Source organism: Listeria grayi (assembly GCF_900638015.1).
Taxonomy (GTDB): domain Bacteria; phylum Bacillota; class Bacilli; order Lactobacillales; family Listeriaceae; genus Listeria; species Listeria grayi.
In genome coordinates this window covers 2,350,172-2,407,842 of sequence record NZ_LR134483.1, presented here as the reverse complement: position 1 = coordinate 2,407,842, position 57,671 = coordinate 2,350,172, and the positions used below count along the sequence as shown (strand labels likewise).

General features: G+C 43.3%; 42 protein-coding genes, 1 tRNA gene and 1 other RNA gene (2 of these 44 running past the window's edge). 39 read left to right on the top strand and 5 right to left on the bottom strand.

Annotated features, from left to right (window positions below; genetic code table 11):
• Window positions 1–58, top strand: partial view of a deoxyribose-phosphate aldolase gene (gene deoC, locus EL241_RS11830; RefSeq protein ID WP_036105728.1) — the 3' end only. 614 nt of this gene lie to the left of the window's left edge; the window shows 58 of its 672 coding nt (coding positions 615–672); its start codon lies beyond the left edge, outside the window; the stop codon is at window positions 56–58.
• A gap of 51 nt (window positions 59–109) precedes the next feature.
• Here the strand turns inward: deoC and clpP are convergent, their stop codons facing one another.
• A complete protein-coding gene (gene clpP, locus EL241_RS11825; RefSeq protein ID WP_036105730.1) occupies window positions 110–703 on the bottom strand; it encodes an ATP-dependent Clp endopeptidase proteolytic subunit ClpP in 594 nt (197 codons plus the stop codon).
• 198 nt (window positions 704–901) lie between these two features.
• Here clpP and EL241_RS11820 point away from each other — a divergent pair.
• The 23 genes from EL241_RS11820 (at window position 902) to smpB (ending at window position 28,913) form a co-directional block, all read left to right on the top strand.
• A tRNA-Arg gene (locus tag EL241_RS11820) sits at window positions 902–973 on the top strand.
• A gap of 293 nt (window positions 974–1,266) precedes the next feature.
• On the top strand, window positions 1,267–2,922 hold the full coding sequence (locus EL241_RS11815) for a cellulase family glycosylhydrolase (RefSeq protein ID WP_052009156.1): 1,656 nt from the start codon (window positions 1,267–1,269) through the stop codon (window positions 2,920–2,922).
• Between the two features lie 123 nt (window positions 2,923–3,045).
• Complete coding sequence (locus tag EL241_RS11810) at window positions 3,046–4,812, top strand: ParB-like protein (RefSeq protein ID WP_126320612.1); 1,767 nt, start codon at window positions 3,046–3,048, stop codon at window positions 4,810–4,812.
• A 199-nt stretch (window positions 4,813–5,011) separates the two neighbouring features.
• Window positions 5,012–7,063: a BglG family transcription antiterminator gene (locus tag EL241_RS11805; protein ID WP_036105735.1), complete on the top strand. Its 2,052-nt coding sequence runs from the start codon at window positions 5,012–5,014 to the stop codon at window positions 7,061–7,063.
• Window positions 7,063–7,344, top strand: a complete 282-nt coding sequence (locus tag EL241_RS11800; RefSeq protein WP_003759003.1) for a PTS sugar transporter subunit IIB — start codon at window positions 7,063–7,065, stop codon at window positions 7,342–7,344. Before EL241_RS11805 ends, EL241_RS11800 begins: the two co-directional genes overlap by 1 nt.
• Before the next feature lie 15 nt (window positions 7,345–7,359).
• The gene (locus tag EL241_RS11795) at window positions 7,360–8,718 is read left to right on the top strand and encodes a PTS ascorbate transporter subunit IIC (RefSeq protein ID WP_003759005.1); all 1,359 of its coding nucleotides are present in this window, start codon (window positions 7,360–7,362) and stop codon (window positions 8,716–8,718) included.
• 15 nt (window positions 8,719–8,733) lie between these two features.
• A complete protein-coding gene (locus EL241_RS11790) occupies window positions 8,734–9,582 on the top strand; it encodes a transketolase (RefSeq protein ID WP_234404372.1) in 849 nt (282 codons plus the stop codon).
• A 20-nt stretch (window positions 9,583–9,602) separates the two neighbouring features.
• Window positions 9,603–10,565, top strand: a complete 963-nt coding sequence (locus EL241_RS11785) for a transketolase family protein (RefSeq protein ID WP_036105738.1) — start codon at window positions 9,603–9,605, stop codon at window positions 10,563–10,565.
• 571 nt (window positions 10,566–11,136) lie between these two features.
• The gene (locus EL241_RS11780; RefSeq protein ID WP_170166164.1) at window positions 11,137–11,523 is read left to right on the top strand and encodes a hypothetical protein; all 387 of its coding nucleotides are present in this window, start codon (window positions 11,137–11,139) and stop codon (window positions 11,521–11,523) included.
• 19 nt (window positions 11,524–11,542) lie between these two features.
• Window positions 11,543–12,472, top strand: coding sequence for a dipeptidase (locus tag EL241_RS11775; protein WP_036105745.1), 930 nt, complete (start codon window positions 11,543–11,545; stop codon window positions 12,470–12,472).
• Window positions 12,473–12,589: 117 nt separating this feature from the next.
• Entirely contained in the window at window positions 12,590–13,936 is a 1,347-nt protein-coding gene (gene rpoN, locus EL241_RS11770; RefSeq protein ID WP_040486802.1) for an RNA polymerase factor sigma-54, read from the top strand.
• Window positions 13,937–14,372: 436 nt separating this feature from the next.
• Entirely contained in the window at window positions 14,373–15,416 is a 1,044-nt protein-coding gene (locus EL241_RS11765) for a sugar-binding transcriptional regulator (protein WP_036105747.1), read from the top strand.
• 32 nt (window positions 15,417–15,448) lie between these two features.
• Window positions 15,449–16,459, top strand: a complete 1,011-nt coding sequence (gene gap / locus EL241_RS11760) for a type I glyceraldehyde-3-phosphate dehydrogenase (protein WP_003759021.1) — start codon at window positions 15,449–15,451, stop codon at window positions 16,457–16,459.
• A 114-nt stretch (window positions 16,460–16,573) separates the two neighbouring features.
• Entirely contained in the window at window positions 16,574–17,764 is a 1,191-nt protein-coding gene (locus tag EL241_RS11755; protein ID WP_003759023.1) for a phosphoglycerate kinase, read from the top strand.
• A 26-nt stretch (window positions 17,765–17,790) separates the two neighbouring features.
• Window positions 17,791–18,546: a triose-phosphate isomerase gene (gene tpiA / locus EL241_RS11750; protein ID WP_036105750.1), complete on the top strand. Its 756-nt coding sequence runs from the start codon at window positions 17,791–17,793 to the stop codon at window positions 18,544–18,546.
• Window positions 18,547–20,079, top strand: coding sequence for a 2,3-bisphosphoglycerate-independent phosphoglycerate mutase (gene gpmI, locus EL241_RS11745; RefSeq protein ID WP_036105753.1), 1,533 nt, complete (start codon window positions 18,547–18,549; stop codon window positions 20,077–20,079).
• Between the two features lie 239 nt (window positions 20,080–20,318).
• Window positions 20,319–21,611 (top strand): phosphopyruvate hydratase, encoded by a 1,293-nt coding sequence (gene eno, locus EL241_RS11740; protein WP_036105756.1) that lies wholly within the window; start codon window positions 20,319–20,321, stop codon window positions 21,609–21,611.
• 176 nt (window positions 21,612–21,787) lie between these two features.
• A complete protein-coding gene (locus tag EL241_RS11735) occupies window positions 21,788–23,932 on the top strand; it encodes a S8 family serine peptidase (RefSeq protein ID WP_052009157.1) in 2,145 nt (714 codons plus the stop codon).
• A 178-nt stretch (window positions 23,933–24,110) separates the two neighbouring features.
• A complete protein-coding gene (locus tag EL241_RS11730) occupies window positions 24,111–24,854 on the top strand; it encodes an alpha/beta hydrolase (protein WP_003759035.1) in 744 nt (247 codons plus the stop codon).
• Window positions 24,855–24,928: 74 nt separating this feature from the next.
• On the top strand, window positions 24,929–25,159 hold the full coding sequence (secG, locus tag EL241_RS11725; protein ID WP_003759037.1) for a preprotein translocase subunit SecG: 231 nt from the start codon (window positions 24,929–24,931) through the stop codon (window positions 25,157–25,159).
• 140 nt (window positions 25,160–25,299) lie between these two features.
• The gene (locus tag EL241_RS11720) at window positions 25,300–26,046 is read left to right on the top strand and encodes an alpha/beta hydrolase (RefSeq protein WP_036105758.1); all 747 of its coding nucleotides are present in this window, start codon (window positions 25,300–25,302) and stop codon (window positions 26,044–26,046) included.
• A 29-nt stretch (window positions 26,047–26,075) separates the two neighbouring features.
• Window positions 26,076–28,427, top strand: a complete 2,352-nt coding sequence (gene rnr, locus EL241_RS11715; RefSeq protein WP_036105760.1) for a ribonuclease R — start codon at window positions 26,076–26,078, stop codon at window positions 28,425–28,427.
• A gap of 21 nt (window positions 28,428–28,448) precedes the next feature.
• Entirely contained in the window at window positions 28,449–28,913 is a 465-nt protein-coding gene (gene smpB / locus EL241_RS11710) for an SsrA-binding protein SmpB (RefSeq protein WP_003759042.1), read from the top strand.
• A gap of 35 nt (window positions 28,914–28,948) precedes the next feature.
• On the opposite strand, the gene EL241_RS11705 is transcribed toward smpB, so the two are convergent.
• Window positions 28,949–29,224 carry a helix-turn-helix transcriptional regulator gene (locus EL241_RS11705; RefSeq protein ID WP_003759043.1) on the bottom strand — a complete coding sequence of 92 codons (276 nt, stop codon included), beginning with the start codon at window positions 29,222–29,224 and terminating at the stop codon, window positions 28,949–28,951.
• A 23-nt stretch (window positions 29,225–29,247) separates the two neighbouring features.
• Window positions 29,248–29,607, bottom strand: a complete 360-nt coding sequence (locus EL241_RS11700) for a type II toxin-antitoxin system RelE/ParE family toxin (protein WP_036105762.1) — start codon at window positions 29,605–29,607, stop codon at window positions 29,248–29,250.
• A 191-nt stretch (window positions 29,608–29,798) separates the two neighbouring features.
• On the opposite strand from EL241_RS11700, the gene ssrA reads away from it, so the two are divergent.
• The 3 genes from ssrA (at window position 29,799) to EL241_RS11685 (ending at window position 33,225) form a co-directional block, all read left to right on the top strand.
• Window positions 29,799–30,169: a transfer-messenger RNA gene (ssrA, locus tag EL241_RS11695) on the top strand.
• A 235-nt stretch (window positions 30,170–30,404) separates the two neighbouring features.
• A complete protein-coding gene (locus EL241_RS11690; RefSeq protein ID WP_036105764.1) occupies window positions 30,405–31,976 on the top strand; it encodes an Ig-like domain-containing protein in 1,572 nt (523 codons plus the stop codon).
• Between the two features lie 133 nt (window positions 31,977–32,109).
• Window positions 32,110–33,225: an FtsW/RodA/SpoVE family cell cycle protein gene (locus EL241_RS11685; protein WP_126320611.1), complete on the top strand. Its 1,116-nt coding sequence runs from the start codon at window positions 32,110–32,112 to the stop codon at window positions 33,223–33,225.
• A 108-nt stretch (window positions 33,226–33,333) separates the two neighbouring features.
• On the opposite strand, the gene EL241_RS11680 is transcribed toward EL241_RS11685, so the two are convergent.
• Complete coding sequence (locus EL241_RS11680; RefSeq protein ID WP_126320610.1) at window positions 33,334–34,026, bottom strand: sunset domain-containing protein; 693 nt, start codon at window positions 34,024–34,026, stop codon at window positions 33,334–33,336.
• Between the two features lie 148 nt (window positions 34,027–34,174).
• Here EL241_RS11680 and EL241_RS13705 point away from each other — a divergent pair, with 148 nt between their 5' ends.
• Complete coding sequence (locus tag EL241_RS13705) at window positions 34,175–34,324, top strand: hypothetical protein (protein ID WP_003759054.1); 150 nt, start codon at window positions 34,175–34,177, stop codon at window positions 34,322–34,324.
• 97 nt (window positions 34,325–34,421) lie between these two features.
• Here the strand turns inward: EL241_RS13705 and EL241_RS11675 are convergent, their stop codons facing one another.
• The gene (locus tag EL241_RS11675; RefSeq protein ID WP_003759056.1) at window positions 34,422–34,970 is read right to left on the bottom strand and encodes a GNAT family N-acetyltransferase; all 549 of its coding nucleotides are present in this window, start codon (window positions 34,968–34,970) and stop codon (window positions 34,422–34,424) included.
• 212 nt (window positions 34,971–35,182) lie between these two features.
• Between EL241_RS11675 and licT the strand changes: the two genes are divergently transcribed.
• The 11 genes from licT to EL241_RS11620 form a co-directional block, all read left to right on the top strand.
• The gene (gene licT, locus EL241_RS11670; RefSeq protein WP_036105770.1) at window positions 35,183–36,040 is read left to right on the top strand and encodes a BglG family transcription antiterminator LicT; all 858 of its coding nucleotides are present in this window, start codon (window positions 35,183–35,185) and stop codon (window positions 36,038–36,040) included.
• A gap of 64 nt (window positions 36,041–36,104) precedes the next feature.
• Window positions 36,105–37,508 carry a glutamate decarboxylase gene (locus tag EL241_RS11665; RefSeq protein WP_036105772.1) on the top strand — a complete coding sequence of 468 codons (1,404 nt, stop codon included), beginning with the start codon at window positions 36,105–36,107 and terminating at the stop codon, window positions 37,506–37,508.
• A 132-nt stretch (window positions 37,509–37,640) separates the two neighbouring features.
• A complete protein-coding gene (locus EL241_RS11660; protein ID WP_003759062.1) occupies window positions 37,641–38,621 on the top strand; it encodes an ABC transporter substrate-binding protein in 981 nt (326 codons plus the stop codon).
• 1 nt (window position 38,622) lies between these two features.
• Entirely contained in the window at window positions 38,623–39,633 is a 1,011-nt protein-coding gene (locus EL241_RS11655) for a FecCD family ABC transporter permease (RefSeq protein ID WP_036105774.1), read from the top strand.
• Window positions 39,633–40,424 carry an ABC transporter ATP-binding protein gene (locus EL241_RS11650; protein WP_003759065.1) on the top strand — a complete coding sequence of 264 codons (792 nt, stop codon included), beginning with the start codon at window positions 39,633–39,635 and terminating at the stop codon, window positions 40,422–40,424. Before EL241_RS11655 ends, EL241_RS11650 begins: the two co-directional genes overlap by 1 nt.
• Window positions 40,425–40,639: 215 nt before the next feature.
• Window positions 40,640–41,815, top strand: coding sequence for a rod shape-determining protein RodA (gene rodA / locus EL241_RS11645; RefSeq protein WP_036105777.1), 1,176 nt, complete (start codon window positions 40,640–40,642; stop codon window positions 41,813–41,815).
• 198 nt (window positions 41,816–42,013) lie between these two features.
• On the top strand, window positions 42,014–55,900 hold the full coding sequence (locus tag EL241_RS11640) for an isopeptide-forming domain-containing fimbrial protein (RefSeq protein WP_126320609.1): 13,887 nt from the start codon (window positions 42,014–42,016) through the stop codon (window positions 55,898–55,900).
• Between the two features lie 143 nt (window positions 55,901–56,043).
• Window positions 56,044–56,397, top strand: a complete 354-nt coding sequence (locus EL241_RS11635; RefSeq protein ID WP_003759107.1) for an arsenate reductase family protein — start codon at window positions 56,044–56,046, stop codon at window positions 56,395–56,397.
• A gap of 21 nt (window positions 56,398–56,418) precedes the next feature.
• Window positions 56,419–56,796, top strand: a complete 378-nt coding sequence (gcvH, locus tag EL241_RS11630) for a glycine cleavage system protein GcvH (protein ID WP_003759108.1) — start codon at window positions 56,419–56,421, stop codon at window positions 56,794–56,796.
• An 18-nt stretch (window positions 56,797–56,814) separates the two neighbouring features.
• Window positions 56,815–57,120, top strand: a complete 306-nt coding sequence (locus EL241_RS11625) for a thioredoxin family protein (protein WP_036108140.1) — start codon at window positions 56,815–56,817, stop codon at window positions 57,118–57,120.
• Window positions 57,121–57,310: 190 nt separating this feature from the next.
• Window positions 57,311–57,671, top strand: the beginning of a protein-coding gene (locus EL241_RS11620; RefSeq protein ID WP_036108143.1) for a cation diffusion facilitator family transporter. The gene runs 509 nt beyond the window's last position; 361 of the gene's 870 nt are visible here — the first part of the coding sequence; its start codon is at window positions 57,311–57,313; the stop codon falls past the right edge of the window.

Genomic DNA, 57,671 nt, shown 5'->3' with positions numbered 1-57,671 from the left:
ACGCCTTGGAACAAGCAGTGGAATCGCGATCGTCAAGGAATGGGAAGAACAGCAATAAAAAAAAGCACGTCCCTATAAAAAGGGATGTGCTTTTTAGCGATCAAATACCTTATTTCAAAGCGTTTTTACTAGAAATAATATCGTCGATCAAGCCGTATTCTTTTGCTTCGTCTGCAGTCATGAAATTATCACGATCTGTATCACGAGCGATCACTTCGATCGGTTGACCAGTTTTTTCAGAAAGAATGCGGTTCATGCGTTCTTTGATTTTCAAAATATGACGAGCAGCGATTTCGATTTCAGTCGCTTGTCCTTGCGCACCGCCAAGTGGTTGGTGAATCATGATCTCGGAATTCGGCAATGCAAAACGTTTACCGTCTGCACCAGCTGCAAGTAAGAATGAACCCATAGAAGCAGCCATACCCATGCCGATCGTTTGTACGTCAGCTTTCACAAGATTCATTGTATCGTAGATCGCCATCCCGGCAGAAATGCTTCCTCCTGGAGAGTTGATGTACAAGTAGATATCTTTATCCGGATCTTGAGAATCTAAAAATAGTAATTGGGCAACGATCGAATTAGCTACATTATCATCGATAGCAGAACCTAACATGATGATACGATCTTTTAATAGACGGGAATAAATGTCGTAAGCGCGTTCGCCACGGCTAGTTTGTTCAATAACTGTTGGAATTAAATTCATTGTTATATTCCTCCTCATTCATTTCAATTTTAGTTTAAGAAAATAGGTTTCTTAAGCGATAACTTTACTATACACGAATGGTCAAAGTAGGTCAAATAAAAGGTTCTTCGGAAGAAAAATAGTTTTTCAAGCAGAAATAGAACTTGCTACTTCATACATTTTCCGATATAATTACTATTCGTACGGCACTTACATAGTGCCCTCGTGGTGCAACGGATAGCACGTAAGATTCCGGTTCTTAAAATGGGGGTTCGATTCCCTCCGAGGGCATTCAAATAACAACTCCTAAGCGTGGATGATAGTATTACTATCATCCACGCTTTTTATCAGTAAACAGCTCTATAACTACCTTCACAAACCGCGCAGCAAAATTAGAAATTTGTTTCATACATTGTAAACAAAAATGTAAGGCCTTACATTTTTAATTATGTTATGATGAGGCGGGAAAGGAGGACAAGAAAAAAGAGAATGGCTCCTTCTTAGAATTTACAAAAGATAGATCAGCTTTGTGAAAACAGACATTTAAAGCGCGATATCTTATTTGTAGAGAGGATGGAAGATGAATGATAGGGAAATCAGAAAAACGGGGTCTTATGGGGAAATGGCTGATAACAGCTGTTTTACTTGGGATCATTAGCTTAGTTGTTGGTTTTGGCGGGAACAAAACAGAAGCAAAAGCATTGGAAGGTCAAGACTTCTTGAAAACAGACCGAACGTTGATCAAAAATGCAAAGGGACAGGAAGTGCAACTTCGTGGGGTGAATGCCGGCGGATGGCTGGTCCAAGAAGAATGGATGAACCCGACCAATGCAAAAGATCAGAAAACAATGATGGATACTTTTAAAAACAGATTTGGCGCAGCGGGTCGGGATGAATTGATCAAGGTATATGAGGATAATTATTGGACGACCAAAGATTTTGATAATGTCCAGAATATGGGGGCGAATGTTTTGCGGCTGCCGTTCACTTACATGAATCTGGTAGATGACAACGGTAATTTGAAAGCGGATGCATGGAATCGGCTGGACTGGTTTATCGACAATAGTGCCAAGCGTGGCATGTACGTGATTCTTGATATGCACGGAGCCTTTGGATCGCAAAACGGCATGGATCATTCAGGTGAGATCAATGATGGGAAACAGCTTTATGACAATCCGGCTAATCGTGCGAAAACACTTTGGTTATGGGAAAAAATCGCTGAGCATTACAATGGTAATCCAGCGGTCGCAGGCTATGATACGATCAACGAACCGGGGATCAAAGCAGCGGCAACAAACAAAGTCCAATGGGATTTTTATGACGAGATCTATAAAAAAATCCGAAATAAGGACAAAGAGCACATCGTTATCATGGAATCTTGCTGGGATGCAAAAGATTTACCAAGGCCGCAAACTTATAACTGGACAAACATCGTTTATGAATATCATTATTACCCATGGAGTGCAGAAAAAGATCTAGCGGCGCAAAAGAAATATTTTGACAGCAAAGTAGTTGATATCAATCAAGCGAACTACAATGTTCCAACATTTATCGGCGAGTTCAATGTCTTTGGACTTACTGACGGTTGGAAGTATGCCTTAAATACATTCAATACGAATAGATGGAGCTGGACAAGTTGGTCTTATAAAGTGACAGGGACCAACAACAATTGGGGTATCTACAATCACAATCCAGCAAAAGTCGATATTTATAATGATTCCAAAGAGGTTATCAAGCAAAAATGGTCGAATGTGCGCACGGAACAAGGCGCAGTGAATCAATCGTTATATAACGTGATCAAAGAGGGTTTTCAAGGTGGCGTAGCGACCGTTCAAGATGGGAAATACTATCTTGTATCGAGTGCTAATAATAAAGTAGTTACCGCAGAAGATGCTGGTAATAAAACACTGGCGGCAAACCGCGACAACTACGGCGGTGCTTGGGAAACGCTGTTAGTGAAAAATAATAGTGACGGCACAGTTTCTTTCCAATCAGAAGCAAACGGAAAATACGTAACTGCGGTTTTAGATGAACAAAGCCAGCTATTGGCGCGTGCCTCAACGATCGGGGACTGGGAAAAATTCCGCTTTGTTCCAACAGGGAATGGCGATTATGGGATTCAAAGCGCGGCAAACAATAAATTCGTCAGTGCAAATTTAAATAACGGCGGTCAATTGTTTGCTACCCAAAACCTCATCGGCGGGGCATGGGAAGCTTTCAAAGTAAATAAAGTTAATTGATCTAAGATAGCGGTCCAAGCGGCCGCTTTTTTTGATGTTAACACATTATTTACATCCCCTTCATTCTAGCTTTATATACCTTTCTTATACTGTAACTAGTATGGAAAAGAAAGGGGTAAAATTTTGAAAAAAACGCTAGGACTTTTATGGGGAATCATACTCATCTTTACATTATCCTTCATCTCGTTAACTTCTGTAAACGCCGCGGAAACGACTACTTCGGTTCGCTATGATGTACCGATTCAATCGATCCATCCGACACAAGCAGATTTAGGAAAGGTACAGATGGCATATAAGCTGACAACTTACATAAACGAAAATGGACAATTGACGGAGGACTACTTTGCCGATTTTAACGATGATAACGGCTATAAAAAAGGGAAATACCTATCTCCAGACGGAACGGAAAAATTACAAGACAAGGCGAAATATAAAACAGCTGACCTTCGAGATACATTGCAGGCAGTTGTCGATCCTGATGTAAGTACACCGGCTGTAACGGTGGTCATTGGTCCAGATCAGCAGTATTATGCGATCGACGGTCATCATGGCGCAAACAGTTATTTACTGACGAAAGCTATTACAGGTAGCGGTAGTGATAAAGTCAATATCACCGTGGTGGGTGATTACAGCGATTTGAGCGGTGCTGCTTTTTGGAAAAAAATGGCAGCAAACAATCAGTATTATCCCAAAGCATTCAATCTGCAAACTCACCGCTACCAAACGATCGATCCGGAACGGCTGCCCAAACAAATGGGCAGTGAACAATTTATCAACGATCCTTTTCGGAGCTTGAATTATTTTATGCGAAAATCGGTAATCGATAAAGACGCAATCTCTGTTCCGTTTGCGGAATTTTATTGGGGTGAATTTTTGACAGAAACAAAAGCGTTCGATGACTTGGATTTCAAGGATTTAGCCAGCTATCAGACAGCGCTTGACCGAGCAAATGAGATCTTGGCGAAATTGATCGATGGAGATGAAGCACTCCAACAGCTGTTCAAACAGACGATTACCGATCAATACGGCATTCAAGCGAGTCAATTAGGATTAATGAACAAATTCGAGCCAGATAAAATCGCGGATCAAAAAGATAAATTAGCGACTGCATGGGCAATGGTCGCCCAACAGCCGATCTTGCAAGCGAGCAATACTAGCATTTTAGACACACCACCGCCAGCGGAACCGGAAAAGCCTTTGATCACAGTGGAAAAACAAACGATTCACTATTTGTTGAACCAGAAGCCAGCTGAGAAAGACTTTTTACAAGCGATTGGTGCAAAGGCTGAAGGAGCGGCGATCCAAACTGATCTACAGACGGTAGATTTTTCAAAAGCAGCGACGTATAAAGTGAAATTAGAAGCTATAGATGCGCAGGGAAATGCAGCGGATTCGGTACCGATCACATTAGTGGTCGACAGCAGACAACCAGTTTTAACGTTAGATAATCCGTCCCTTACATGGAAACAAGGAAAGCGGCTGACCGAACAGGCATTACTTGCGGCTATCGGTATTCATGGTGAGAACATCGATCACATCGAAACCGATTTTGCTACTAGTATCGACCCTGATAAAGCAGGCGTCCAGCATTTACAAATCGAAGCATTTTCGGAAACTGGCGAGCATACCGCTAAAGTAGCGGATATACGAATAGGACAGGTAAATCAGCAAGTGCCAACCGTTCCTGAGAAAAACGATCATCATACGGACCCAACTGTGCAAGATCCCACCGATGAAGCGCCAAGCCAAGATGATGTGGCGGGAGGAAATAGTAATAGTCCAGTAGCGAAACTACCGGCTACCGGAGATAAAGCAGACGGCGCTGCACTACTTGGACTAGCTTGTTTGGCAGCAGGAATCTATCTACGTGGAAAAAAGCAGGTGCAATAGAATAGTAGTTTATGATAAAATAGCGTCACACTATTTTGCATAGACATAAGACTGGAAGGATACCGCCTCTTTCCAGTCTTTTTTATCGATATAGCCAGACTTCGGTACAATGATTTTTTATTTTCAACAAGCATTTGTACCAAAGAAGGGGTGCTAAGAAAGCGCTTGCTCATTATACTGTAAGTAGGAGGTAGACAAAATGTCACGTTATAAAATGAGTCGAATCATCCCATTAGATGACGCTAGGAAAATGACACTCCAAGAAGGAATGGAAAAAACAGGATTAACGGAAGCGCAGCTGAAACAATATCTTCAGGCGTTTCAACGCTATTTTCCAAGAGAATCGCTTTGGATCAATGAACAAACTTTTTCATTGCCTAAACTAGCAAAACAGCATTTCCCGGATTTTCTCTTCCAACCTCAAGAAGAAGCCGCTTATTTTGACGAGAAGGAACGCATCATGCTGATTTATCTGCTGACATTTTCGCGCTATAAAGAACTATCCGTTTTTCATTATCAAAGCTTCTTAAATGTCAGTAAAAACACGATTTTATCAGACATCAAGAATTTGCGAAGAGAACTGGCGGCATATGAGGTGAAACTGGAATATGGTAGGAAAGAAGGCTTTTTCCTTAGCGGCGATGAATGGACGATCAGACGGCTTGGCTTTCACTGGATAAACAAGTTAGTGGAAACTACAGCAGGAACGTGGCAGCTGTCAAAATGGATCCATGCGCATGACTTTAACCGCTATACGACGATTCGCACTCAAATCGAAACAGCGATGGATAACAAAGCGATCAATATGATCCCTGGACGACTGGAAGGTTTCTACGGCTACATGTGTTTGATCATCGAGCGCATGGCAGAATCGCCGCTTTCGATCGAGCAGGAGCATTATCTAGGACGAGTGATGTCCACGCATATTCATCAAATTGCAGAAGATTTGCTTGCGAGCACTGGCTTGTCGGAATCGATCTGCCAAAAAGAAGCCGCATTTATCACGATCTTACTTTTGACATTGACACAAGGTCAGATCGAAGAACCGGCATTCGACTTTCTCTTGCATTGCGCCAGTCAGATGATCCAAGAACTGGAGCGTCGTTCGGCGATCCAATTTGAAGATTATCGCAAACTGCTTTTAGATGTGTTCAACCATTTAGTGCCAGCCTATTTCCGAATCTACTACGACTTAGAGATCGAACAGCCGTTTTTGACAACCATCGAGCGTGATTATCCAGAAATATCTGCCATCACCGAAGCAGCATTATCACCTTTAGAAAAGCTCGTAGGCAAACCGATTTCCAAAGGCGAAAAAGCTTATTTCACGCTTTTATTTGGAGCAGCGATCAAAAATCAGCAGGAAAAAGAAAAAACAGAACAGCTACACGCATTGATCGTCTGTCCAAATGGTATCAGCACCTCCATGATCATGGAAGCTGAACTCAAGCGCCTATTTCCAACCATCATTTTTCATACACATTATGCTTTATCAGAAATGGAGCGAGTATCGTTAGACTCTTACGATTTGATTTTTTCTAGCGTAGCATTCGACTCTGCGAAACCACTTTTCCTGATTCGACCAATTATGGAACAAACTGAGAAAAACCATTTAGTAAAGAAAGTGCAAGAGCAATTTTTGATTCCTGGAGTGCTCCTTGTGACCCCTGAGGAAGTTTTACAATCGATTCTTCCTTATCTTCAGCTAAAAGAAGGTGTTACGTCTGAGAAGCTATTAAAAATACTCAGCCGCAAAATGATGAGGACAATGAATAAGAAGGAGGATCGAAGACCAATGTTGACAGAACTATTAACCAAACCATTTATTCAATTCGAGCAAGACGAGCTAGACTGGGAGGCAGCGATCCATAAAGCAGCCGAACCATTAGAGACAGAATATATCAACGCGGATTACGTCGAAGCGATGATCCAGAAAGTGAAAGACTACGGCGCGTTTATCAATATCGGCAAAGGAATCGCCCTGCCGCACGCCAGACCAGAGGACGGCGTGAAAAAACTCGGCATGTCGATGCTGAAAGTAGCGAAACCAGTCCTGTTGTTAGATGATCCGGGCCATCCAATCTCGATTTTCATCTGTTTAGCAGCAGTCGACAATGAGTCCCATTTACGTGCACTCGCAAGTCTGACCAAACTATTATCCGATAAAGCAAGTTTAGAAAAATTGTTAGCTGCAAAAGATGCTAACGAGATCATCCAAATAATGAAAGAAAAAGAAGGAGAGGAAAAATAATGAAATTTGCAGCAGTTTGTGGTTCCGGATTGGGTTCCAGTTTTATGGTAGAAATGAATATCAATACAGTATTAAGTGATCTAGGTGTAGATGACGTGGAAGTATCTCACTATGACATGGGGAGTGCTTCGCCAGACCTTGCAGATGTGTTTTTCGTTGCAAAAGATTTAGAAGACAGCGCAGCGCATTTAGGCGAAGTAGTCGTTTTAGACAGCATTATCGACTTAGATGAACTGCGAGATAAGGTAGAAAAAGTTTGTAAAGAAAAAGGATTGCTATAAAAAGGAGGAAACAAAATGTCAGGATTTCTAAAGGTAATCATTGATGTCGCAAGTACCCCGGCAATTTTAGTAGCGCTGATCGCTATCTTGGGTCTGGCACTGCAAAAAAAGCATTTTTCCGATATTATTCGTGGCGGTATTAAAACATTTGTCGGCTTTCTTGTTGTTACAGCAGGAGCCGGCGTTGTCCAAAGCTCTTTAGAACCATTTGGGAAAATGTTCCAGCACGCCTTTCATGTAACAGGTGTCGTTCCTAATAATGAAGCAATCGTAGCCGTTGCGCTGACGACATTTGGAACGAAAACAGCTTTGATCATGCTGATCGGGATGGCATGTAATATCCTGATCGCTCGTGTCACTCGTTATAAATACATTTATCTTACTGGACATGCGACCCTATACATGGCATGTATGTTAGCAGTAATTGTAAGCGCTATCGATATGAATGAAGTATTAGCTATTATTGTCGGCGGCTTCGCATTGGGTCTCGCCAACACGATATTCCCCGCCATTGCACAGCCATTTACACGTCAAATCACGAAAAACGACAAAGTCGCACTTGGGCATACTGGGAACTTCGGTTACGCAGTGAGCGGACTTGTTGGTAAATGGATCGGCGGAAAATCAAGATCGACGGAAGACATCAAATTCCCTAAAGGACTTGCTTTCTTGCGTGATTCGACTGTAAGTATCACGATCACCATGGGACTATTCTATGTGCTAGTTACACTATTTGCCGGTAGTCAATATGTTTCAAAGCTCAGCGGCGGAACCAACTACATCGTTTACGCCTTGCAACAAGCTGGTAGTTTTGCAGCAGGGGTATTCGTGATCTTAGCTGGGGTACGTTTGATCTTGGCAGAGATCGTTCCAGCCTTCAAAGGTATTTCGGAACGTCTTGTACCTAATTCCAAACCAGCATTAGATTGTCCGATCGTATTTCCGTATGCACCAAATGCCGTTCTTATCGGTTTCTTATCAAGCTTTGTCGGTGGGATCGTAAGTTTAGGTTTAATGATCTTGATGGGCACTACCGTTGTTATCCCTGGTGTTGTACCTCATTTCTTCTGCGGAGCGACATCCGGTGTTTATGGAAACGCTACAGGCGGAGTAAAAGGCGCTGTTGTAGGCTCGTTCGTCCAAGGAATCATCATCAGCTTTATGCCGATCTTCCTTCTGCCGATCATGCGCGGCATCGGCTTTGCTGGCTCCACCTTCTCTGATACAGATTACGGCGTAACTGGTATTTTACTAGGAAACGTTTCGAAAATCGGTGGACAATGGGCTATTATTGCAACCTTACTTGTTATCTTCGGTATCTTGATCGCTTTGACTATAAAAGGCCGCAAAACAGTAGTAAGTGCTGAAAAATAAAAGGAGTGTGTGAATGTGATAAAAGAAGAAACGAACCAAGCGCTAGTTCCATTTGCAGCATCAATCAGACGCGATGTTTTGAAAATGCTGCTTCACAGAGGATATGGGCATGTCGGCGGCTCGCTGTCGATCGTAGAATTGTTAGCAGTTCTTTACGGAAAACAGTTGAATTATCGTGCTGATGAGCCGGAGTGGGAAGACAGAGATTATTTGGTGCTTTCTAAAGGACATTCAGGCCCCGGCGTTTACAGCGCCCTTGCAAACAGCGGCTTTTTTCCAAAAGATTGGCTCTACACGCTCAATGATGGCGGAACAAACCTGCCATCTCACTTAGACCGCAACAAAACTCCCGGCGTAGATGCAACGACCGGTTCGCTCGGACAAGGAACTTCGATCGCGACCGGCATTGCTGCAGGACTTGCACGAAAAGGCGGCGATCAATATGTTTATCTGATCGTCGGCGATGGCGAGTTGAACGAAGGCCAGTGCTGGGAAGCTTTCCAATATCTGGCACATGCCAAACTAGCAAACTGCATCGTATGTATCGATGAAAATAAAGGACAAAACGACGGGAAAAGTGAAGAAATCGTCACTCATTTCGACCTGCAAGCGAAAATGGAAGCATTCGGCTTCTTTACCCAAAAAGTGAATGGCCGCGATGTAGAAGCGATCGACGAAGCTATTACCACAGCCAAAAAACAAAAAGCTCAAGCTAACTGTATTGTACTAGACACAATAAAAGGACAAGGCGTCCCGTTCTTTGAAACATTCGCCGGTAATCATTCCGTTAAATTCAACGACCCGGAAGTTATCGAAGCAACCGAAAAAGCCATCCGTTTATTGGAAAAGGAAGCAAATAAATAAAGGAAGAAGGGAGCAACCGAATGAGTACTGAATTAGCAGTAAATAATGAATTAGGCGATGAACTTAGAAATGTCGTCGCCAGCAGGATAGAAAAGTTGATGGAAAAGGATACCCGCGTGATCGCACTAGACGCTGATCTAAGCGCTGCAAGTAATTGGAACCGTTTAGGTAAAAGCCACCCTAGCCGTTTTATCAATGTAGGTGTATCAGAGGCAAATATGGTCGGTATGGCATCTGGACTCAGCATCACTGGCTATACTCCATTCATTCATACATTCGGACCATTTGCCACACGCCGCGTTTTCGATCAATTATATCTTTCCGGCGGCTATGCCAAAACGACTATCAATATCTATGGATCAGATCCAGGCTTCACCGTCGGGCCAAACGGCGGGACCCACACGACTTTTGAAGATGTCGCACTGATGAGAAGTATCCCGAATTCAATTGTCTGCGACGCTTCAGACGCTGTGCAGATGGATTGGATCATTCAAGAATTTGCTAAGCGGGAAGGCATCCATTATGTTCGTGGCAATCGTAAAGCTGTTCATAATATCTATGCAGCAGGAACGACTTTTGAGATCGGAAAAGGCAAAGTCCTTCGCGAAGGAACAGACGGACTGATCGTAGCAGCTGGTCAATTAGTCTATGAAGCACTTGACGTAGCAGAACGCTTAGCCAATTCTGAAACCTCCGTGACCGTCATCGACATGTTCACGATCAAACCGATCGACCGCGAACTGCTGCTCAAAGAAAGCAAAGGCAAGTCATTCATCATCACGATCGAAAACCATTCGATCACTGGCGGATTGGGATCAGCCGTAGCAGAAGTAATCGCAGAAAACGGTGCAGCTATCCCGGTCAAGCGTATCGGTGTAGATGAAGCGTTCGGCCAAGTTGGAACGCCAGAATATTTGCAAGAAACATTTGGACTTAGCGCAGATCGGATCGAGGAAACGGTTAAAGGGTTTTTGAGAAAGTAAATAGTAGGGAGAGAAGGCGCTCGTTTTATAGCGCCTTTTCTTTTTGTAGTACATAATAGGAAGCCAAATGATAAATGCAATTGACGTGTTGATTTTTATAAAGTAGCCTAGTAATATAAGCGAGTTTTTTTGACACGGAAAAAATATATGACCATAAAGCAACGCTTGACATTAGAAGGGGGCATAGCATGAATAAGACCATAATTTTTTATGTAATCTACACTATATTGGCAGTAGTCCTAATAATCTCGTTTGCTTTGGACTGGATAGCATCTTGGGTCTTCTCTTCTTCAGTACTATGCTTGGTGATACTAAATATTGGATTTAGATTATTCATGAAAAGGCATCAAAAAAACGAAGACAATTATTAAATTATTGTCTTCGTTTCTTTGCGTCTGAAACTGCCACTTGTCCACCTGTTTTTTCTTGAAAATGATAACGCGGCCATTCAACATCGCCTCAATAAAGTCACAAAACCCTCGCGCAAATCAATAATCATTTCCTGAAAAATAAATTTCCATTTTTTCTTCACGCATTTTTTGATACACTATAAGAGAAGGAGCGATGTCACGTGGGTATGTCCTTACAAGAAAAGCTCAAGCGAGAAGTGAACGCTTATGCGGAAGAAAATGGGCTGCTGATAACAAAAATGGATTTTTTATACGCAGGGCCAACGATGCGGAGCAGGCATAGTTTAATACTTGCCTTTACCGACGCCGGAATCTTTACTTTTGTTTTTCGACTAAACGAAGCAGAAATGCATTATTTACAAAAAGACACCATCAAACAAGTATTATTGGAGAAAAAACGGCTGGTCTATCAATTGACTTTGCGAGCAGAAAACGAAGAAGGCCAAATCGAAGAAGCGACATATCAAGTAAGCAAAACCGTGCTGGCAAAGAAATGGCATAAACAAACATTACTGAAACTTATCCAAAAAGAATTAGCTTTTTCGTAGAAATAAGGAGTGTAGAGGAATGAAAGTAATCGATATGCATTGCGATGCGTTATACAAATTGCAAGCAAGCAAAGGGAAATGGAATTTTCAAGATTCGCCGGAACTCGACGTCAATTTTGAACGATTGATTGAAGGGGACTTTATGATGCAGGCGTTTGCGATCTTTTTAGATCCGGAGATCCCTGTTGAACATAAATGGAAAAAAGCGGTCGAACAGGTAAATATCTTCAAACAGCATGTGCTTCACCGGGGTGGGATTATTCATCCGCTCAAAAAGTGGAGCGATTTGGAAGAACTGCCGGAAGGTAAAATTGGCGCGGCGCTTACTTTAGAAGGTGTTGAACCGATCGGCCAAAGTATCGAACGTCTGGAACAGCTGATCACAGCGGGCGTGCTTTCCGTAGGGCTTACTTGGAATAATGCCAATCTGGCTGCTGATGGCGTCGAAGAAAAACGTGCAGCGGGGCTAACCACTTTTGGAAAAGAGATCGTCTCCAAGCTAAACGAACATAAAGTTTTCACCGACGTTTCGCATCTAAGTATCAAAAGTTTCTGGGATGTGATGGAGCTCGCTGATTATCCGATCGCTAGTCACTCTAACGCGAAAGCCGTTTATGGACACCAGCGCAACCTTGATGACGACCAAATCAAAGTTATGATCGAGAAAGATGCGATGATCCATGTTATTTTCAATCCGCGTTTTACAAATGAAGCTGTTTCAGATTCGAAAATAGAAGATCTGATTCGTCATATTGATCACATCGCGGAATTGGGCGGGATCCGCAACATTGGTTTTGGTTCCGACTTTGATGGCATCCAGCACCATATCGAGGGAATCTCGCATGCGGGAGAATATCCGACTTTCTTAGCAGCTTTGCAAAAGCATTTCTCGCACGAAGAAATCGCAGGGTTTGCTTCCAAAAACTTCTTGGCACACTTGCCAAAATAACATATCGAAAAGCGCTGGGATTTTTTCAGCGTTTTTCATTTGGACAGACAGGTGGTTTTTCGGAAATAAGGTGGTATACTAACCATATAGAAGAATTAAATGATGGAGGAGAGTAGCATGCGGCTGGAATCAGGTTTTGCGCAAAAGCAACAACAATCCCAATCTTTAAAATTGAATATGACACAGCAGTTGACTCAATCGATTGCCATGCTCCAATTTGCTACCCCTGAATTGACCTCGTTTTTAGAAGAAAAGGCATTGGAAAACCCATTGATAGAAGTAGTCCCAGGAACAGAACCGGCAGCAGATATCCCTTATAAAACAAGCAGCCGAAATAGGGCGGATAATAACGATTGGCTGGAACAAATCGCTGACAACACGCAGTCACTTGGAGATGTGCTGAAAGAACAGCTACAAATGCTGAAACTGCCGCAATCGCAGCGGATCATCGTTTTGTTTCTGATCGAAAGCTTAGATGAGGCAGGATACCTAACGCAAGATACTGACCTGATCGCTGCACAGCTTTTAATGAGTGAAGAAGCAATTTTAGCCGGTTTAGAGATTTTGCAGAACATGGAGCCGGCTGGTATCGGGGCTCGAAATATGCAGGAATGTATTTTGCTGCAGATCGAACGTTCGGCCAAAGCGCCCTATATTGCTTACGATTTGATCCAAGATTATTTCATGGAATTTGCCGACAAAAAATGGAAGAAGATCACTGCAGAAATGGATGTCAGCTTGACAGAGATCCAAGAAGTAGCCGATTTTATCCAAACATTGAGCCCGAGACCGGGAATGGCATTCACTCAGGAAACCGTCCAATATATCGTACCGGAATTGATTTTGGAAGAAAAAGCCGGGACATTACATCTGTCGCTCGCCAAACAATTTTTGCCGCAAATCCGTTTTCAAGAAAGCTACTACCAGACAATGGAAGCGACAAAAGAAAAAGAAGTACTACGCTTCTTGAAAGAAAAAACTGGCGAATATGATTGGATCCGCAAAAGTCTAGAGCAGCGGGAAAGCACCTTGCAGCTAGTCGGGGAAGCGATCGTTAAACACCAGCAAGAGTTCTTTTTACACCAAGAAGCCAGCCGACTGAAACCATTGACATTACGTGAAATATCTGAGGAGATCGGTGTACATGAATCGACGGTGAGTCGTGCAGTGAATGGCAAGTACATGGAGACCTCCCAAGGCGTTTATGAATTGAAGCGCTTCTTTTCAGCAGGATTACAGCAGTCATCCGGCCAAGGTGATGCCGAAGAGGTCGCAAGTAGTGCGATCAAACAACAGTTGCAAAAATTGATCGAAGAAGAAGACAAATCTAAACCGCTCTCCGACCAAAAAATCGTTGACCTCTTGGCAGAGGAAGCGATTCAAGTTTCACGAAGAGCGATCGCAAAATATCGTTTAGAACTCAATATCCCATCGTCATCCAAACGAAAACGGTTCGACGCCTAAGACGTTTTGTATCCCGCCAAGAGTTAAAGTGGGACGCAAAACGTCTTATTGTGTTTTTTTGAAATCGAAAAGGATGTTTAGAATATATGATTAGTGGAAACATAGGTGTATAAAGGCTTTTTCTTTAAAAACATACTATTGACAGCAAGTGAAGATTCCATTGTTTTTTCGTAAATGTCCCACTTAATACTTGAAGTATCTCTTCAATACTGTTAGAATGTATTTGTAGGGTGAAAGAAGTTGATAGGTAGTTTCTGAGCAGCACTCAAAAAGAGAAAGGCAAGTCAAAGCGTCATTTATGTAGATTGAACCAAGCCATTGGAAAAAATCTGATAATGAAAGTCGGCACGCCTCATCTCTACTTTTTTTAGAACTATCGGGACGTTAAAGGTCTAACCGGGTCGTTAACTGTCCACTAAGTGAGGAGCTAATAAAAATGTCAGATATTGTTAACTTACAAAAAAAACTAATTCCCGACGTTTTAAAAGTGATGCAGAAACGTTATCAAATACTTCGCTCCATTTATTTTTCTGAACCTGTAGGCAGACGGACCCTTGCCAGTATGCTTGGCATGAGTGAACGAGTGCTCCGCAGTGAAGTGGAATTCTTGAAAGCACAGAATCTGATCGACATCGCTTCTTCTGGGATGAAAGTTACCACAGAAGGATTGAACGTTTTTAGAGAATTAGAAAGCATCATGAATCAACTATCTGGTCTTCATTCTATGGAACAAGCACTGCAGGAAAAACTTCAAATCAGAAAATGCTTGATCGTGCAAGGTAATAGCGACGAGACCCCATGGGTACAAGAAGAAATGGGACGGACCGCTATCCAGCAACTCGATATGGCACTTACTGAGAAGAAGAACGTCATTGCTGTGATGGGCGGCTCTACAATGGCCACAGTTGCAGAAATGATGACTCCGGATTTTGCGAAAGGCAGAGAATTATTATTCGTGCCTGGACGTGGAGGACTTGGAGAAGACTTGGATAATCAAGCCAATACGATCTGCGACAAGCTAGCAACGAAGACACGCACCAAACATCGTGTACTGTATGTGCCCGAACAATTGGGAGAAGAAGCCTATCGTTCCCTACTCAAAGAACCATCCATCCAAGAAGGTCTGCGTTTAGTCCAATCCGCGAATGCTATCATTCATGGGATCGGCGACGCAATGACAATGGCATCCAGAAGACATGCAAGTCCAGCCGTGGTCGATAAGATCACTCAGCGAAAAGCAGTTGGCGAAGCATTCGGCTATTATTTCAATGAACAAGGCGAGGTAGTACATAAGGTTTCGACATTCGGACTACAATTCGAAGAGCTGACCAAGATACCTCATATCATTGCCGTAGCCGGTGGCGAGTCAAAAGCTAAAGCAATCAAATCGTATATGAAGACCGCTCCAAGAAATACGATTTTGATCACGGACGCCGGAGCAGCTGAATCGCTTTTAAAAGGGCAACCCCTTTTGAAATAAAAAAACAATATTTTCAAGGAGGAAATTGACTCATGACAGTTAAAGTTGGTATTAATGGATTTGGACGTATCGGTCGTCTAGCATTCCGTCGTATTCAAGATGTGGAAGGTATCGAAGTGGTTGCGATCAACGACTTGACAGACGCTAAAATGTTAGCACACTTATTGAAATATGACACTACTCAAGGTACATTTGGTGGCGACATCGAAGTACATGATGGTTTCTTTAAAGTTGACGGTAAAGAAGTTAAAGTATTAGCTAACCGTAACCCAGAAGAATTACCATGGGGCGACCTAGGTGTTGAAATCGTATTAGAATGTACTGGTTTCTTCACTACTCAAGAAAAAGCAGAACTTCACTTGAAAGCAGGAGCTAAAAAAGTTGTTATCTCTGCTCCAGCAACAGGCGACATGAAAACAATCGTATACAACGTTAACCACGAAACTTTAGACGGATCAGAAACAGTTATCTCCGGCGCAAGCTGTACTACTAACTGTCTTGCTCCAATGGCAAAAGTTTTGGATGAAAAATTTGGTATCGTAGAAGGTCTTATGACTACTATCCACGCTTACACAGGTGACCAAATGACACTTGACGGCCCGCACCCTAAAGGCGACTTCCGTCGTGCTCGCGCTGCAGCTGAAAACATCATTCCAAACACTACTGGTGCTGCTAAAGCAATCGGTGAAGTATTACCAAGCCTTAAAGGTAAATTAGACGGAGCTGCTCAACGTGTTCCAGTTCCAACTGGTTCCCTTACTGAATTAGTAACAGTTCTTGATAAGAAAGTTTCTGCTGACGAAGTAAACGCAGCAATGAAAGAAGCTAGCGATCCAGAAACTTATGGTTACACTTCTGACCAAATCGTATCTTCTGACATCAAAGGTATGACTTTCGGTTCATTATTTGACGAAACACAAACAAAAGTACTTTCTGTTGGCGACAAACAATTAGTTAAAACAGTTGCTTGGTATGACAACGAAATGAGCTACACTGCTCAATTAGTTCGTACTTTAGAATACTTTGCTAAAATCGCTAAATAATAGCAGATAGCGGCAAATCGAGACGCATTTACAAATAAGATGAATAAGCGGAAACGATCCTGTTTCCGCTTGTTTTTTGAAACATCATCCTTTAACACATGGAGGAATAATAAAATGGCTAAAAAAGTAGTAACTGATTTAGATCTAAAAGGAAAGAAAGTCTTAGTACGTGTAGACTTCAATGTACCAATGAAAGACGGCAAAATCACAAACGATAACCGAATCGTAGCTGCTTTGCCAACGATCAAGTACATTTTAGAACAAGGCGGAAAAGCAATTCTCTTCTCTCACTTAGGTAAAGTCAAAACAGAAGAAGACAAAGCTGACAAAACACTTCGTCCAGTTGCAGAACGTTTAAGCGAATTACTAGAAAAAGAAGTAGAATTCGTTCCAGTAACACGCGGTCCAGAACTTGAAAAAGCAATTGACGAACTAAAAGACGGCGAAGTTTTACTCTTTGAAAACACTCGTTTTGAAGATATCGATGGTAAAAAAGAAAGCAAAAACGATCCAGAACTTGGCAAATACTGGGCAAGTCTTGGTGACGTGTTCGTAAATGACGCTTTCGGAACAGCTCATCGCTCTCACGCTTCTAACGTAGGGATCGCTTCTAACTTGGAATCAGCAGCAGGCTTCTTGATGGATAAAGAAATCAAATTCATCGGCGGCGCAGTTGACGAACCAGTTCGTCCATTTGTAGCAATCCTTGGCGGCGCGAAAGTTTCTGACAAAATCGGTGTAATTGAAAACCTACTTAAAAAAGCAGACAAAATTTTGATCGGTGGCGGAATGGCTTATACTTTCATGGTTGCCCAAGGTAAAGAAGTAGGTATCTCTTTACTTGAGAAAGATAAAGTCGACCTAGCGAAAGAAATTTTAGACAAAGCCGGCGATAAATTGATCTTACCAGTCGACACAGTAGTAGCAAAAGAATTCAGCAATGACGTTCCTTTCCACACTGTATCATCTGACGAAATCCCTGCGGATGAAGAAGGTCTTGATATCGGCGAAAAAACGATTGAACTATTCAGCAAAGAACTACAAGGCGCGAAAACAGTTATTTGGAACGGTCCAATGGGTGTATTCGAAATGAGTAACTTTGCCAAAGGAACAATCGGCGTATGTGAAGCAATCGCTAATTTGAAAGATGCAACAACGATTATTGGTGGCGGAGATTCTGCAGCAGCAGCAATGCAACTTGGCTATGCGGATAAATTCACACATATCTCTACTGGTGGCGGAGCTTCTCTAGAATACCTAGAAGGTAAAGAATTACCAGGCGTTGCTTCAATCAGCGAAAAATAATCAAAAACGAGAGGATGTTCATCCAAATGCGTAAACCAATTATTGCAGGTAACTGGAAAATGAACAAAACGGCTGCTAAAGCTGCCGAATTTGTAGAAGAAGTGAAAGCGAATGTTCCTTCAAAAGATGCTGTGGACTCCATCGTTGCAGCTCCAGCAATCTTTTTACAAGAATTAGTTCGTTTAACAGAAGGATCGAATCTTCACATTTCTGCACAAAACAGCTATTTTGAAGACGAAGGTGCCTTCACAGGCGAGATCAGCCCCTTTGCCCTAGCTGACATGGGCGTTTCCTATGTGGTTATCGGCCACTCTGAACGCCGTGAATACTTCCATGAAACAGACGAAGATGTAAACAAAAAAGCACATGCTATTTTCAAACACGGCATGACTCCTATCATTTGTTGCGGTGAAACATTAGAACAACGCGAAGCCGGCAAAACAAACGAATGGGTCTCTGGTCAAGTTAAAAATGCACTTGCTGGACTTACAGAAGAACAAGTTGCAAAATCTATCATTGCTTATGAACCAATTTGGGCAATCGGTACAGGCAAATCTTCCACTAGTAAAGATGCTAACGACACTTGTGCGGTTATCCGTAAAACAGTTGCAGAAGCAGTTTCCGAAAAAGCTGCTGACGCTGTTCGCATCCAATACGGCGGTAGTGTAAAACCTGAAAACATTGCAGACTACTTGGCTGAATCCGATATCGACGGTGCTTTAGTAGGCGGAGCAAGCCTTGAACCAAAATCTTTCTTGAGCTTATTGGAGGCAGTAAAATAAATGAGTAAATCACCTGTAGCAATCATTATCCTTGATGGATTTGGTAAGCGTGCAGAAACAGTTGGTAATGCTGTTGCCCAAGCGAAGAAACCAAACTTTGACCGTTATTACGAAACATTTCCGCACAGCGAATTAAAAGCAAGCGGACTTGATGTCGGGCTTCCAGACGGTCAAATGGGGAACTCTGAAGTTGGACATACCAATATCGGCGCTGGCCGCATTGTTTATCAAAGTCTAACACGTATCGACAAAGCGATCGAAGAAGGCGAATTTCAAAAAAACAAGCCTTTGAACAATGCATTTGACTATACAAAAGAACATGATTCCAACCTGCATTTGTTTGGTTTGCTTTCTGACGGTGGTGTACACAGCCATATCAATCATTTGATTGCTTTATTAGAAACTGCAAAAGCAAACGGCGTAAAAAACACTTACATCCATGCTTTTCTTGACGGACGCGATGTAGCGCCTGACTCCGCACCAGCTTACGTGGAAAAATTGCAAAACGAAATTGCGAAACTTGGCTACGGCGAAATCGCAACTATCTCTGGCCGTTTTTATGCAATGGACCGCGACAAACGTTGGGAACGCGTAGAAAAAGCCTACAAAGCGATCACAGCTGGCGAAGGTGAACAAGCTGAAAGCCCTGCAGCTGCCGTAAAAGCTTCCTATGACGCTGGTAAAATGGATGAATTCGTCCTACCAACTGTCATCACAAAAGGCGGCAAACCAGTAGCAACGGTAAACGACAATGATGCAGTCATCTTCTTCAACTTCCGTCCTGACCGCGCTATTCAATTGTCGAATGCTTTCACGGATAAAGAATGGGAACATTTTGATCGCGGGGAAGCACATCCGAAAAACATCAAATTTGTAACCATGACATTATACAACCCAAGCATTGACGCAGAAGTTGCCTTCGCACCGATCGAAATGAAAAATGTGATCGGCGAAGTGCTTTCTGACAAAGGCTTGAAACAACTGCGCATTGCAGAAACAGAAAAATATCCGCATGTTACTTTCTTCATGAACGGCGGACGCAATGAAGAGTTTCCTGGTGAAGATCGTATCTTGATCAATTCTCCAAAAGTAGAAACATATGACTTGCAGCCGGAAATGAGTGCTTATGAAGTAACTGACGCATTAGTAGAAGACATTCAAAATGATAAGCACGATGCAATCATTTTGAACTTCGCTAATCCGGATATGGTTGGTCACTCCGGAATGTTGGAACCAACAATCAAAGCAATCGAAGCAGTAGATGAAAATCTAGGACGCATTGTTGATTTGATCTTGGAAAAAGGCGGCGCAGCGGTAATCTTCGCTGACCACGGTAATTCTGAAACGATGACGACTCCGGATGGTAACCCGCATACGGCACATACGACCGTTCCAGTTCCAGTGATCGTAACGAAAAAAGGCGTAACTCTTCGTTCAGGCGGACGCTTGGCGGATGTTGCACCAACCATGCTTGATTTATTAGGCGTTGAAAAACCAGCAGAAATGACTGGAGAAAGTTTGATCGAAAAATAAGGTTTTGCTTTCCATTATGTTTGGTTAAAGGTACAATATAAATGAATTGAATTTGGGACGATAGTAAATGTTGCACCCGATGTATCTGTAGAGCAAGGAATGGTAGATCACTAGTGGAGATTGTACAGCAACTGGCTGTCAATCATACAGTCAGTGGATGACATGTTCGCTTTGCTCACATGTATATTGGGCTCGTAGCTCGCTTTACTCGCACGATCCCAACAAAGGAGAGAATATAAATGTCAATTATTACTGAAGTTTATGCTCGCGAAGTTCTAGATTCTCGCGGAAACCCAACTGTAGAGGTAGAAGTTTACACAGAAGCAGGCGCATTCGGACGCGCATTAGTTCCAAGTGGTGCATCTACTGGTGAATACGAAGCAGTAGAACTACGTGACGGCGACAAAGCTCGTTATCTAGGAAAAGGCGTTTTGAAAGCAGTAGAAAACGTAAACGACGTTATCTCTGACAAAATTATCGGTTTTGACGTAACTGATCAAATCGGTATCGACAAAGCAATGATCGACTTAGACGGTACTCCAAACAAAGGTAAATTAGGCGCTAACGCTATCCTAGGTGTTTCTTTAGCAGCAGCACGTGCAGCAGCTGACGAACTAGGCGTTCATTTATACGAATACATTGGCGGAACAAACTCCAAAGTATTGCCAGTACCAATGATGAACATCTTAAACGGTGGCGAACACGCTGATAACAACGTAGACATCCAAGAATTCATGGTAATGCCTGTTGGCGCTCCTAACTTCAAAGAAGCTCTACGCATGGGTGCTGAAATCGTTCACGCACTTAAAGGCGTACTTAAAGGTAAAGGCCTAAACACTGGTGTTGGTGATGAAGGTGGTTTCGCTCCTAACCTTAAATCAAATGAAGAAGCAATCGAAGCAATCATCGAAGCAATCGAAGCAGCTGGCTACAAACCAGGTGAAGAAGTTCGTATCGCAATGGATGCTGCATCTTCTGAATTCTACAACCGCGAAACTGGTAACTATGAACTTAAAGGTGAAGGCGTAACTCGTACTTCTGAAGAAATGGTTGCTTGGTACGAAGAAATGATAGGCAAATACCCAATCATCTCGATTGAAGATGGCTTAGACGAAAACGACTGGGATGGTTTCAAACTATTAACAGATCGTATCGGTAGCAAAGTACAACTTGTTGGGGACGACTTGTTCGTAACAAACACTGAAAAATTAGCACAAGGTATCGAAAAAGGTATCGCTAACTCGATCCTAATCAAAGTTAACCAAATCGGCACATTGACTGAAACATTAGATGCTATCGAAATGGCTAAACAAGCTGGTTACACAGCAGTAGTTTCTCACCGTTCTGGTGAAACTGAAGATTCCACGATCGCTGACATTGCAGTTGCTACAAATGCTGGTCAAATCAAAACTGGTGCTCCAGTTCGTACTGACCGTGTTGCTAAATACAACCAATTACTACGCATCGAAGACAACTTGCAAGATCTTGCGGAATACCGCGGAATCAATGCATTCTACAACTTGAAAAAATAAGCTAGTTATAAAGTGCCAGCACATCTAAGTGCTGGCACTTTTTTTATGGGCAATTTTTGACAAAAATGTGCCAATAGTCCCTATTTTAGTAAATAAACCCTTATACAGCTGTCCGCTTGGAACCCCAATGTGCTAAAATAAATAAAACTGCGATAATTCAAGTAAGGAGCTGTAAAATGAAAAAAGGTTATGCACTTTTCTGTAGTATGATCCTCAGCATTGGAATATTAGTAACTCCGGCTACTGCCCAAGCAGAACCCAACCAGGCAATGACAGCCGAAAGCAAACAAATCATCCAAACGGTACAGACCGCAGAAAAAGAGGATTATCAAGATCAGCGGGTCATCGTCACATTAAAAGACACAACCCCTGCTTATATAGAAGAAAATTATCCGCTTGTCCAAGCAGAAATGATAAAAACAGATACTTACCTATTTAAAATCAAAAAATCAGCAGGTACATTAGAAACGCTCATTAAACAGTTGCTGGCAGACAGAACACATATCTCCATTGCCGAACCAAACTATAAAGCAACGATTTCAAGCAGCAGCACGGATAAAAAACTTTGGGCAAAAAACAATAGCAGTTATCCGGAATTCGACATTAACTATAATAAGATCGATCCAGCACAAAGTAAGAAAAAGATAAAGATCGCCGTAGTAGACACCGGTATCGACTATAATCATCCGGCATTAAAAAACGTGATCTCGAAAACAAAAAGCGGCGCCGTCAATGGCCGAGATTTTGGCGATAATGACAATGATCCTATGGATAAAGACTCGCACGGTACCCATGTAGCCGGAACGATCGCTGGGGCTAACGGCATCGGACTGGATACCAATGTAGAGATCATGCCGCTAAAAGTAGAACGATCTGACGGAAATATCTACGTTTCCGATATTATCGCAGCGATGGATTACGCGGTGAAAAACAAAGCCGCGATCGTGAATCTATCATTGATCACTCCTTTTAAAAGCCAAGAAATGAAAAAAACGATCGATAAAGCTAAAAACGTGCTGTTTATTGCAGCAGCAGGAAATAATGGCGGGAATAACGATAAAGAAGCCGGCGGAACCAACGTCAATTTGATGACGCCACTCTATCCAGCGTCTTTCGATTCGCCCAACATCATCAGTGTTGCTAATCTCAAACAAAATGGTTTCTTAGAAGAAAGCAGCAACTACGGAAAAACTTCCGTCGATCTTGCAGCACCAGGAACCAACATATACAGCACCCTGCCAAACGGCAAATACGGCTATAAAACAGGCACATCTATGGCTGCGCCGCAAGTTACTGGGATAGCAGCATTATTAGAAGGTAAGTATACGAGCGACAGCGCCGTACAGATCAAATCACGCATTTTAAAAAATGTCCATAAATTATCTGCCCTAAACGGAAAAATGACGACAGGAGGCTTGCTGGATGCCTACAAAGCATTCTCGCCTGATACGCTTACGTCGGACCGTTATTATTATATTCGTTCCGTTGGCAGCGGATTATATATGAACGTAAAAGGAAATTCAAGCAAGGAAAACACGGCACTTTGGCAATCAGGTATGAATGGAAAAGCAGGCGAGCAATGGAAAATCGTCAAAAATAGCAATGGTAGCGTCTATCTGCAATCTCGCCTAGGCAAAGTTTTACAGCTTAAAAACAACAGCAAAAATCCAAATACCGTTCTTCAGATCAATAAGAAAAATACGAAAAACAATGCCCAGCAGTTTTACCTGAGCAAAATAGCTAACGGCCGCTACAGCATCGAAAGCTGGAAAAAACAGACCAATGTCGCTGGTGTGTCCGGCAATACGAAAGCCAGTAAAAGCGCGATCTTAGCCAAACGAAACCAAGAATCCCTTTCCGAACAATGGGAGTTCAAACCGGTAGCGATCCAAAGCGGAAAAACGTACAATCTTATTTCCAAGAAAAGCGGGAAAGCATTAGAAATAAGTAGTACGAGCAAGCTGGCAGGGGCAAAACTATATCAAAACACTTCTAAAAACAGTATTTCTCAGCAGTTCATCTTGAAAAAAGACAGTAAAGGCATCCAGATCGTTTCTAGAGCCAATCCGAAATATGCACTAGAGATCGCCGGCAATAAAATGGCGAAACGCACGAAACTTAGTATGCAGACGCAGAAAAATACGAAAGGCCAGCATTTTACCTTTAAATTCCAATCAGATGGAAGTGTCACGATCGCAGCGCTCAGTAGCACCAAATACGGTTTGGATGTGAAAGGTGCCAGCACGAAAAATAAGACGGCTATCCAGCTGTATTCCCTTAAAAATCTGGACAATCAGAAGTGGTTTTTGATTCCCCGCTAAAGCTATAAATCAGCCTGTTGACATTCCACTAAACAAGCGTTATGATATGTCTATTGTTTAGAAATACTCTTGTAAGAAAATGACTGTTTAAGCGAAATACGCGGCAGTTTTTTTCATGCGGATCATCTTTCCAGAGAGTAATTTTTAGGGTATAAAAGATTTAGGAGGACTGCTTAAAATGAAAGTAGATCGTAGCTTTATGATCGAAGCAGGAAATCGTGCTGTACTGCTTTTACATGGTTTTGCTGGAACGACATCAGATATGAGAGAACTAGGAGAATATATTGCCGAAAACGGCTATACCGTATATGCTCCTAATTATCGCGGACATGGAGAGAATCCGGAGAATTTTCTCGCGACCACACCAGAAATGTGGTATGAAGATGCTGTGAATGGCTATAAAAAATTACAAGATGCAGGCTACCACGAGATCGTCATCCTAGGTGTAGCGATGGGCGGCGTATTTGCGCTGAAAATGGCTCAAAAATTTGCACCGAAAGCAATTATTCCATTATGTGCAAACGTCAACCGGAATATGCGCTATATACCAGTAGAAGCTTATTTGAAAAAACAATTAAAAGCAGACGGAATCGTTGAAACAGAGGCGGATGATATGCTTGCCAGCTACCAATCCGAAATCGAAAAAATGGCGACTGCCCGTGCTGCGTTCTATAAAGAAGTTTCTGGGCAAATCGAAAAGATCCATGTACCAACAATGATTGGTCAAGGCTGCCAAGACGAAGAGATCGATGCAGACAATGCCAATTATATTTTCAAAAAGATCCATACAGATGAAAAACAATTGTGCTTCTATGCAGGCAGCGGACATGACATTGTCAATGACTGTGAAAAAGATATACTGGGAGAAGACGTCGTTTATTTCCTCGATGACCTTAACTGGGTATCAGAGGCAGCAGTCTAAGCACACTTTACGAATAAAATATAATATGCTAAAATAGTAGTTAGTCAAAATGAACGGTTTTAGGAGGAAGAACAATGAGTACAGTTTTAACAGTCTTACTCATCATTTCAGCGGTGCTGTTGATCACAGTCATTATATTGCAACCAGGTAAAAGCAACGGTCTATCCGGCGCTATCTCTGGCGGAGCAGAACAGTTATTTGGAAAGCAAAAAGTTAGAGGTCTTGAGTTGATCCTACATCGGACGACCATTGTCCTTTCGATAATTTTCTTCGGATTGCTAATTGCTTTAGCATTTTTTATGTAATACTGAAATGACAACCACCTAAGTGTTTTTGGGTGGTTTTTTTTTGATTAAAAGGGCAGCCGTGTGGCTTGAGATTATCCGGGTGATATTTTAAACTGGAAGAAGAATCAATTGATTGCGTAACAAGGAGCGAAAAAAAGATGAAAATAACACCCCCGCAGCCATTTCTATTTGAAGGTGGCAAACGCGCCGTTTTACTATTACATGGCTTCACCGGCAGTTCCGCCGATGTGAGGATCTTAGGGCGATTTTTACAGGAGAATGCATATACGGCTTATGCCCCGCAATATAAAGGACACGGCGTTACCCCAGACATTCTGCTTCAAACTGGTCCAGCTGACTGGTGGCAAGATGTTTTAGATGCCTATACACATTTAAAAAACTTAGGCTATGAGGAGATCGCCGTAGCTGGATTATCATTAGGCGGCTTGTTTTCACTGAAATTAGGTTTTTCAAGACCAGTTAAGGGAATTGTAGCTATGAGCACACCAACAAAAATGGACAGCTCATCACCCATCATTGCCGGCTTTCACGATTACGTCCGCAATTATAAAAAGCTGGAAGGTAAAACTCCCGAAGAGATCGATCAGGAAATGGAAGCTTACAAAGACGCCCCAATGAACACTATCGCAAAACTGAAAGATGAAATCAACGAGGTAAACAGTGAGATCGACATGATCTATGCGCCAATTATGGTCGTCCAAGGCAAACAAGACGATATGGTAGATGTGGAAGGCGCAGAACGCATATATAACAAAGTAGAATCAGACATTAAAGAACTACATTGGTATGAAAAATCCGGGCATGTCATTACCTTGGATAAAGAAAGAAAAGAACTGAACCAAGATATTTTAGACTTTTTAAACCGGCTTGACTGGGAAAAATAAGAAACCAAAACGAAGAGAGGAGGGGAAATATGAAACAAAAACAAATGGAAGAAAACATCCATGCCTTATTGACTGCAAAACCAGACGATACTTTTTCGTTGGATGAATTAGAAGCGCAGATCGCCCCGCAAGATGCAGAGGCATTCAAAGAAATGGTAAAGGCATTAGTAAACATGGAAGAGGCAGGAACAATCGTACGTTCCCGCAAAAATCGCTATGCACTGCCAGGTAAAATGGATCTCATCAAAGGAACTTTCCGTGCACATGAACGCGGCTACGGCTTCGTCATTCCAGAAAATAAGGACTTAGACGATATTTTTATTCCCCCAACAGAAGTAAGCGACGCTATGAACGGCGATATCGTATTCGCGTTTATTACAAAACGTAAAGGCGACAACCTTGCAGAAGGAACAATCAAACGAATCGTAGAACGCAAAACGACCCAGATCGTGGGTACCTATATGGAAGATGAAGTAGGAACACCGCTAGTAGTTCCAGATGATAAACGTCTATTTGGCGAGGTCGAAGTTTCTTTGGAAAAAGGATTGAAGCCTGTAGATGGTCATAAAGTGATCGTCCAAATAACGGAATATGCACACGGAAACAAACGCACCCAAGGAATTGTGTCCTCTATTATTGGACACCGCAACGATCCAGGTGTTGATATCGTGTCGATCATCCACAAACACGGCATTCCACTATCTTTCCCGGAAGAAGTGCTGAAAGAAACCGAAAAAGTACCAAGCTCGCTTGAAAATGCCGAAATCGGCAATCGCAGAGATCTACGCGACCAAATTATTATCACGATCGATGGCGCGGATGCCAAAGACTTAGATGATGCTGTCACGGTAACAAAACTGGAAAACGGCAATTGGAAGCTAGGCGTTCACATTGCTGATGTTTCACATTATGTGACAGAAGGTTCGGAAATCGACAAAGAAGCTGCGGATAGAGGAACGAGTGTATATCTCGTGGATCGCGTTATCCCTATGCTACCTCATAAGTTGTCGAATGGGATCTGTTCGCTAAATCCACATGTCGACCGTTTCACATTAAGCTGTGAAATGGAGATCGATGAAACAGGAACCGTCGTTAATCATGAGATTTTTGAAAGTGTCATCAAAACAACGGAAAGAATGACATATACGGATGTCAATGAGATTTTGACAACGGATAACTTAGAATTGCGTGACCGATATGCTGTTATCGTGCCAATGCTAGAAGAAATGGGTAAATTAGCTGAAACACTGCGCCAAAAACGCGAAAAACGCGGCGCGATCGATTTCGATTTCAAAGAAGCGCGGGTTCTTGTTGATGAAAAAGGGCAACCGCAAGAAGTCGTGATGCGTGAACGCTCTGTAGCAGAACATCTGATTGAAGAATTCATGCTGGCAGCCAATGAAACGGTAGCAGAACACTTCCACTGGATGGACGTACCATTTATCTATCGTATCCACGAAAATCCAAAAGAAGATAAGTTAGCCCGATTCTTTGAATTCATTACTAACTTTGGCTTGATCGTCAAAGGAACCGCCAATGATATCCATCCAGCAGCGCTTCAGCAAGTGTTGGATGAAGTACGCGGTAAGCCTGAAGAAATGGTTGTTTCCACAATCATGCTTCGCTCCATGCAACAGGCAAAATATGACACAGCAAGTGTGGGTCACTTTGGCTTATCAACGGAATTCTATACGCACTTCACATCACCAATCCGCCGTTATCCAGACTTGATTGTTCACCGCCTGATCCGCAAATACTTGATCGAAGGTGATGTTTCCGACGCTACGATCGCAAAAGAAGCAGAACAATTACCGGAAATAGCAGATCATAGCTCGAAGATGGAACGACGTGCTGTAGAAGCCGAACGCGAAACAGATGAACTCAAGAAAACCGAGTACATGGTCGATAAAGTAGGCGAACGGTTCCTAGGAATCATCAGTTCCGTAACAAATTTCGGAATGTTTATCGAACTGCCGAATACGATCGAAGGCCTTGTCCACGTGAGTGCTATGAAAGGCGACTATTTCAAATTCCAACCTAACCAGCTGGCAATGATCGGCGAGAGAACGGCACAAGTTTACCGTATCGGTGACGAAGTAGAAGTTGAAGTCACCAAAGTAGACGTAGATGCTCGCGAGATCGATTTTGCCCTACGCAGCAGCGGGAAAGTTGACGCTTCGGCGAAAAAGAGAGATGTCAAAACTTTTGACAGTCGTCGAGGTAGTGGTCGAAAGAAAAATAATGCCACGAATAAAGGTAAAGATGGCCAAAAGAAACCAAAAGAAGAATGGTCGACAAAACCAGGCAAAAAGAAGAAAAAGAAAAAACCCTTTTATCAAGGAGTGGCAAAAGGCAAACCGACTAAGAAAAAACGTCATTAGACTCAGAAAGGAAGAAGACCATTGCCAAAAGGTGAAGGAAAATTAATTGCGCAAAATAAAAAAGCCAGACATGATTTTGCAATCGAAGAAACTTTTGAAGCCGGCATTGTCTTGCAAGGAACAGAGATCAAATCCGTTCGTAATGCACGAGTGAACTTAAAGGATTCTTACGCCCGCATCGAACGCGGAGAAATTTTTTTACACAACATGCATATCAGCCCTTACGACCAAGGGAATAGATTCAATCATGACCCACTTCGAACTCGTAAATTGTTATTGCACAAAAAACAAATCAGCCGTCTGATCGGCGAAACAAAAGAAGCTGGCTATTCGATCGTCCCCCTAAAGCTCTATATCAAAGATGGATTTGCAAAAGTCTTGATCGGTGTAGCTAAAGGGAAGAAAAAATATGACAAACGCGAAGATTTGAAACGCAAAGAAGCAAAACGTGATATTGAACGAGCGTTTAAAGAAAGACAACGATAAATAAGAAAAGCGTGCGAATTATATTCGCACGCTTTTTATACAAACAAGATCTCGATTTTCTTCTCTGTTTTCTCTGCGATCTCCCGCAGCGTCGCCATAGAAGCTTCCGTAGCACCACTTTCGATCCTGGCAATCGTGGACTGCGGTTTGCCTACTAAACTAGCAAATTCCCTTTGGGTAAGGTGCAAGTCATCTCGCAACCTTTTCACAGCGACTGCTGAGATCATACGGTCCATTTCTTTTTGGAATTCACCATCAAATTCAGGACTTTCTCTTCTTTTTTGCGCAATTAATTTATCAATCTTACTCATATCGATCAGACCTTTTCTTTAAATTATTTTCTACTTAGATAATATTCTCTTCGTATTCGCTTTGCTTTCATGATTTCCCGGGCAGGCGTCTTGTTTTCTTTTTTAGTAAAGCCGTGAGTGATTAAATAACAGGTACCTTCATCTTGGAAGTAAATGGCGCGCTGAATGTTAGAAGATACTTTGGAACGAATCTCATACAAGTTCTTATCCAGCTTTTTGATCCATTCCATTCGTTCTGCCGTATACAGTCCCAAGCGTTGGACATTCTGAATGGTAGCTAATAGTTTTGCCTGATCTTTTACTGGAATACTGGCAAGAAATTCTTCAAAGTAACTGCTCCCGTCTGCTCGAGTGACATAGTCGAAGTTTACTTTATTATCCATATAAGTTGTTTTCACTTTCTGATGTATTTTTGATAGCATTTTCGCTATCAAATTCTATCTTTATGATAGCATGGATACCATCATAACGCAACTGCTTTTAATCATGGATTTGAAACTTTTAAATAAAAATAGGCTAGTATTGAATTTCTCGGCATTTTCTTATATAATGAATAGTACGACTTTATTACTACGGGGACGTTACGGATTCGACAGGGATAGGTCGAGCTTGAGTTGCGAGCCGGGGGGATCGGCCCCGTCATCAACGTCAAAGCCAATAATAACTGGCAAACAAAACAACAATTTAGCTTTCGCTGCCTAATAGCAGTCTGAATAGCTGATCCTCCGTGCATCACCCATGTGCTACGGTAAGGGTCTCACTTTTAAGTGGGTTACGCTCGCTTGTCTCCGTCTGGGGCAAACGAGAAGAGCATAATCAGACTAGCTAGATAGACGCCTGTCGCCGGGCAGACATCTATGCGAAATCCAAATACGGCAACTACGCTCGTAGATGCTCAAGTGCCGATATTTCTGGACGTGGGTTCGACTCCCACCGTCTCCATTTTTAGGTATGATCAAGACAGGTTATCTTTTTGGAAATGGCTTTACAAAGCTGTTTCTAAAAGATAACCTGTCTTTTTTATTTGAGTATTCATGAGTAGTTTTGAAAAAATTCTTCACCGATTTGCCACATAATAAATCCATGAATCATAAATCTCCAACTCCGTTTGTATATTTTTATGCTATTTTAAAAAAGAACTTAAGTAACTAATTATAAAATACATACAAAGGAGTTTCTCATGAAAAAATACCCAAAATGGTTATTTGTCTGTATCTTTCTTTTCTCATTCTTGCTAGTCATCAGTCTTTTCCAAGCAGAACCAAAAGCAGCGCAGCTCTCGCCCCGGACTTTTCATCCTGTAGAGATCCACACGGTTTACGACACTAGTGTTTTTGTACTGGGAAATGCAGCACCAAACAGTATCGTCACGATTCAAACTAGCTATCGCAGCTATCGTGCGCGAACGAGTAGCACAGGTTATTATGGCATTACATTAGATCAGAAGGAGAGAGTGAATGCTAAAATAACCGTTGCCTGTGATTCGGTTTGGTATCGAACAAGCACTACTTATGTAAAAAAAGACTTGAATCCGCTGAAGAAACCTTATATTCAGCCAGTTACGAATGAGGATCTAGTTGTAAGGGGGCGTGCTGGTAATGCTTCTCATGTACAATTCAAGATCGATGGTGATTTCTATTGGGGTTTTCCTAATAAAGATGGCGATTTTACCATTCAATTAAATAAAAAATATCGAGTAGGAAGTAATATCGAGGTAGCTGGTCAAAATGAAACAAGGATGACGGCTTTTGAACAGTCAAAAGTGATAAAAAAAGCAACACTTGTAGCTCCCACACTCTCGGTGATCACAGATAAAGACACCACTATCGATGGGGTCGCACCAGATGCAGAGGTTGTGTATGTAACGATCGAAGGAGCTGTTTATCAAGCATTGCCAAATGCTTCGACGGGTGCTTTTCATATTCGATTAAATAGGACCTACCCTGCAGGAACGATAGTGGAGGCCTACAGCCAAAGTGGGTCTACTAGCAGTTTAAAAACGACAGTAAAAGTCATCCCTAGCCAAGCAAAAATCAAGCAGCCCACGATCCAGCCAGTTTCTAGTTCCGACCGAGTTGTTACAGGAACAGCAGATGCAAATGTGAAAATCATTGTCCAAATAGGCGTGGATAGCTATGAAGGTTATAGCAATAGTATGGGGGAATATACGATTCGACTGGATAAGACCTATCCCGCAGGAACTTATATCTCCGTGTATGCGGTAAAGGGTTCTGATCGTAGTGAAACCGCTTATGCTTCGGTTGTTCAAGGAGAATTTTTGCTAGGTGTGAATATGGCTACTGATAAAGATAGGGAAATCAGTGGTAGAACGGTTGCTAATGCTACAGTTACGGTCAAGATCAAAGACCGATTGTATCAAGGCAAAGCAAATAGCAGCGGTCTGTTCGCTATTCCGATCGAAAGTATATATTCGGCTGGGCAAAATATCATAGTTACCGCAATTGATCCAGTTTCTAAACGAAGTGAGCAGAAAACGGTGCAATTGTATCCTAGCAGACCGAGTATCAATACAGTTCGGGCAGGAGCCGACAGTGTTTCTGGAATTGCCAGTCCGAATGCTTATGTGATCGTTCAAATAGGCGGGAAAGAATATGGTGCATATGCCAATGCTTCGGGATATTATTTTATAGCTATCAATCCGAATGATGCCGTGCGTGGAGCACAGATAACTGTTTCACAAATCGTAAATGGAATTGAAAGTATAGCGAATGAGATTGAAATCCTAAATTGATTCAGTTGTTCTTAAATAAATATTAAGCCTTTCTTTGCCTTAATTTATGAAAATCGTCACTATTTCTCTACATCTTTTCCCTTAGTCATTTGCTATAATTGGCTCTGACAGAATAGTAGAAAGAGGCAACTAAATGACGAAAATCCAAAAAATCAAACAAAATCTTATCATGCTGACAGTTTTACTTGCTCTAATCAGCTGTTATATCATTTCTTTAGCAGAAAAAAACAACCAATACAGTGCCAATTTTATGCTTATGCAAATTGTATTCTTAGTGATTGGCGCAGTGGTATGCATCGCATTTTCCAAATGTTCGATCGCATTTATCCGCCGCAATATTTGGTATTTTTATGGAGGTGTCCTGCTTTTTCTGTTGATTCTTTTGATACCGAACCCGCTCGCTCCAGTTCTCAATGGAGCGAGGAGGTGGTATCGGTTTGCCGGTTTTTCGCTCCAGCCTTCTGAAATCTTTAAATCCTTTTTTATTCTTCTACTCGCTCATATCGCGATCAAATATGAAAAACAGTCATGGAAACAGAAAGGGATCATGCTGTTGGCAGGAATCCCCATTTTATTACTGATTTTCAAACAACCGGATTTGGGAACCACTATCGTATATGGAATTACCGCTTTTGTGATCCTGCTTTTTACAATCAAATCTGCGACGTGGATCATCGGCTTGATTATAGGAATGCTGAGCAGCGTGTTTCTATTTGGCTATGTGCTACTGAAGCACGTCGATTGGCTGGAAAAAGTTGGACTGCATCCTTATCAGTTTCGTCGCATTTATGCATGGTTGGATCCGGAAAATAATCCGAATGACGCTTATCAGGTCAATCTTTCGTTAAAATCGATCGGCTCTGGAACTCTCTCTGGGAACCATGCTTCAGGAACAACTATGTATATTCCCGAAAGTCATACAGATATGGTTTTCAGTACGATCGGAAACCAGTTTGGCTTTATCGGTGTGAGTTTGCTACTTTGTATATTTATGCTATTTCTTTTGCAAATTGTAAGTGCAGCTATGCAGATGAAGCGACCATTTTCCATGCTGGTGCTGACTGGTTTTGCTACTATGTACGCCTTCAATATTTTTGAAAATATCGCGATGGTGATCGGGCTGATGCCGCTAACAGGGATTCCATTACCGTTTATCAGTTACGGCGGGAGTTCAGTACTTGGAAACATGATCGCGCTTGGTATTATGTTTGCGGTGATAAATGAGGATTCATTGGCGTCTGAGATATAAGTCGAAATAGTAAAGGAATCACTGAAACTCCATTTTCAAATGGTGTTCTCATGTGATTCCTTTTTTCGATATAATCATTATGAAACTAAAAAAGAAACAATCGGCTGATTATCGTTTCGGAGCGCGATATCCTGCGGCTTCAGCTTCTTCTACAGTATTAAACCATTGTACGACATTTGTAGTACGGTCATAGTAGGTGCTTCCAGGAACATGGTAAATCTTATTAACACTTCCTTTGATCGCTCCGTGTTTTTCTGGTGTTGCAGTAGTCGTCTTGGGTGAAGAAGTACTCTTTTGTGAGGAGGATGCTACAGATTTTTCGGCTGCTTTTTCTTTGGTAGCTTGTTCTTGTTTTTCTTTTTCTGCGGCCTGGACTTGCTTTCTCGCTTCTTTTTCTTTTTTTGCTGCGATAGCCTTTGCCTCACGTTCGGCTTTTGCAAGTTCTTTTGCTTCTTTCTTGTCTTTCTCTGCTTGCTTTTTCTCTGCTAATTGTCGTTGTTTTTCTTCGCTTTTTTCTTTCCTTGCTGTTTCTTTCGCCACAAGTGCTGCATTTTCTTCTTTCGTACTTGTCAATTCCGCTTGAAGCGTGGTCTTTTCCTTCGTCAATTTTGTGATCTGCTGATCTTTTTCTACAATCTGGTCGTCATTGGCAGCATTGAAGGATCCAATCGTGGAGAATAACAAACCAGCAAGCAAGCAGATCACTAGCCATTTCTTAGGTCTGTGTCGGATCGCATTGACGATCAGCCAAATGCCGGCAATAAAAAACATAAACATCCCGATTATTACTAAAGTTATCATCTCTTTCCCTCTCCCTTTTTGTGATGTGGTTCACTTTATTTTATCATAATGCATAAATAACCTTAATAATTAATTCCATTTTCTTTCCATTTTATTTACTTTTGTTTGCTAAGCTAGAGAGAGTCACCAGATAAAAGGGGCGATAAAGATGGTGAAAAGAGTTTTGTTAGTAGTAGCGGTTTTAGTAGTAGCTTATTTGATTGTATTTTCGATATGGAAATACCAAGGAAACGAGACGTTATCTACAGTGAACAATGTTATTTCCATGAGCACGATCAACCATACGTGGAAAATGTAAAAAATAGATTAGCATTTTTATATAAAAATGAATCACAGATCCATTCTCACTCGAAAAAGGCAAGAAAGAAAACACATGATTTTCTTTCTTGCCTTTTTTAGATTTCATATTCTTCTTTCAAAATAGAGTAGTAACTATCATCCACAAAAGTGTCTTTTTCAAAACGATTTTTGCGCAAGATCCCTTCATGCGTCATCCCCAAGCGTTGGAGCACTCTTTCAGAAGCCTTGTTCCTTGTATCATGAAGCCCATAGATCCGTTCAAGACCAAGGATTTCAAATCCTAATCGAAGCAGTAGCTTTCCTGCCTCTGTTGCATAGCCATGTCCAGTATGATCTTGATGCAGGACATATCCAATTTCAGCGGAACGGCTTTTTTCTTTAACACGAAAATCGATCGTTCCTATAAAGGCACCGTTTCCCCGTAATTCGATTCCGTATTTCCCAAGTGGTTCCGCCATGAAATAGTCGGCGATCCCGTCGATCGTTCGTTCTAGGTCTTCATGAGGCGGAAAAATGTATTTGGTGGTATCAGGGTGTGAAGCGTACGCATACATTTCTTCTGCATCAGCAAAAGTGACCGGACGTAAAATTATTCTTTCCCCTTCAATGCGACGATTTTCTAGCAGTTTTCTAGCTATATTCATGGATATTCACACCTTTTTTTATTTTTTACTTATAAGTATATCTTGAAAAGCAGTTTTTTCGCAATAGAAACAGTATTGCAACCGTTTTCTATTTATGCTATGCTAACACAAATAGGATTGTTACTGCTATGCAGGCAAAACCTTGATTGAACCAAGACGCATTGTTTTGGGTCAGTTTAGGTTTTTTTCTTTTGAAGGAGGCAATGTACGGAATGCAAATTAAAAAAGTATTGAACAACAATGTTGTCGTCGTTGAGACTGCTGATCAAAAGGAAATGATTGTAATGGGGCGAGGAATTGCATTTCAAAAAAAATCGGGGGATTTTATTCAAGAGGAGCTGATCGAAAAAACATTTATCTTGGAAACGGCTGCCTTGTCTGAGAAATTAAAGGAGCTATTGAGCGATATTCCGCTTGCGCATCTGCGAGTGGCGGATGATATTGTTCAGTATGCTCAAGAAAAGTTAGAAACGGATCTGAAAGAAAATATCTACCTGACACTCACGGATCACGTTAATTTTGCTATTTCTAGATATAAAAAAGGGATTCATCTGAAAAACGCACTATTGTGGGAGATCAAACGATTTTATCGCGAAGAGTTTCATGTCGGACTACAGGCATTGGCGTTTATCCAAAAAGAAACGGGTGTTGAGCTGGATGAAGACGAAGCAGGTTTTATCGCCCTCCATTTAGTAAATGCCCGCGTGGATAAGCAGCAAATCGACCAAACAGTGGTCATGACCAATATCGTCCAAGATATTCTAGGCATTGTAAAATATCACTATGGAGTCGTTTTAGATGAAAGCTCCTTGAATTACACTCGGTTTGTAACGCATCTACAATACGTAGCTCAGCGGATCATCAACGGGGAATTGGTAGAGTCACAAGATGATTTTTTGTATGAACATGTGAAACGCAAGTACAATCGGGCTTTTAAATGTATGGAAAAAATCAATCATTATCTCGAGGCGCAGCACCAAGTGATGCTTAGCCGTGATGAATGCGTTTATCTAACGATCCATATTTTCCGGGTCATGGAAAGAGATACGAAAGAGCCGGATCAGTTCTAGCCGTTTAATGCCTCAGCCAAAGGGTATCTAGTAAAGAAATATAGACTAGGCTGGAGGTATGGCAATGTTATATAGCGAATCAGATAAAACGCGCAAGGAGAGTTATCGTGTCCCGCTTTTCGCATCAGAAGAAGAGCAGATCCGCATCCCAAACTACAAGTTGAAGGATGAACCGATCGAAGCGAGGATCGCTTATCAGTTGGTCAAAGACGAATTGATGGATGAAGGGAATGCAAGGCAGAATCTAGCAACATTTTGCCAAACATATATGGAACCGGAAGCTACAAAACTAATGTCTGAAACATTGGAGAAAAATGCTGTCGACAAATCCGAATACCCGCAAACGGCCGAATTAGAAAATAAATGTGTCAATATTTTAGCAGATCTCTGGCACGCACTGTCTGCGGAAAAATATAGTGGCACCTCCACGGTCGGCTCTTCCGAAGCTTGTATGCTGGGCGGTCTGGCAATGAAATTCCGCTGGCGGAAAAAAGCAGAGGAGCGAGGTCTGGATATAGCGAAACAACGGCCAAATCTTGTGATCTCCTCCGGTTATCAAGTCTGCTGGGAAAAATTCTGTGTCTACTGGGATGTCGATATGCGCGTTGTACCGATGGATGAAGCACATTTGCGTCTAGATACGGATAAGGTGCTTGATTATGTAGATGAGTATACGATCGGTATCGTCGGTATTCTCGGAATCACGTATACAGGCGAGTTTGATGATATCCAAGCATTGGATAAAATCGTCGCTGGCTACAATAAAACACATGATCACGAATTAGTGATCCATATCGATGGTGCTAGCGGAGCAATGTTCGCACCTTTCGTTGAACCAGATCTGAAATGGGACTTTCAGCTCGATAATGTTGTTTCCATCAATACTTCCGGCCATAAATATGGACTGGTATATCCAGGAGTAGGCTGGATCATCTGGCGCGGAGAAGAATACCTACCGCGGGAACTTGTTTTTGATGTTAGCTATTTGGGTGGTTCGATGCCGACAATGGCGATCAATTTTTCTAGAAGTGCCAGCCAAATCATTGGTCAATATTATAATTTTCTGCGCTATGGTTTTTCCGGTTATAAAAAAATCCATGAACGGACACGTGATACCGCACTTTACTTAGCAAAAACCGTAAAAGAGACAGGATACTTCGACGTGATCCATGAAGGCGCTAATCTGCCGATCGTTTGTTATAAAATGAAAGCAGATCTGGATGTGGAGTGGACATTATACGATCTTGCGGATCAGCTTTTGATGAAAGGGTGGCAGGTTCCTGCTTATCCACTTCCAGATAATCTATCCGATACGATCGTTCAACGTTTTGTTTGCCGCGCTGATTTGGGGTATAATGTTGCTGAAGAGTTTGCGAAAGACTTCCAGGAAGCGATCCATAACCTCGAACATGCACGGGTATTGTACCATGCAGATAAAAATCAAGGAACTTACGGCTTCACACATTAACAGAGCCGAAACACTTTGGATTTGGAGAGCTTGCGCCTGGCGTGAGTTCTTTTTTTATAATAAATGAAAGTAATTCTCATTTAGACATGTTATAATAAAGAAAGAATTTTTGCTGAAAGTGAGGAGAACGTGATGAAGCGACAAAGCTATATTTGGCTTACAATGGCTGTTTTAGCAGTTTTACTGACAGCATGCGGTAAAACGACTGGCACGGAAACTTCTAAGCCGGATTCTCCTAAAAAGGAAGTCGCACAAAAAGCTATTTTGACTGTAAAAGATATGACAGGGAGAGATGTTGCATTTGACACTCCGCCAAAACGGATTGTTGCCCTTACAAATAGTGATCTTAATATTATTTATGCACTAGGAGGGACTGTCGTTGGTCGGCAAACTCAAGACGCTAGCGGTGTTCATCCGAAAAAAGCTGCAAAGGCGCAAGAAGTCGGAAATACGCATGATATCAATTTAGAACGAATCGCGGCAACGAATAGTGACGTTGTAGTAGCAAGTGCCGAACAAAATCAGAAAGATGTTCCTGCTTTAGAGGGAATCGGCACGAAAGTGATTTTAACAGGTGCAAATTCATTACAAGACATCGACAAACAAATCAGTGTTTTGGGATCACTGATCGCTAAGCGCTCAGAAGCTAAAAAGTTGCAAGCTGACTTAGATAAAAAAGTCGAGGCTGTAAAAAAAGAACAAGCTGGCAAACATGTAAAAGCGTTGATGGTCCTTGGCGCACCGGGGAGCAATTATGCGGCATTGCCATCCTCTTTAAGTGGCAATATCTTAGAAGTGGCCGGCGGGGAAAATGTTGCGAAAAATCTCCGTGGGGTAGAGAATTTTCCGCAATATGCTGCACTTAATGTAGAAAAAATCATTGCAGCCGATCCTGAAATTATTTTTCTGATGATCCACGGTGGCGATGCGAAAGATACTGAAAAAGCATTTCGGAAGCAGTTAAAAGAAAATAAAGCGTGGAATCAAACAAAAGCTGTGAAAAATGATCATATCGTTGTTTTACCAGCAGATTTATTTGGTACCAACCCAGGAATCCGTGTCACGGAAGCATTAGATCTGATGAAGAATGAAATCAATAAGGTGGGAAAATGAAATGGCGTTAGACCGCAAACAAGATCCGAGGCATAAACGAAGAATCATCACGGCGATCACCGTGCTCTTTTTATTGGTCGTCGTCTTTCTTTATGGACTGACAACCGGATCAGTTAAAATCAGCTATCTTGATGCTGTCAAAACGATTTTCGGCAACGGCTCGGATCTTTCGCATCAATTGATTTGGAATCTTCGGTTGCCGCGGATGCTCATCGCTTTCTTAGTAGGGGCAGCTTTGGCCATTTCCGGTTGTCTGCTGCAAGGAGTCATGCGCAATCCGTTGGCAGATCCAGGTGTGATCGGCGTGTCGGCAGGAGGAGGACTGGTTGCGATCGTGCTGACGATCGTCGTACCGGCTTTTAGTAGTTTTGTTCCACTTGGAGCATTTATCGGTGCATTTGGAACGGCGCTACTTATCTATCTAGTGGCCTGGGATAGAGGCGTCTCGCCACTGCGAGTTATTTTATCTGGTGTGGCGATCAATGCTTTTATCACAGCAATGACTTCCGGGATCATGGTGCTTTACAGCAATCGTGTACAAAGCGTGATTTCATGGTTGACTGGAACATTATCTGGAAAAAGCTGGTATCATTTTCAACTTATTTTGCCGTATTTATTGGTAGGATTTGTACTTAGTATTTTTGCGATCCGTTCCTCAAATGTACTGCTTTTAGGCGATGATGCTGCTAAGTTACTTGGCTATTCAGTTGAAAAACACCGCTTTTTCATCATTATGCTGGCTGCTTTCCTAAGCGGCGTGGCAGTTAGTGTCGGGGGATTGATCGGTTTCGTCGGACTTGTCGTACCGCACATCGTCCGTTTGATCATTGGTAATGATTATCGTTACTTATTACCGATCTCTGCAGTTGGCGGAGCCGTTTTAGTCGGTTTTGCCGATACAGCAGCCAGAAGCTGGTTTGGGTCGATCGAACTTCCAGTGGGAATACTGCTTGCGATCATCGGTGCCCCATTCTTCTTATTCCTATTAAAACGCGGAAGGGTGGTATCCTAATGGATTTGATCACATTTAAGAATATATCCTTCTCAAGAAGAAATAATTTTCACATGGACGATATTTCTTTTCAAATAACAAGTGGCAAAATCACAACGCTAGTCGGTCCAAACGGTTCCGGCAAATCGACGCTTCTTCGTTTGTTGATGCGTTTATTGACGCCAAATAAAGGAGAAATCCTGCTTGGCGATAAAAATATCACTGCTTTTTCTGCTAAAGAATATGCCAAAAAAATGACAATGCTAGCGCAATCGCCGGAAGGAATGATCGATGTCGTCGTTCGCGATCTCGTTAGTTATGGACGCGTGCCCCATCGCTCTTTTTTGAGTGGCTTGCAAAAAGAAGATGAAGATGCGATCGACTGGGCGATTGAAGTTTGTCGTCTCGGAGCGCTCGCCTATCGTCCGATCCATACCTTATCTGGGGGAGAAAGACAGCGCGCTTGGTTAGCCATGGCGCTTGCTCAAAAAACACCGATTCTCCTATTGGATGAACCGACTACTTACTTAGATATCGCTCATCAGCTAGAACTTCTAGATCTCCTTAAAGAATTAAATGAGAAATACGGTCTTACGATCATCCTTGTGCTGCATGATTTGAATCAAGCAGCATTATACAGTGATCACTGTATCGTATGTGAGGATGGAGCCATCAAGCAAGTGGGACCACCAAAGGAAGTATTTACAGAAGCCTTATTAGAAGAAGTTTTCCACATTTCGGCGGAACTAAGTACCCGTGCAGGAAAATTATCTATCCAGCCAATTGCTTCTACCCGTTTTGGAAATAACTAGATTAGAAATTGATGAAAATACTTCCTATCCAATAGAAACTCTATTATAATGTAAAAGTATACTTACAGAAGCATTGCGTGTGAATTTTCGCAATTAGAATGTTTCGCTCATCTTTTTTGAGTGAATTCAGAGATGAATGCTGTAATGATCAGGATCTAGAAACTGTTTGGGGAGAAAATGTGTTGTTAGAACCCATCAGTAAGGAGCGTTAAATCATGGATGAAAAGAATAAATTAACAGGACGCATTGACTATGGACTGGTCTTGTCACTGATGTTGCTTGCAATCATTAGTTTAGTGTCTATTTATAGTGCGCAAATCACAAACAATCAATACGATGCCAACTTTGTGATCAAACAGGGCGTGTGGTTCGTGGTTGGTACATTTGCCATCATTGTCATGATGCAGCTAGATTACGAACGATTGTTGGGCTGGGCATATTATTTTTATGGTTTCGGCATTTTGCTATTAATCTTTGTATTGGCATTTGGTAAAGAAGTAAAAGGAGCAAAAAGTTGGATCATCATTCCTTTTCTAGGAAGTATCCAACCTTCTGAGATCGTAAAAGTTATTTTGATTATTGTACTCGCCAAAGTCATCTGGGACCACAACCGCAAGTATCAAGTACACACATTTGCCTACGATAGTTGGCTTTTACTTAAAATCGGTATTTTTACACTTGTTCCTTTGATTTTTATTTTGTTGCAACCCGATTTAGGTACAGCACTAGTATTTATCGCCATTATGAGCGGTATGATCTTGGTTTCTGGTATAACATGGAAAATCATCGTCCCGCTTTACGGTAGCATACTGGCGGTTGGGTCGACATTGATCTGGATCGTTATCAATCACCAAGATTGGCTCTTGCGGCTAGGTTTCAAGCCATATCAATTTGAACGAATCACCACTTGGATCAATCCGGAAAACGATCCGCAAGGCGGCGGGTATCAAGTGTTGCGGGCAATGACTGCGATCGGTTCAGGTCAGATCAGCGGGAACGGAACAGGCTATGATGCTATTGCGATCCCGGAAAACCACAATGACTTTATTTTTACAGTGATTGGCGGCGACTATGGTTTCATTGGTGCCAGCGTTCTGCTAGCACTCTATTTCTTGCTCATCTATCAAATTATTCGCGTTGCCTTGGACATCAAAGTTCCTTTCTACTCCTATATTTGTACAGGCGTAGTTATGATGATCATGTTCCACGTATTGGAAAATGTCGGTATGAACATCGGCCTGTTGCCGATTACAGGGATACCACTTCCTTTCATCAGTTATGGTGGTTCTGCCTTGCTGGGAAACATGATGGCAGTAGGCGTGATACTGAGTATTCGATTCAATTATCAGAAGTCTATGTTTGAAGTAAAAGAACGAAGACATGCAGAATAAGTAACTAAAAAAAGCAGTCGTTGCGGATATATTTCGCAACGACTGCTTTTTTTAGTGATGAAAGACATAATTTTGTCATAAATGCGCTGGAAAATTGAATTTGTGCATCATCCTAGTCCTTGAAAAGACCCTAAAATATAAAATATATAACTTGTACTTTAAGTAAAGTATTGTTTTGGACTAGGAGGAAATGCAAAAATGAATTACAAAAAGGTAGTAACATGGATTATGTTGCTTGGTATGATAGCTTATATTATTCAACCAAGTTTGACGTCAATAGTAAACACTATTAAAAACCAATCCACATTGCAAGCAAATAATTATAGCCGCTCCAGTGAATTGGTATTGAAAAACGAAAACGGACAAAAGTTGACGGATCTATCTTTAAAGGCAGCAGAAAAGACCACTGTTGCGATTGAAGATACCCATCCGAAAAATCGTTCCGTCACTATCAAATTACCGCAAAATGTGGAATTAGATCAAGCAAAGCTGCAGGCAGATAACGTGCAGAATAAAGCGACGATCGCATATGCGAAAGAAAATCATCAACTGATGATTATTTGGCAAGCCGCTGAAAAGCCAGAAGCTGAAAAGGCAGAGGAGAAAACTGAAGAAAAAGACACAACTCCTAGAAAAGCACAAATCAATCTTACTGCAAAAGCACAAGTAAATGAGAACGAAGAAAAAGGAGAAATCCAAGCTACAACCAAGGCAGATGACGGCACGCTAGAAGAAGCTGCCCCTGTGCAAGTAGTTGTAGAAAAAGAAGAACAAGCATCTAAAGACGAAGAAAAAGATGCAAAAAAAGAAGATAAAGATACAAAAGAGGAAGATAAAACTGCTGATAAAAAAGAAGAAAAAGACAAAAAGAAAAAGATCTCAACACGAGCAGCTGAAGAACAACAGGTCTATCTTTCTGATGTAAAGGAAATGAGCGTAGAATCCGGAACAGCGCCATTCACAACCGGTAAGGATGGCGATCCAGGTGAAGATACGAGTAAAGACAATGACATTGTTCGTAGTAGAGATAAAGTAACCTATCATTATGCGCTCACAACTGCCTCGCATGATGGGGAAATCTATAATAATATCGAAGTTAAAGCAACACTGAAAATGCCAGTCGAAGAAATCAATGGCCTAGGCTCTGTAGTAAATAATAATGGTAAACCATATAAATCATCTGTAACTGGGAAAACAGATTTTGTGACAGATGAGCAAACTATCAAACTAGACCAGACAGGTCGTTCAAAGTACTTTGATTTTAGCTATAACGTTGGCTTTATGCCAAATGGTCATAAAATGCCAAAACCAACAGTAGAGCTCAAAATTATGAAAGTAAATGGTGTTCCGGTGGCTGAACCGGATACAAAAGAACTAACTACTGACAAAGAATTGACGGTTTCTGCTAAGCCTATTACAAATCTGTATGCAGATGCACGATTCTCTGACGGCGAAAAATTCAACACGATCACCCAAACGGAAGATAAGCCAAATGCATATTTGCAAATCGGGGGCTTCTCAGTTTTTGCTGCTATACCAAAACCAGGACCGAATAATAGCATGTCGGGTGTTGGTTATGCGCTGCCGGATACTGGTAAGGTAAAAGTAGAATTCACCCCTTCCATGGTTGGAAGTAAGGGAACGGTTAAGGTTCCGGAGAACAGCAGTGCAATGGATGTTTATCGATATGGCTTGATGCGTAATGGTTCGCTGGATCAGCCAACAGCTTTTGACAGCTATAAAGCAAATGACTTGGCAGATATTTTATATAAAAAGATGGGGTATAACGAGCGCGAGGGAAATGGCATGCCCAAAATTGAGAATCTCCCCAACGGAAATATTTTGGTGACCTACGATATAAAGGACTATAAAGATATTGAGTTTGACAGTTATTTTGGGGATACAGTCATAAATACGGCAACGGCAATCATCTATTCCCCGCTAGAGGGAACAGATCCCAATACTATCATGACTTTCCGATATGCTCCTACTAAAGCTAGCTTTAGCTATCAAGGGGAAGAAAAGAATGTACCGGTGGGAAGGAAATATATTGACTCATGGCAGATAAAACGTATAGACTTTGACACTGTTGATCCCTTGAGATTTGAGGGTTTCAGAGTGATGAGTAATAGTAATAATGGAACTTCCGAGAGGTTATCTTACCGCTATGGAGAAAACACGCAAACCATGTATTTAGATACTTCTTTAATGAATAACTGGATCAGCCCACATTTTATATTCAAAATGTCGGGAAAAGACTATTGGAAGAGTGTTTCCCAACAGTATTCAACTAAGTTGGTCGATGAAGATGGTACAATTTATACCCCGACACTCAAATACGGAAAATTAAAAGGGAATGACTATTCGCCAGAAAAAGTATATTCCTATACAGAAGATGACTATGAGTGGAGCGGCTCACCAACAGGAGCATCAGCTGTGATGGCTGTCTATGATACAAAAGGAAAAGCTGTAACGATCGCTGATTCAGGATCTAAAAACTTTACAATAGGTATAACAGGAACGTTTCAAGATGACCTTTTACGTGGTACTAAATCAAAAGATGGCCAACCATACACCGTCGCTGCTTCTGGTTTTTCTTATGATAAACAAGGAAATAAGTTACAGGCAGTCGATACAAGTAAACCAAGTGGGTTAGTTCCATATGAATGGGACGGAGAATCAAATGGTTTTTCCGGCGGCAAGCAGGCCCCCTTCCAGAAAAACTTTTTCCTAGAACCGAGATCCATCGGTTTAGATACTGTAATGCCTTCAAGTAGGGGACTTAAATTAAAAACAATCGATCAATCCATTACAGTTGGAATGTATTTGAATTGGGAATCTGGCGAAATAGGGGAAAAAGCAGTGGTATTGAAAACGACGCTTCCAAAAGGAGTGACGTACGATGCGTCCACTGTAAAAGTTCCTGACTTTCTTAAACTGACAAGCAAAACACCAAAGGTTGAAGAACTGACAGATGGGAGCATGGTCCTGACTTGGACAGGGACCATCGATAAGCAGACAGAAAAGCTCTTCGGAAAATATGGCTCAGGAAGCATTCTCGAATTCACGGCAATGCTAGATGAAAACGAGATCGGCGATAGCACAAGATTCAGTATCGGAAATTCTATCGATATTCCACAAGCCAAATTTTCTGCCTCTGGAAATGGCTATGTCGAAATCGGCGATGATCTCCTTAAAGAATGGGGAATCGTGAAATCTGTCAGCAAGAAAGTATTAGAGCAAGGCGATAACTTTGTTTATCGATTAACAACAGATATTCGTACAGATGAACCACAAAAGAATATTAAAGTGTTGGATGTATTGCCGCGCAATGGAGAATTAGGCTCTGTCATCAACGGAAGTTATCATCTTTCCGCAATCAAGACCTCGTCAGATGATATGGAAGTTTTCTATACAGATAAAAAAGTCGACCGGAATGCCGATCCTAATAAGCTTGATATAAGTGAGGCAAATGGATGGAAGAAGTACACAAGCGGAGAACTCCCAGATGAAACCACCGCCGTCTTCTATACGATACCAGGACCGATCAGCAGTTCTAAGCAAGGTGGACAACAAGCCTTCATTGAATTTTATATCACCCCTACTGGGAATGCCTCCGGTGATATTTACCGAAATACAGTAACAGCTAACTCAGACGATGGGCTTAAACTACAAGGTAATATGTGCCGGACGGCAGTTGTCGATAGAGATATTCAAGGGAAAGCATGGATCGATGGGAATAAAGATGGTTTAGTAGGCGCTAGTGAGACTGTCTTGAAAGATGTTCCAATCAAGTTGTACAAAGAATCCGATAACGGTTCCTTAGAAGAAATAACAGAAAATCTAGAAGGCGATGATATTACTTCTCTTAAAACGGATGAAAATGGGAACTACCTTATCAAGCATTTAGATGAAGGGAACTATCGAGTTGGATTCGATCTTTCCAAAGAACTAGATACAGGAAACTATTTCATCACGAAAAAAGGGATCAACGCCTCTGACCCAAGCAGCAAAATTGATGAAAACAATAAAGAAGGCGACTATTATTTAACAGATGCATACGTCCTACCCGCAACTTCAAAATTAACGACCGACCATTTTGTTTTAGATAACATCAATGCGGGAATCACTGCATTTGCGGACTTTGAACTGAAGAAAAATGTCCTAGATAAAGATGGAACAGATATCAACAATCAGAATGTCCATGTTGATGATGTTTTAACTTATCAGTTAACAGTAAAAAATCCAGTTGCAGGTTCACAAGTCGATGATATTCAAATCACGGATGAAATTCCACAAGGATTAGAATATGTAAAGGGTACTTTAAAAGTTAATGACAAAACCATTGAAGATAAATATATCGATGGACAAAAATTGGACTACCGCGTTGATAAACTTGCAGGAGCTTCTGAATATGTAGTGAAATTTGACGTGAAAGTCACGAATCAAGCAAAAGGAACACTGACAAACATAGCAGAAGCATACGGTAAAGATAACGGAATCGATTTCTCTAAAGAGGACAGCCAAGAAGTCACATCCGATTCTACTCCGAAAATAACAAAAAGCATCGAAGACAAAGCAGCTAAATATAAACTAGGCGATATCGTCACCTATAAAATCATTGCCAGCAACGAAAAAGGGGCTCCACTCAATGAAGTAAATATAGGTGATGAACTAACCAATGATTTAGATTACGTCAAAGGAAGTACAACTATCAATGGTCAAAAAGTAAACGATAATATTTGGAGCCAAGATAATAAATTAACGTATACGACAAGTGAATTAGTCAGTGGAAGCAATATTGAAATCGTTTATAAGGCAAAAATAAAACGTGTACCAACCAATGGAGAAATAAAAAATACAGCTGTAATGAATGGTAAAAATCCATGGGGTGCAGATAAAAATGTAGAAGACACAGTTTCGCTTCAATCAGAAATGGCTGATAACGCGTTGACTGTGAAGAAAACAGTCGAAACACCAAGCGGAGAATCGCTAAACGGCAAGACCGTTCAAGTTGGCGACAAGATGCGTTATACGATCGTCGCAACGAACCAGATCGCTGGAACAGAACTGAGCGGTGTCACGATCGAAGATGCGATCGCGTCAGAACTCACCGTGGATAAAGCAAGTCTGAAAGTAGAAGATGAAGCTGGAAACGCGGTAGCGTATGATGGCGGTATCGATGGGAACAACCTATCGGTCGTGCTAGAGAAACTGGCTCATGGCCATCCAGTAAGTGTGAGCTTTGAAGTAACCGTCAGCGAAGCAGCGAGCGGGGAGATCACGAACATCGCGACCGGAAAAGTACCGGGGAACGATGAGACTCCAGAAGATAATCAGAAAGTGGATGTCCCTGTGACACCAAGCTTGAAGAAAACAGCGAGTGTGCAAGAAGCGAAGCTTGGAGATACGTATGAGTATCAAATCGAAGTGGGCAACGAAGCCGGCGGAGGTAAGTGGAACAATATCGCGATCCGTGACCAATTACCAGCGGAACTGAGCTATGTGGCAGGCAGCACGAAAGTGAACGGCCAAGCCGTCTCTGATGATGCGTGGGCAGCTGGGAAATATGAAGCTACGATCGCGAGCCTCGCAAGTGGCGCGAAACAAACGATCACGTACAAAGTCCAAGTGAAACAAGTTCCAGCGAGCGGAGTGCTGACGAATGAAGTCAGCGCCGCCGGGGAACAAAGTGACGGAAAAGCTGTAGCGGCAACGCCAGCGAGTGTAGACGTAACGGCGGGGATCCCAAGTGGAGCCTTCGGCGTGAAGAAAACAGTCGAAACACCAACCGGAGAATCGCTAAACGGCAAGACCGTTCAAGTCGGCGACAAGATGCGTTATACGATCGTCGCAACGAACCAGATCGCCGGAACGGAACTGAGCGGCGTCACGATCGAAGATGCGATCGCGTCAGAACTCACCGTGGATAAAGCAAGTCTGAAAGTAGAAGATGAAGCTGGGAACGCGGTAGCGTATGATGGCGGTATCGATGGGAACAACCTATCGGTCGTGCTAGAGAAACTGGCTCATGGCCATCCAGTAAGTGTAAGCTTTGAAGTAACTGTCAGCGAAGCAGCGAGCGGGGAGATCACGAACATCGCGACCGGAAAAGTACCGGGGAACGATGAGACTCCAGAAGATAATCAGAAAGTGGATGTCCCTGTGACACCAAGCTTGAAGAAAACAGCGAGTGTGCAAGAAGCGAAGCTTGGAGATACGTATGAGTATCAAATCGAAGTGGGCAACGAAGCCGGCGGAGGTAAGTGGAACAATATCGCGATCCGTGACCAATTACCAGCGGAACTGAGCTATGTGGCAGGCAGCACGAAAGTGAACGGCCAAGCCGTCTCCGATGATGCGTGGGCAGCTGGGAAATATGAAGCTACGATCGCGAGCCTCGCAAGTGGCGCGAAACAAACGATCACGTACAAAGTCCAAGTGAAACAAGTTCCAGCGAGCGGAGTGCTGACGAATGAAGTCAGCGCCGCCGGGGAACAAAGTGACGGAAAAGCTGTAGCGGCAACGCCAGCGAGTGTAGACGTAACGGCGGGGATCCCAAGTGGAGCCTTCGGCGTGAAGAAAACAGTCGAAACACCAACCGGAGAATCGCTAAACGGCAAGACCGTTCAAGTTGGCGACAAGATGCGTTATACGATCGTCGCAACGAACCAGATCGCCGGAACAGAACTGAGCGGTGTCACGATCGAAGATGCGATCGCGTCAGAACTTACCGTGGATAAAGCAAGTCTGAAAGTAGAAGATGAAGCTGGAAACGCGGTAGCGTATGATGGCGGTATCGATGGGAACAACCTATCGGTCGTGCTAGAGAAACTGACTCATGGCCATCCAGTAAGTGTGAGCTTTGAAGTAACCGTCAGCGAAGCAGCGAGCGGGGAGATCACGAACATCGCGACCGGAAAAGTACCGGGGAACGATGAGACTCCAGAAGATAATCAGAAAGTGGATGTCCCTGTGACACCAAGCTTGAAGAAAACAGCGAGTGTGCAAGAAGCGAAGCTTGGGGATACGTATGAGTATCAAATCGAAGTGGGCAACGAAGCCGGCGGAGGTAAGTGGAACAATATCGCGATCCGTGACCAATTACCAGCGGAACTGAGCTATGTGGCAGGCAGCACGAAAGTGAACGGCCAAGCCGTCTCCGATGATGCATGGGCAGCTGGGAAATATGAAGCTACGATCGCGAGCCTCGCAAGTGGCGCGAAACAAACGATCACATACAAAGTCCAAGTGAAACAAGTTCCAGCGAGCGGAGTGCTTACGAATGAAGTCAGCGCCGCCGGGGAACAAAGTGATGGAAAAGCTGTAGCGGCAACGCCAGCGAGTGTAGACGTAACGGCGGGGATCCCAAGTGGAGCCTTCGGCGTGAAGAAAACAGTCGAAACACCAAGCGGAGAATCGCTAAACGGCAAGACCGTTCAAGTTGGCGACAAGATGCGTTACACGATCGTCGCAACGAACCAGATCGCTGGAACGGAACTGAGCGGCGTCACGATCGAAGATGCGATCGCGTCAGAACTTACCGTGGATAAAGCAAGTCTGAAAGTAGAAGATGAAGCTGGGAACGCGGTAGCGTATGATGGCGGTATCGATGGGAACAACCTATCGGTCGTGCTAGAGAAACTGGCTCATGGCCATCCAGTAAGTGTAAGCTTTGAAGTAACTGTCAGCGAAGCAGCGAGCGGGGAGATCACGAACATCGCGACCGGAAAAGTACCGGGGAACGATGAGACTCCAGAAGATAATCAGAAAGTGGATGTCCCTGTGACACCAAGCTTGAAGAAAACAGCGAGTGTGCAAGAAGCGAAGCTTGGAGATACGTATGAGTATCAAATCGAAGTGGGCAACGAAGCCGGCGGAGGTAAGTGGAACAATATCGCGATCCGTGACCAATTACCAGCGGAACTGAGCTATGTGGCAGGCAGCACGAAAGTGAACGGCCAAGCCGTCTCCGATGATGCGTGGGCAGCTGGGAAATATGAAGCTACGATCGCGAGCCTCGCAAGTGGCGCGAAACAAACGATCACATACAAAGTCCAAGTGAAACAAGTTCCAGCGAGCGGAGTGCTTACGAATGAAGTCAGCGCCGCCGGGGAACAAAGTGATGGAAAAGCTGTAGCGGCAACGCCAGCGAGTGTAGACGTAACGGCGGGGATCCCAAGTGGAGCCTTCGGCGTGAAGAAAACAGTCGAAACACCAAGCGGAGAATCGCTAAACGGCAAGACCGTTCAAGTTGGCGACAAGATGCGTTACACGATCGTCGCAACGAACCAGATCGCTGGAACGGAACTGAGCGGCGTCACGATCGAAGATGCGATCGCGTCAGAACTTACCGTGGATAAAGCAAGTCTGAAAGTAGAAGATGAAGCTGGGAACGCGGTAGCGTATGATGGCGGTATCGATGGGAACAACCTATCGGTCGTGCTAGAGAAACTGGCTCATGGCCATCCAGTAAGTGTAAGCTTTGAAGTAACTGTCAGCGAAGCAGCGAGCGGGGAGATCACGAACATCGCGACCGGAAAAGTACCGGGGAACGATGAGACTCCAGAAGATAATCAGAAAGTGGATGTCCCTGTGACACCAAGCTTGAAGAAAACAGCGAGTGTGCAAGAAGCGAAGCTTGGAGATACGTATGAGTATCAAATCGAAGTGGGCAACGAAGCCGGCGGAGGTAAGTGGAACAATATCGCGATCCGTGACCAATTACCAGCGGAACTGAGCTATGTGGCAGGCAGCACGAAAGTGAACGGCCAAGCCGTCTCCGATGATGCGTGGGCAGCTGGGAAATATGAAGCTACGATCGCGAGCCTCGCAAGTGGCGCGAAACAAACGATCACGTACAAAGTCCAAGTGAAACAAGTTCCAGCGAGCGGAGTGCTTACGAATGAAGTCAGCGCCGCCGGGGAACAAAGTGATGGAAAAGCTGTAGCGGCAACGCCAGCGAGTGTAGACGTAACGGCGGGGATCCCAAGTGGAGCCTTCGGCGTGAAGAAAACAGTCGAAACACCAAGCGGAGAATCGCTAAACGGCAAGACCGTTCAAGTTGGCGACAAGATGCGTTACACGATCGTCGCAACGAACCAGATCGCTGGAACGGAACTGAGCGGCGTCACGATCGAAGATGCGATCGCGTCAGAACTTACCGTGGATAAAGCAAGTCTGAAAGTAGAAGATGAAGCTGGAAACGCGGTAGCGTATGATGGCGGTATCGATGGGAACAACCTATCGGTCGTGCTAGAGAAACTGACTCATGGCCATCCAGTAAGTGTGAGCTTTGAAGTAACTGTCAGCGAAGCAGCGAGCGGGGAGATCACGAACATCGCGACCGGAAAAGTACCGGGGAACGATGAGACTCCAGAAGATAATCAGAAAGTGGATGTCCCTGTGACACCAAGCTTGAAGAAAACAGCGAGTGTGCAAGAAGCGAAGCTTGGAGATACGTATGAGTATCAAATCGAAGTGGGCAACGAAGCCGGCGGAGGTAAGTGGAACAATATCGCGATCCGTGACCAATTACCAGCGGAACTGAGCTATGTGGCAGGCAGCACGAAAGTGAACGGCCAAGCCGTCTCCGATGATGCGTGGGCAGCTGGGAAATATGAAGCTACGATCGCGAGCCTCGCAAGTGGCGCGAAACAAACGATCACGTACAAAGTCCAAGTGAAACAAGTTCCAGCGAGCGGAGTGCTTACGAATGAAGTCAGCGCCGCCGGGGAACAAAGTGACGGAAAAGCTGTAGCGGCAACGCCAGCGAGTGTAGACGTAACGGCGGGGATCCCAAGTGGAGCCTTCGGCGTGAAGAAAACAGTCGAAACACCAAGCGGAGAATCGCTAAACGGCAAGACCGTTCAAGTTGGCGACAAGATGCGTTATACGATCGTCGCAACGAACCAGATCGCCGGAACAGAACTGAGCGGTGTCACGATCGAAGATGCGATCGCGTCAGAACTTACCGTGGATAAAGCAAGTCTGAAAGTAGAAGATGAAGCTGGAAACGCGGTAGCGTATGATGGCGGTATCGATGGGAACAACCTATCGGTCGTGCTAGAGAAACTGACTCATGGCCATCCAGTAAGTGTGAGCTTTGAAGTAACCGTCAGCGAAGCAGCGAGCGGGGAGATCACGAACATCGCGACCGGAAAAGTACCGGGGAACGATGAGACTCCAGAAGATAATCAGAAAGTGGATGTCCCTGTGACACCAAGCTTGAAGAAAACAGCGAGTGTGCAAGAAGCGAAGCTTGGGGATACGTATGAGTATCAAATCGAAGTGGGCAACGAAGCCGGCGGAGGTAAGTGGAACAATATCGCGATCCGTGACCAATTACCAGCGGAACTGAGCTATGTGGCAGGCAGCACGAAAGTGAACGGCCAAGCCGTCTCCGATGATGCATGGGCAGCTGGGAAATATGAAGCTACGATCGCGAGCCTCGCAAGTGGCGCGAAACAAACGATCACATACAAAGTCCAAGTGAAACAAGTTCCAGCGAGCGGAGTGCTTACGAATGAAGTCAGCGCCGCCGGGGAACAAAGTGATGGAAAAGCTGTAGCGGCAACGCCAGCGAGTGTAGACGTAACGGCGGGGATCCCAAGTGGAGCCTTCGGCGTGAAGAAAACAGTCGAAACACCAAGCGGAGAATCGCTAAACGGCAAGACCGTTCAAGTTGGCGACAAGATGCGTTACACGATCGTCGCAACGAACCAGATCGCTGGAACGGAACTGAGCGGCGTCACGATCGAAGATGCGATCGCGTCAGAACTTACCGTGGATAAAGCAAGTCTGAAAGTAGAAGATGAAGCTGGGAACGCGGTAGCGTATGATGGCGGTATCGATGGGAACAACCTATCGGTCGTGCTAGAGAAACTGGCTCATGGCCATCCAGTAAGTGTAAGCTTTGAAGTAACTGTCAGCGAAGCAGCGAGCGGGGAGATCACGAACATCGCGACCGGAAAAGTACCGGGGAACGATGAGACTCCAGAAGATAATCAGAAAGTGGATGTCCCTGTGACACCAAGCTTGAAGAAAACAGCGAGTGTGCAAGAAGCGAAGCTTGGAGATACGTATGAGTATCAAATCGAAGTGGGCAACGAAGCCGGCGGAGGTAAGTGGAACAATATCGCGATCCGTGACCAATTACCAGCGGAACTGAGCTATGTGGCAGGCAGCACGAAAGTGAACGGCCAAGCCGTCTCCGATGATGCGTGGGCAGCTGGGAAATATGAAGCTACGATCGCGAGCCTCGCAAGTGGCGCGAAACAAACGATCACGTACAAAGTCCAAGTGAAACAAGTTCCAGCGAGCGGAGTGCTTACGAATGAAGTCAGCGCCGCCGGGGAACAAAGTGACGGAAAAGCTGTAGCGGCAACGCCAGCGAGTGTAGACGTAACGGCGGGGATCCCAAGTGGAGCCTTCGGCGTGAAGAAAACAGTCGAAACACCAAGCGGAGAATCGCTAAACGGCAAGACCGTTCAAGTTGGCGACAAGATGCGTTATACGATCGTCGCAACGAACCAGATCGCCGGAACAGAACTGAGCGGTGTCACGATCGAAGATGCGATCGCGTCAGAACTTACCGTGGATAAAGCAAGTCTGAAAGTAGAAGATGAAGCTGGAAACGCGGTAGCGTATGATGGCGGTATCGATGGGAACAACCTATCGGTCGTGCTAGAGAAACTGACTCATGGCCATCCAGTAAGTGTGAGCTTTGAAGTAACCGTCAGCGAAGCAGCGAGCGGGGAGATCACGAACATCGCGACCGGAAAAGTACCGGGGAACGATGAGACTCCAGAAGATAATCAGAAAGTGGATGTCCCTGTGACACCAAGCTTGAAGAAAACAGCGAGTGTGCAAGAAGCGAAGCTTGGGGATACGTATGAGTATCAAATCGAAGTGGGCAACGAAGCCGGCGGAGGTAAGTGGAACAATATCGCGATCCGTGACCAATTACCAGCGGAACTGAGCTATGTGGCAGGCAGCACGAAAGTGAACGGCCAAGCCGTCTCCGATGATGCGTGGGCAGCTGGGAAATATGAAGCTACGATCGCGAGCCTCGCAAGTGGCGCGAAACAAACGATCACATACAAAGTCCAAGTGAAACAAGTTCCAGCGAGCGGAGTGCTTACGAATGAAGTCAGCGCCGCCGGGGAACAAAGTGACGGAAAAGCTGTAGCGGCAACGCCAGCGAGTGTAGACGTAACGGCGGGGATCCCAAGTGGAGCCTTCGGCGTGAAGAAAACAGTCGAAACACCAAGCGGAGAATCGCTAAACGGCAAGACCGTTCAAGTTGGCGACAAGATGCGTTACACGATCGTCGCAACGAACCAGATCGCCGGAACAGAACTGAGCGGTGTCACGATCGAAGATGCGATCGCGTCAGAACTTACCGTGGATAAAGCAAGTCTGAAAGTAGAAGATGAAGCTGGAAACGCGGTAGCGTATGATGGCGGTATCGATGGGAACAACCTATCGGTCGTGCTAGAGAAACTGGCTCATGGCCATCCAGTAAGTGTAAGCTTTGAAGTAACTGTCAGCGAAGCAGCGAGCGGGGAGATCACGAACATCGCGACCGGAAAAGTACCGGGGAACGATGAGACTCCAGAAGATAATCAGAAAGTGGATGTCCCTGTGACACCAAGCTTGAAGAAAACAGCGAGTGTGCAAGAAGCGAAGCTTGGAGATACGTATGAGTATCAAATCGAAGTGGGCAACGAAGCCGGCGGAGGTAAGTGGAACAATATCGCGATCCGTGACCAATTACCAGCGGAACTGAGCTATGTGGCAGGCAGCACGAAAGTGAACGGCCAAGCCGTCTCCGATGATGCATGGGCAGCTGGGAAATATGAAGCTACGATCGCGAGCCTCGCAAGTGGCGCGAAACAAACGATCACATACAAAGTCCAAGTGAAACAAGTTCCAGCGAGCGGAGTGCTTACGAATGAAGTCAGCGCCGCCGGGGAACAAAGTGATGGAAAAGCTGTAGCGGCAACGCCAGCGAGTGTAGACGTAACGGCGGGGATCCCAAGTGGAGCCTTCGGCGTGAAGAAAACAGTCGAAACACCAAGCGGAGAATCGCTAAACGGCAAGACCGTTCAAGTTGGCGACAAGATGCGTTACACGATCGTCGCAACGAACCAGATCGCTGGAACGGAACTGAGCGGCGTCACGATCGAAGATGCGATCGCGTCAGAACTTACCGTGGATAAAGCAAGTCTGAAAGTAGAAGATGAAGCTGGGAACGCGGTAGCGTATGATGGCGGTATCGATGGGAACAACCTATCGGTCGTGCTAGAGAAACTGGCTCATGGCCATCCAGTAAGTGTAAGCTTTGAAGTAACTGTCAGCGAAGCAGCGAGCGGGGAGATCACGAACATCGCGACCGGAAAAGTACCGGGGAACGATGAGACTCCAGAAGATAATCAGAAAGTGGATGTCCCTGTGACACCAAGCTTGAAGAAAACAGCGAGTGTGCAAGAAGCGAAGCTTGGAGATACGTATGAGTATCAAATCGAAGTGGGCAACGAAGCCGGCGGAGGTAAGTGGAACAATATCGCGATCCGTGACCAATTACCAGCGGAACTGAGCTATGTGGCAGGCAGCACGAAAGTGAACGGCCAAGCCGTCTCCGATGATGCGTGGGCAGCTGGGAAATATGAAGCTACGATCGCGAGCCTCGCAAGTGGCGCGAAACAAACGATCACGTACAAAGTCCAAGTGAAACAAGTTCCAGCGAGCGGAGTGCTTACGAATGAAGTCAGTGCCGCCGGGGAACAAAGTGACGGAAAAGCTGTAGCGGCAACGCCAGCGAGTGTAGATGTAAAAATAAATAAACAAGAACCAAAACCAAATCCGAGTCCAGATCCAGATCCGAAACCGAGCCCAACACCGGATCCAAAACCAAATCCAGCACCACATAACAACCCAGACACAAAACCGCATTCAGAAATCAAAAAGTTCATTGACTCGATCTTGCCAAAAACTGGAGATCAGTTCTTATGGATGTACACAATCATCGGTTTGCTATTAATAGCAACAGCGATCTACGTGTGGAAAAGAAAAAGAAAATAACGAAAACAGCTCAAGATAACTAGCTATCTTGAGCTGTTTTTTATCTAAAAATCAAAATCTTCTTATCCGAGCAATTTTGGATTGTACTTTTAAAAAAAATCATCTATGATAGTAATAGAACAATAAGTAGGAGGAGACATTAGATGATTGATTTTTACTGGTATCCCAAATGCACAACATGCAAAAAAGCAAAAAAATGGTTAAATGATAATGAAGTAGAAGTAAACGAAATTGACATCACCGAAGATACTCCTAGTGCAGCAAAACTCCAAGCATTACATGAAAAAAGCGGACTTCCGATTCGTCGTTTTTTCAATACAAGTGGTATCAAATATCGTGAGCTTGGTCTGAAAGATAAAATCGATCACATGTCTTTGCAAGAAGCATATACGCTACTTGCTTCTGACGGGAAATTAATTAAGCGTCCACTGACAACAGACGGTGAAAATATTACATTAGGATTTAGTGAAGATAGTTATGAAAGCACTTGGAAATAATAATTAGGGGAGGAAATACAAATGAGTTTGCCAAAAGATTATCTATATACAGAAGAACATGAATGGGTAAAACAAGAAACAGAGGGCGTTCGTGTAGGTATCACAGATTTCGCGCAAGATCAGTTGGGAGATATCGTTTTCGTTGAACTTCCTGAAGTTGGTGCAACAATTGAGCAAGGGGACTCCATCGGTAGTATCGAGTCTGTTAAAACGGTTTCTGATTTTTACGCACCTGTAAGTGGGAAAATCGTGGAAGTAAACGAAGCGTTGGAAGATGCACCAGAAATGATCAATAGCGATCCATACAACGAAGGCTGGATCTTGAAAATAGAAGAACTAGAAGAGTCGCAGCTAGATGAATTGCTAAACAGCGATGCTTACGAAGAAACTTTAGATTAAAGAAAGAATGAAATAGCTATGGATATATGGGCTCGTCCCGATTTAGAACAAGCAGAATCTTTGGATAAAAATTTTTATGTTTATTTTTTCTCGCCGATGTGTGGCGCTTGTCAGTTTGCAAGTCAGCTGATCGAGATTATTGAGCAATCCGATGACTGGGAGCAGCCTTTAGCGAAAATGGATTTGAACTTTGTGCCTGAGGTTGCGGAAAGATTGCAGATCACCTCGGTTCCTGCACTCGTTTTCTTTGAAAATGGCAAAGCTAAGCGCATCAGTTATGACTTAGGCAATATTTCATCGATTTATGATTTTTTTCAAAAATAGTGATGGCTTGCTCCCTGAGAAGTACTTGGGAAGCAAGCTGTTTTTCAAAGTATAAGTTGCGCTAAGGCAAAATAGTTTCGTTCACTTTATAGAAGTGGAGACCGTTAAAAAGATTGCTGTAGACCCACTACCATCCTGTATGATATGATAATTCAGGTTTACCGAATCGGTGGAAATTGGAGGAAGCAGAATGAATCATTTAAATTTAACTATTCTATCAGTATTCAGTAACTTTTTCATTGTCGTATTAAAATTGATTGTTGGCGTTCTTACAGGTTCGGTAGCAGTTATCTCAGAAGGCATACACTCATTTATGGATCTGTTTGCTTCTGTCATTACCTTCTTCTCGATTCGGATATCTAATCGTCCGGCTGATGAAGATCACCCCTATGGGCATGGAAAAGCAGAAAATATTGCTGGAACAATCGAAACATTGTTGATTTTTGTAGCGGGTATTTGGATTATTTATGAATCTGTCAATAAATTTATTACACCGCATGAAATACGATTACCAGGGCTAGGTATCGGTGTGATGTTGCTGGGAGCCACGA

Bases quoted from the DNA above. Each gene is read 5' to 3' on its own strand.
- clpP (WP_036105730.1), bottom strand. From the start codon at position 703: ATGAATTTAATTCCAACAGTTATTGAACAAACTAGCCGTGGCGAACGC.
- EL241_RS11815 (WP_052009156.1), top strand. From the start codon at position 1,267: ATGATAGGGAAATCAGAAAAACGGGGTCTTATGGGGAAATGGCTGATA.
- EL241_RS11805 (WP_036105735.1), top strand. From the start codon at position 5,012: ATGTCACGTTATAAAATGAGTCGAATCATCCCATTAGATGACGCTAGG.
- EL241_RS11800 (WP_003759003.1), top strand. From the start codon at position 7,063: ATGAAATTTGCAGCAGTTTGTGGTTCCGGATTGGGTTCCAGTTTTATG.
- EL241_RS11795 (WP_003759005.1), top strand. From the start codon at position 7,360: ATGTCAGGATTTCTAAAGGTAATCATTGATGTCGCAAGTACCCCGGCA.
- EL241_RS11785 (WP_036105738.1), top strand. From the start codon at position 9,603: ATGAGTACTGAATTAGCAGTAAATAATGAATTAGGCGATGAACTTAGA.
- EL241_RS11775 (WP_036105745.1), top strand. From the start codon at position 11,543: ATGAAAGTAATCGATATGCATTGCGATGCGTTATACAAATTGCAAGCA.
- rpoN (WP_040486802.1), top strand. From the start codon at position 12,590: ATGCGGCTGGAATCAGGTTTTGCGCAAAAGCAACAACAATCCCAATCT.
- EL241_RS11765 (WP_036105747.1), top strand. From the start codon at position 14,373: ATGTCAGATATTGTTAACTTACAAAAAAAACTAATTCCCGACGTTTTA.
- gap (WP_003759021.1), top strand. From the start codon at position 15,449: ATGACAGTTAAAGTTGGTATTAATGGATTTGGACGTATCGGTCGTCTA.
- EL241_RS11755 (WP_003759023.1), top strand. From the start codon at position 16,574: ATGGCTAAAAAAGTAGTAACTGATTTAGATCTAAAAGGAAAGAAAGTC.
- tpiA (WP_036105750.1), top strand. From the start codon at position 17,791: ATGCGTAAACCAATTATTGCAGGTAACTGGAAAATGAACAAAACGGCT.
- gpmI (WP_036105753.1), top strand. From the start codon at position 18,547: ATGAGTAAATCACCTGTAGCAATCATTATCCTTGATGGATTTGGTAAG.
- eno (WP_036105756.1), top strand. From the start codon at position 20,319: ATGTCAATTATTACTGAAGTTTATGCTCGCGAAGTTCTAGATTCTCGC.
- EL241_RS11735 (WP_052009157.1), top strand. From the start codon at position 21,788: ATGAAAAAAGGTTATGCACTTTTCTGTAGTATGATCCTCAGCATTGGA.
- EL241_RS11730 (WP_003759035.1), top strand. From the start codon at position 24,111: ATGAAAGTAGATCGTAGCTTTATGATCGAAGCAGGAAATCGTGCTGTA.
- secG (WP_003759037.1), top strand. From the start codon at position 24,929: ATGAGTACAGTTTTAACAGTCTTACTCATCATTTCAGCGGTGCTGTTG.
- EL241_RS11720 (WP_036105758.1), top strand. From the start codon at position 25,300: ATGAAAATAACACCCCCGCAGCCATTTCTATTTGAAGGTGGCAAACGC.
- rnr (WP_036105760.1), top strand. From the start codon at position 26,076: ATGAAACAAAAACAAATGGAAGAAAACATCCATGCCTTATTGACTGCA.
- EL241_RS11705 (WP_003759043.1), bottom strand. From the start codon at position 29,224: ATGAGTAAGATTGATAAATTAATTGCGCAAAAAAGAAGAGAAAGTCCT.
- EL241_RS11700 (WP_036105762.1), bottom strand. From the start codon at position 29,607: ATGGATAATAAAGTAAACTTCGACTATGTCACTCGAGCAGACGGGAGC.
- EL241_RS11690 (WP_036105764.1), top strand. From the start codon at position 30,405: ATGAAAAAATACCCAAAATGGTTATTTGTCTGTATCTTTCTTTTCTCA.
- EL241_RS11685 (WP_126320611.1), top strand. From the start codon at position 32,110: ATGACGAAAATCCAAAAAATCAAACAAAATCTTATCATGCTGACAGTT.
- EL241_RS11680 (WP_126320610.1), bottom strand. From the start codon at position 34,026: ATGATAACTTTAGTAATAATCGGGATGTTTATGTTTTTTATTGCCGGC.
- EL241_RS13705 (WP_003759054.1), top strand. From the start codon at position 34,175: ATGGTGAAAAGAGTTTTGTTAGTAGTAGCGGTTTTAGTAGTAGCTTAT.
- EL241_RS11675 (WP_003759056.1), bottom strand. From the start codon at position 34,970: ATGAATATAGCTAGAAAACTGCTAGAAAATCGTCGCATTGAAGGGGAA.
- licT (WP_036105770.1), top strand. From the start codon at position 35,183: ATGCAAATTAAAAAAGTATTGAACAACAATGTTGTCGTCGTTGAGACT.
- EL241_RS11665 (WP_036105772.1), top strand. From the start codon at position 36,105: ATGTTATATAGCGAATCAGATAAAACGCGCAAGGAGAGTTATCGTGTC.
- EL241_RS11660 (WP_003759062.1), top strand. From the start codon at position 37,641: ATGAAGCGACAAAGCTATATTTGGCTTACAATGGCTGTTTTAGCAGTT.
- EL241_RS11655 (WP_036105774.1), top strand. From the start codon at position 38,623: ATGGCGTTAGACCGCAAACAAGATCCGAGGCATAAACGAAGAATCATC.
- EL241_RS11650 (WP_003759065.1), top strand. From the start codon at position 39,633: ATGGATTTGATCACATTTAAGAATATATCCTTCTCAAGAAGAAATAAT.
- rodA (WP_036105777.1), top strand. From the start codon at position 40,640: ATGGATGAAAAGAATAAATTAACAGGACGCATTGACTATGGACTGGTC.
- EL241_RS11640 (WP_126320609.1), top strand. From the start codon at position 42,014: ATGAATTACAAAAAGGTAGTAACATGGATTATGTTGCTTGGTATGATA.
- EL241_RS11635 (WP_003759107.1), top strand. From the start codon at position 56,044: ATGATTGATTTTTACTGGTATCCCAAATGCACAACATGCAAAAAAGCA.
- gcvH (WP_003759108.1), top strand. From the start codon at position 56,419: ATGAGTTTGCCAAAAGATTATCTATATACAGAAGAACATGAATGGGTA.
- EL241_RS11625 (WP_036108140.1), top strand. From the start codon at position 56,815: ATGGATATATGGGCTCGTCCCGATTTAGAACAAGCAGAATCTTTGGAT.